The sequence below is a fragment of the Nocardioides alcanivorans genome, assembly GCF_021555175.1.
GTDB classification, from domain to species: domain Bacteria; phylum Actinomycetota; class Actinomycetes; order Propionibacteriales; family Nocardioidaceae; genus Nocardioides; species Nocardioides alcanivorans.
In genome coordinates, this window is the sequence record NZ_JAKGRW010000042.1 from 1 (window position 1) to 57671 (window position 57671).

General features: G+C 68.9%; 47 protein-coding genes and 9 pseudogenes (1 of these 56 running past the window's edge). 15 read left to right on the top strand and 41 right to left on the bottom strand.

Annotated elements, in window-relative coordinates; translation table 11 throughout:
• The 9 genes and pseudogenes from L1066_RS18225 to rimP all read right to left on the bottom strand — a co-directional run.
• On the bottom strand, nt 1–293 hold a 293-nt coding region (locus L1066_RS18225; protein WP_235737639.1), incomplete at its 3' end, for an adenylyltransferase/cytidyltransferase family protein.
• Nucleotides 294–371: 78 nt separating this feature from the next.
• Nucleotides 372–6647 (bottom strand): isopeptide-forming domain-containing fimbrial protein, encoded by a 6276-nt coding sequence (locus L1066_RS18230; RefSeq protein ID WP_235737640.1) that lies wholly within the window; start codon nt 6645–6647, stop codon nt 372–374.
• Entirely contained in the window at nt 6644–8833 is a 2190-nt protein-coding gene (locus tag L1066_RS18235; protein ID WP_235737641.1) for a DUF11 domain-containing protein, read from the bottom strand. Before L1066_RS18235 ends, L1066_RS18230 begins: the two co-directional genes overlap by 4 nt.
• Nucleotides 8834–9105: 272 nt before the next feature.
• Nucleotides 9106–9978, bottom strand: coding sequence for a tRNA pseudouridine(55) synthase TruB (truB, locus tag L1066_RS18240; protein WP_235737642.1), 873 nt, complete (start codon nt 9976–9978; stop codon nt 9106–9108).
• Nucleotides 9975–10424 carry a 30S ribosome-binding factor RbfA gene (rbfA, locus tag L1066_RS18245; protein WP_235737643.1) on the bottom strand — a complete coding sequence of 150 codons (450 nt, stop codon included), beginning with the start codon at nt 10422–10424 and terminating at the stop codon, nt 9975–9977. Before rbfA ends, truB begins: the two co-directional genes overlap by 4 nt.
• A gap of 118 nt (nt 10425–10542) precedes the next feature.
• A pseudogene (gene infB / locus L1066_RS18250) lies at nt 10543–13465 on the bottom strand (translation initiation factor IF-2).
• A gap of 139 nt (nt 13466–13604) precedes the next feature.
• On the bottom strand, nt 13605–13922 hold the full coding sequence (locus tag L1066_RS18265) for a YlxR family protein (protein WP_235737645.1): 318 nt from the start codon (nt 13920–13922) through the stop codon (nt 13605–13607).
• A 127-nt stretch (nt 13923–14049) separates the two neighbouring features.
• Nucleotides 14050–15026: pseudogene (gene nusA, locus L1066_RS18270) on the bottom strand (transcription termination factor NusA).
• Nucleotides 15027–15300: 274 nt separating this feature from the next.
• A pseudogene (gene rimP / locus L1066_RS27980) lies at nt 15301–15507 on the bottom strand (ribosome maturation factor RimP); the annotation flags it as partial.
• Nucleotides 15508–15644: 137 nt separating this feature from the next.
• On the opposite strand from rimP, the gene L1066_RS18280 reads away from it, so the two are divergent.
• The 3 genes from L1066_RS18280 (at nt 15645) to L1066_RS18290 (ending at nt 17271) form a co-directional block, all read left to right on the top strand.
• On the top strand, nt 15645–16133 hold the full coding sequence (locus L1066_RS18280) for a hypothetical protein (RefSeq protein WP_235737646.1): 489 nt from the start codon (nt 15645–15647) through the stop codon (nt 16131–16133).
• Nucleotides 16130–16546 carry a ferritin-like domain-containing protein gene (locus L1066_RS18285; protein WP_235737647.1) on the top strand — a complete coding sequence of 139 codons (417 nt, stop codon included), beginning with the start codon at nt 16130–16132 and terminating at the stop codon, nt 16544–16546. Before L1066_RS18280 ends, L1066_RS18285 begins: the two co-directional genes overlap by 4 nt.
• A gap of 206 nt (nt 16547–16752) precedes the next feature.
• On the top strand, nt 16753–17271 hold the full coding sequence (locus tag L1066_RS18290) for a GNAT family N-acetyltransferase (RefSeq protein ID WP_235737648.1): 519 nt from the start codon (nt 16753–16755) through the stop codon (nt 17269–17271).
• Between the two features lie 106 nt (nt 17272–17377).
• Here the strand turns inward: L1066_RS18290 and L1066_RS18295 are convergent, their stop codons facing one another.
• The 6 genes and pseudogenes from L1066_RS18295 to dxr all read right to left on the bottom strand — a co-directional run bounded on the left by L1066_RS18295 (nt 17378) and on the right by dxr (nt 24951).
• Nucleotides 17378–19153, bottom strand: coding sequence for a proline--tRNA ligase (locus tag L1066_RS18295; RefSeq protein WP_235737649.1), 1776 nt, complete (start codon nt 19151–19153; stop codon nt 17378–17380).
• A gap of 42 nt (nt 19154–19195) precedes the next feature.
• The gene (locus L1066_RS18300; RefSeq protein ID WP_235737650.1) at nt 19196–20035 is read right to left on the bottom strand and encodes a GNAT family N-acetyltransferase; all 840 of its coding nucleotides are present in this window, start codon (nt 20033–20035) and stop codon (nt 19196–19198) included.
• A 99-nt stretch (nt 20036–20134) separates the two neighbouring features.
• Nucleotides 20135–21286: a flavodoxin-dependent (E)-4-hydroxy-3-methylbut-2-enyl-diphosphate synthase gene (gene ispG, locus L1066_RS18305; protein ID WP_235737651.1), complete on the bottom strand. Its 1152-nt coding sequence runs from the start codon at nt 21284–21286 to the stop codon at nt 20135–20137.
• Nucleotides 21287–21312: 26 nt separating this feature from the next.
• The gene (locus L1066_RS18310; RefSeq protein WP_235737652.1) at nt 21313–22509 is read right to left on the bottom strand and encodes an MFS transporter; all 1197 of its coding nucleotides are present in this window, start codon (nt 22507–22509) and stop codon (nt 21313–21315) included.
• 26 nt (nt 22510–22535) lie between these two features.
• Nucleotides 22536–23840 (bottom strand): M50 family metallopeptidase, encoded by a 1305-nt coding sequence (locus L1066_RS18315; protein ID WP_235737653.1) that lies wholly within the window; start codon nt 23838–23840, stop codon nt 22536–22538.
• Nucleotides 23837–24951, bottom strand: a pseudogene (gene dxr, locus L1066_RS18320) (1-deoxy-D-xylulose-5-phosphate reductoisomerase). The gene L1066_RS18315 and the pseudogene dxr overlap by 4 nt, the downstream one beginning before the upstream one ends.
• A gap of 125 nt (nt 24952–25076) precedes the next feature.
• Here dxr and L1066_RS18325 point away from each other — a divergent pair.
• The 4 genes from L1066_RS18325 to L1066_RS18340 all read left to right on the top strand — a co-directional run bounded on the left by L1066_RS18325 (nt 25077) and on the right by L1066_RS18340 (nt 27035).
• Nucleotides 25077–26054, top strand: coding sequence for a sulfatase family protein (locus tag L1066_RS18325; protein ID WP_235737654.1), 978 nt, complete (start codon nt 25077–25079; stop codon nt 26052–26054).
• Nucleotides 25961–26476, top strand: a complete 516-nt coding sequence (locus L1066_RS18330; protein WP_235737655.1) for a sulfatase-like hydrolase/transferase — start codon at nt 25961–25963, stop codon at nt 26474–26476. Before L1066_RS18325 ends, L1066_RS18330 begins: the two co-directional genes overlap by 94 nt.
• Nucleotides 26464–26652, top strand: coding sequence for a hypothetical protein (locus L1066_RS18335; protein WP_235737656.1), 189 nt, complete (start codon nt 26464–26466; stop codon nt 26650–26652). The genes L1066_RS18330 and L1066_RS18335 overlap by 13 nt, the downstream gene beginning before the upstream one ends.
• A gap of 170 nt (nt 26653–26822) precedes the next feature.
• Entirely contained in the window at nt 26823–27035 is a 213-nt protein-coding gene (locus L1066_RS18340) for a PspC domain-containing protein (protein WP_235737657.1), read from the top strand.
• A 32-nt stretch (nt 27036–27067) separates the two neighbouring features.
• Here the strand turns inward: L1066_RS18340 and L1066_RS18345 are convergent, their stop codons facing one another.
• The 5 genes from L1066_RS18345 to L1066_RS18365 form a co-directional block, all read right to left on the bottom strand.
• Complete coding sequence (locus L1066_RS18345; protein ID WP_235737658.1) at nt 27068–27868, bottom strand: ABC transporter ATP-binding protein; 801 nt, start codon at nt 27866–27868, stop codon at nt 27068–27070.
• Nucleotides 27865–28929: an ABC transporter ATP-binding protein gene (locus tag L1066_RS18350; RefSeq protein ID WP_235737659.1), complete on the bottom strand. Its 1065-nt coding sequence runs from the start codon at nt 28927–28929 to the stop codon at nt 27865–27867. The genes L1066_RS18345 and L1066_RS18350 overlap by 4 nt, the downstream gene beginning before the upstream one ends.
• Nucleotides 28926–29789: an ABC transporter permease gene (locus tag L1066_RS18355; RefSeq protein ID WP_235737660.1), complete on the bottom strand. Its 864-nt coding sequence runs from the start codon at nt 29787–29789 to the stop codon at nt 28926–28928. The genes L1066_RS18350 and L1066_RS18355 overlap by 4 nt, the downstream gene beginning before the upstream one ends.
• The gene (locus tag L1066_RS18360) at nt 29786–30745 is read right to left on the bottom strand and encodes an ABC transporter permease (RefSeq protein WP_235737661.1); all 960 of its coding nucleotides are present in this window, start codon (nt 30743–30745) and stop codon (nt 29786–29788) included. The genes L1066_RS18355 and L1066_RS18360 overlap by 4 nt, the downstream gene beginning before the upstream one ends.
• A 95-nt stretch (nt 30746–30840) precedes the next feature.
• A complete protein-coding gene (locus L1066_RS18365; RefSeq protein WP_312008206.1) occupies nt 30841–32109 on the bottom strand; it encodes an ABC transporter substrate-binding protein in 1269 nt (422 codons plus the stop codon).
• Nucleotides 32110–32504: 395 nt separating this feature from the next.
• Here L1066_RS18365 and L1066_RS28855 point away from each other — a divergent pair.
• Nucleotides 32505–33269: pseudogene (locus L1066_RS28855) on the top strand (amidohydrolase family protein); the annotation flags it as partial.
• Nucleotides 33270–33451: 182 nt separating this feature from the next.
• On the opposite strand, the gene L1066_RS18375 reads toward L1066_RS28855, so the two are convergent.
• The 14 genes and pseudogenes from L1066_RS18375 to L1066_RS18450 form a co-directional block, all read right to left on the bottom strand.
• On the bottom strand, nt 33452–35491 hold the full coding sequence (locus tag L1066_RS18375; protein ID WP_235737664.1) for a 3-hydroxyacyl-CoA dehydrogenase NAD-binding domain-containing protein: 2040 nt from the start codon (nt 35489–35491) through the stop codon (nt 33452–33454).
• Nucleotides 35470–36486, bottom strand: coding sequence for a hydroxymethylglutaryl-CoA lyase-like TIM-barrel protein (locus L1066_RS18380; RefSeq protein WP_235737665.1), 1017 nt, complete (start codon nt 36484–36486; stop codon nt 35470–35472). The genes L1066_RS18375 and L1066_RS18380 overlap by 22 nt, the downstream gene beginning before the upstream one ends.
• Nucleotides 36483–38416: pseudogene (locus L1066_RS29200) on the bottom strand (enoyl-CoA hydratase-related protein). Before L1066_RS29200 ends, L1066_RS18380 begins: the two are co-directional and overlap by 4 nt.
• 13 nt (nt 38417–38429) lie before the next feature.
• Entirely contained in the window at nt 38430–39176 is a 747-nt protein-coding gene (locus L1066_RS18400) for an SDR family NAD(P)-dependent oxidoreductase (protein WP_235737667.1), read from the bottom strand.
• Nucleotides 39173–40381, bottom strand: a complete 1209-nt coding sequence (locus L1066_RS18405; RefSeq protein ID WP_235737668.1) for a thiolase family protein — start codon at nt 40379–40381, stop codon at nt 39173–39175. The genes L1066_RS18400 and L1066_RS18405 overlap by 4 nt, the downstream gene beginning before the upstream one ends.
• 24 nt (nt 40382–40405) lie before the next feature.
• Nucleotides 40406–41533, bottom strand: coding sequence for an acyl-CoA dehydrogenase family protein (locus tag L1066_RS18410; RefSeq protein WP_235737669.1), 1128 nt, complete (start codon nt 41531–41533; stop codon nt 40406–40408).
• A complete protein-coding gene (locus tag L1066_RS18415; protein ID WP_235737670.1) occupies nt 41530–41880 on the bottom strand; it encodes a class I adenylate-forming enzyme family protein in 351 nt (116 codons plus the stop codon). The genes L1066_RS18410 and L1066_RS18415 overlap by 4 nt, the downstream gene beginning before the upstream one ends.
• On the bottom strand, nt 41832–42827 hold the full coding sequence (locus tag L1066_RS18420) for an AMP-binding protein (RefSeq protein WP_235737671.1): 996 nt from the start codon (nt 42825–42827) through the stop codon (nt 41832–41834). The genes L1066_RS18415 and L1066_RS18420 overlap by 49 nt, the downstream gene beginning before the upstream one ends.
• Nucleotides 42828–42832: 5 nt before the next feature.
• Nucleotides 42833–43072, bottom strand: coding sequence for a hypothetical protein (locus L1066_RS18425; RefSeq protein WP_235737672.1), 240 nt, complete (start codon nt 43070–43072; stop codon nt 42833–42835).
• Nucleotides 43057–44232, bottom strand: a complete 1176-nt coding sequence (locus L1066_RS18430) for an alpha/beta hydrolase (protein WP_235737673.1) — start codon at nt 44230–44232, stop codon at nt 43057–43059. Before L1066_RS18430 ends, L1066_RS18425 begins: the two co-directional genes overlap by 16 nt.
• On the bottom strand, nt 44229–44582 hold the full coding sequence (locus L1066_RS18435) for a hypothetical protein (RefSeq protein ID WP_235737674.1): 354 nt from the start codon (nt 44580–44582) through the stop codon (nt 44229–44231). Before L1066_RS18435 ends, L1066_RS18430 begins: the two co-directional genes overlap by 4 nt.
• On the bottom strand, nt 44558–45337 hold the full coding sequence (locus L1066_RS18440; protein WP_235737675.1) for a hypothetical protein: 780 nt from the start codon (nt 45335–45337) through the stop codon (nt 44558–44560). Before L1066_RS18440 ends, L1066_RS18435 begins: the two co-directional genes overlap by 25 nt.
• 112 nt (nt 45338–45449) lie before the next feature.
• Nucleotides 45450–46565, bottom strand: a pseudogene (locus L1066_RS28865) (acyl-CoA dehydrogenase family protein); the annotation flags it as partial.
• Complete coding sequence (locus tag L1066_RS18450; protein ID WP_235737677.1) at nt 46562–47938, bottom strand: 4-hydroxyphenylacetate 3-hydroxylase N-terminal domain-containing protein; 1377 nt, start codon at nt 47936–47938, stop codon at nt 46562–46564. The gene L1066_RS18450 and the pseudogene L1066_RS28865, both read right to left, overlap by 4 nt.
• 198 nt (nt 47939–48136) lie before the next feature.
• Between L1066_RS18450 and L1066_RS18455 the strand changes: the two genes are divergently transcribed.
• From L1066_RS18455 to L1066_RS18465, 3 genes and pseudogenes are all read left to right on the top strand, one after another.
• Nucleotides 48137–48745, top strand: coding sequence for a TetR/AcrR family transcriptional regulator (locus tag L1066_RS18455; protein WP_235737678.1), 609 nt, complete (start codon nt 48137–48139; stop codon nt 48743–48745).
• Nucleotides 48746–48787: 42 nt separating this feature from the next.
• Nucleotides 48788–49938 (top strand): annotated as a pseudogene (locus tag L1066_RS18460) (CaiB/BaiF CoA transferase family protein).
• A gap of 110 nt (nt 49939–50048) precedes the next feature.
• Nucleotides 50049–50744, top strand: coding sequence for a lysoplasmalogenase (locus L1066_RS18465; protein WP_235737680.1), 696 nt, complete (start codon nt 50049–50051; stop codon nt 50742–50744).
• Here the strand turns inward: L1066_RS18465 and L1066_RS18470 are convergent.
• Nucleotides 50693–51151, bottom strand: coding sequence for a hypothetical protein (locus L1066_RS18470; protein ID WP_235737681.1), 459 nt, complete (start codon nt 51149–51151; stop codon nt 50693–50695). The genes L1066_RS18465 and L1066_RS18470 overlap by 52 nt on opposite strands.
• Nucleotides 51152–51476: 325 nt before the next feature.
• Between L1066_RS18470 and L1066_RS18475 the strand changes: the two genes are divergently transcribed.
• The 4 genes from L1066_RS18475 (at nt 51477) to L1066_RS18490 (ending at nt 54004) form a co-directional block, all read left to right on the top strand.
• On the top strand, nt 51477–52322 hold the full coding sequence (locus L1066_RS18475; protein ID WP_235737682.1) for a serine protein kinase RIO: 846 nt from the start codon (nt 51477–51479) through the stop codon (nt 52320–52322).
• 114 nt (nt 52323–52436) lie between these two features.
• Complete coding sequence (locus L1066_RS18480) at nt 52437–52880, top strand: nuclear transport factor 2 family protein (protein ID WP_235737683.1); 444 nt, start codon at nt 52437–52439, stop codon at nt 52878–52880.
• Between the two features lie 37 nt (nt 52881–52917).
• Nucleotides 52918–53505: an NAD(P)H-binding protein gene (locus L1066_RS18485; RefSeq protein WP_235737684.1), complete on the top strand. Its 588-nt coding sequence runs from the start codon at nt 52918–52920 to the stop codon at nt 53503–53505.
• Between the two features lie 133 nt (nt 53506–53638).
• Nucleotides 53639–54004: a VOC family protein gene (locus L1066_RS18490; protein ID WP_235737685.1), complete on the top strand. Its 366-nt coding sequence runs from the start codon at nt 53639–53641 to the stop codon at nt 54002–54004.
• A 32-nt stretch (nt 54005–54036) separates the two neighbouring features.
• On the opposite strand, the gene L1066_RS18495 is transcribed toward L1066_RS18490, so the two are convergent.
• From L1066_RS18495 to frr, 6 genes and pseudogenes are all read right to left on the bottom strand, one after another.
• A complete protein-coding gene (locus L1066_RS18495; RefSeq protein WP_235737686.1) occupies nt 54037–54600 on the bottom strand; it encodes a P-loop NTPase family protein in 564 nt (187 codons plus the stop codon).
• 10 nt (nt 54601–54610) lie between these two features.
• On the bottom strand, nt 54611–55732 hold the full coding sequence (gene rlmN / locus L1066_RS18500) for a dual-specificity RNA methyltransferase RlmN (protein WP_235737687.1): 1122 nt from the start codon (nt 55730–55732) through the stop codon (nt 54611–54613).
• A 111-nt stretch (nt 55733–55843) separates the two neighbouring features.
• Nucleotides 55844–56638 (bottom strand): META domain-containing protein, encoded by a 795-nt coding sequence (locus L1066_RS18505; RefSeq protein WP_235737688.1) that lies wholly within the window; start codon nt 56636–56638, stop codon nt 55844–55846.
• Between the two features lie 130 nt (nt 56639–56768).
• The gene (locus L1066_RS18510) at nt 56769–57314 is read right to left on the bottom strand and encodes a phosphatidate cytidylyltransferase (RefSeq protein ID WP_312008215.1); all 546 of its coding nucleotides are present in this window, start codon (nt 57312–57314) and stop codon (nt 56769–56771) included.
• Nucleotides 57278–57643: pseudogene (locus L1066_RS27990) on the bottom strand (phosphatidate cytidylyltransferase); the annotation flags it as partial. The gene L1066_RS18510 and the pseudogene L1066_RS27990, both read right to left, overlap by 37 nt.
• A gap of 25 nt (nt 57644–57668) precedes the next feature.
• Nucleotides 57669–57671, bottom strand: partial view of a ribosome recycling factor gene (gene frr, locus L1066_RS18515; protein ID WP_235737693.1) — the 3' portion only. The gene runs 552 nt beyond the window's last position; the window shows 3 of its 555 coding nt (coding positions 553–555); the start codon falls outside the window, past its right edge — the gene reads right to left on this strand; the stop codon is at nt 57669–57671.

Sequence of the window (57671 nt, forward strand, 5' to 3'; positions counted from 1 at the left end):
TCCCGATTGAACGGGATCGCCACGACGTGGTCGGCACCGTTCTCGGCCAGCAACGCCGCCCGCTCCTCCAACGTGGTGAGCATGCTCGGCGCGTGGTCCGGGCGCAGCACCGCCATCGGATGCGGGTCGAAGGTCACTGCGACGACGGGCAGGCCGCCGAGTTCGGTGGCAACCTCCCAGGCCCGCCGGAGCACATGCTGGTGGCCCAAGTGGCAGCCGTCGAAGTTCCCGATCGTGATGACGGTTCGGCCGAGGTCGGCCGGGAAGTCGTCAGGATTTCGCCAGATCTGCACGGCGAAACTTTCGCGCATCCCGGCCGGCAAAGCACTGCCGGGTCGGCCGTATCCCGCGCGCAGACCCGGCAGTCCCCCTCATCCTCGGCGGCGCCGCAGCAGCACCAGGCCGCCGCCCAGAGCGCCAGGCCCGCCACCAGCAGCCCACAACACCGGACCGCCGCGGCAGGCCGCCCGGCCCCTGGTCGTCGTCCTTCTCCTCGTCCACCGCGATGACCGCCTCGTCGCGGTCGTCGGTGCGCTGCCGCTGACCGAATTCCCATCAGGGTTGCCGTCGAGCTCACCGACGTTGCGGATCTGGCTGCCGGGCTCGGCGACGATGTCGGCCACGAGCTTGAAGCTCGCGGTCTTGCCGGCCGGCAACGCGTCCACGTAGGTGCAGGTCATCAGTTGGCCGGCGTCCACACACGACCACCCGGCACCTTCGACGGAGACCAGCGCCAATCCCTTGGGCAGGCGGTCGGTCACCACCAGCGGTGCGACGCTCGCGCTGGGACCGGCGTTGGTGACCGCGAGGCGGTAGGTGACCCTGGACCCCTTCTGCGACGCGACCGACTTCTCCAGCGAGAGACCGACGGTCGGCACGACCTCACTCTTCTCGTCGTCGGAGTCGTTGCCGGGGTCGCGGTCCTCGCTCGGCGTGCTGATCCGCGCGGTGTTGACGACCGTGGGCCAGGCGCTGGGCTCGACCCTCACCGTCAACTCCACGACGCTGCTCGCACCTGCGGCCAGACCGTCGACGCGCACGCACTCCACGGCGGCACCAGCGGCGGAGCAGGTCCAGCCGTCGCCCGAACCGCCGACGTAGGAGAGCCCCTCGGGCAGCGGGTCGCTGAGCGTGATCGGCCCCGGGTCGTCGGTCGGACCGTTGTTGGTGACGGTCAGCCGGTAACGGCCCGCCTCGCCGACGACGAGGTCGCCGACCAGGTCCTTCTCGATCGCGAGATCGACCAGCGGCGGCACCGGGAACCCGTCGGTGTCACGGTTGTCCTCGGTGTCGGTCTCCGGAGTGCTGGTCACCACCTGGGCCACGTTCTGCACCCATGGATAGGCGGCCGGACGAACCGTGGTGACCACGGTGATCGGCGGCGCGTCGACCCCGCTGGCGAGCGGACCCGTCAGGGCACAGGTGATCGTGCCGCCGTCCTCCGCGCAGTTCCAGTCATCGCCGGTGGCGTTCTCGTAGTCGAGGCCGACCGGGAGCAGGTCGGTGACCACCACGGCGCGCGCGGTCGAGGGTCCCTCGTTGCGTACGTCGATGGTGAAGGCCAGCTGGTCGCCGATGTGCACGACGTCGGTGTGCGTCTTCGCGATGACCAGGTTGGTGGCCCGGGTCACGGGCACCGTCTCGTCATCGATGTTGTTGGTCGGCTCGTCGTCGGTGGTCGGCGAGTCGACCTCAGCGGTGTTGGTGGCAGAGCCGGTGTCGGCGTCCGCGGCAACCATCACCTGCATCTCCAGGGCCGGGGCATCCTCACCAGCCAGCAGACCGTCGGTGAGAACGCACTCGACCACCCGCCCGGCCCGCGGCGTGCACGCCCACGGCTCTGCCGCGGAGAGGAAGCTGAAGTCCGTGGGCAACTGGTCGGTGATCGTCAGCGGGCCGACCGCGTCGGACGGACCGTTGTTGGTCACCGTCAGTCGGTAGCCGGTCGGCATGCCGGCGACGACGGTGCCACCGGTGTGCTCCTTGGCGAGCTCCAGGTCGGCCACGGCCACCACGCCCACAGGCGCGTCGTCCTCGTTGTCGACCGGGTCGTCGCCAGGGGTGACGGTGGTCACCGACGCCCGGTTGGTCAACGTGCTGCCGTCGGGTACGCCGGCCGCCACCGTGGCGACCACCGTGATCGACTCCGCAGTGGTCCCGGCCACGATCCGGTCCATCGTGCAGACCAGGGCCGTGCAGTTCCAGCCGGTGCCCGACATCGACACCAGGGTCAGCCCCGCCGGAAGCACATCGGTGACCTCCACCTGGCGAGCGTCGGAGGAGCCCGTGTTCTCGACAGTGATCTCGAAGGTTGCGTCCTCACCGGCGCGGACCGGGTCGGCGCCGACCGTCGACTTGCCCAGGACCAGCTCGGTCTCCTCGGTGACCGGTGTCGGCTCCGGGTCGGTGTTGTTCTCCGGGGTCGGATCGGTCGCCGGGCCGTCCACCGAGGCGATGTTGAGCAGGCCCGTGGTGCCGACGCCGCTGTCGACCGCGACCACGACGGTGATCACCGGCGCGCTCTGCCCGCTGGACAGCGCCGCGGCCCTGGTCAGGGTCAGCTCCTGGTCTTCCTGGTCGAGCACCCAACCGCTGCCGGTCGCGCTGACCAGGGTGAGGCCAGCGGGAAGGGTGTCGGTGACCACGATCGGTCCGGGCGAGGTGGCGGAGCCGTTGTTGCGCACCCGCAGCTCGTAGGTGGCCTGCTCGCCGGCGACGACCGGTGCGGTCATCAGGGTCTTGGAGATCGCAAGGTCCGCCTCGACGTCGATCCCGGTGTCGTCGTCATCCTCGTTGTTGGGCAGGTGCGGGTCCGGGGTGTCGCTCTCGACCCGAGCCGAGTTCCGGACACTGCTGGTCAGGCCCTCGTCGATGGCGACGGTGATCTCGAAGGAGACCTGGTTGTCCCCGGTCACCGCGGAGAGCCCGCCCGCCAGTTCGCAGGTCAGCTCCTGTCCTTCAGCGCCGCAGCTCCAGCCACCCGTGGCGCTGTCCGCGACGAACGTCAGGTCGTCGGGCAACGTGTCGGTCAGCCTGAGCGGGCCAGCAGCGTCCGACGGGCCGTGGTTGGTCACGGTGAACCGGTAGGTGCCCTGCTCGCCGGCCTTGAAGTCGCCGACATGGGTCTTCTCCAGCGCCAGGTCGGCGCTGGGCTTCGGCGTGCTGATGACCTCGTCGGTGTCCGGCTCCTCGGGCCCGCTGGTCGGGTCGGTGGGCTCCTCGACCTCGACCCCGTTGGTGACGGTGGAGGTCAGGCTGCTGTCGACCGAGACGGTCAGCGTGATCTGGGGCAGGGTCCCGGGCGCTACCGGGCCGCCGTCCCAGACGAAGGTGAGCACCTGGCCCGTCTGGTCGTCCAGCTCCCAGTCGTCGCCCGCGAAGGACTGATAGGTCAGCCCGGCCGGCAGCGTCTCGGTGACGGTGATGTCGCCCTGCGACCACGACGGGCCATGGTTGTCCACCACGATGGTGTACGTCGCGTCGGTGCCCGGCACCAGCGCTCCGTTCAGCGACTTCTCGATCCCGAAGTCGGAGATCGTGGTGACCGTGGAGGTCTCCTCGTCCTCGTTGTTGCCGTCCTCCGGGTCGTGGGTCTTCGCCTCGACGCCGGCAACGTTCTTCAGGTCCGTGCCGGCCGTGACGTCGGCTGCGACCAGACCGGTCACCGTGATGGTCCGGGAGTCGCTCGCGGCCAGCGGCCCGGCGTGGGTGCAGGTGATCAGCTGGCCGGACGGAGTCGGGCAGCTCCAGCCCGCGCCGATGGCCGAGACGAAGCCTACGCCGGTGGGCAACTCGTCCTCGACCACGAGGGGGCCAACTGCTGGATCACCGCCCTTGTTGGTGACGGTGAGGGTCCAGGAGAAGTTCTCACCAGCAACCGGTGCGGCACCGGTCGGGGTGACCGCCTTGTCGATCTGCAGGTCGGCGGAGTCGATCCTGGTCGACTCGTCGTCCTCGTCCTCGGTCACGACCGTGCCACCGTCGAGATCCTTGCCGGTGGCCCGGGCCTCGTTGGTGTGGGCGGTGGCGGAGCCGACGGCCGCGGAGTCACCCGGCGTCGCGGTCAGGTTGATCACGATCGTCTGGCCCCCGGCGAGGTCGGCCAGGTCGGCCCAGGTGAGGGTCTGGCCGCTGACCGTCGGGTCGAGCTGTGCGGCGGCCGCGCCGGGAAGGGCGACCATGGCCGACTCGACGTCGTACGTCCAGCCTGTCGGCAGGGTGTCGACCACGTCGACGTCGTGAGCGGTCGGGGCACCGGACCTGTTGGTGACGGTGAGCTGCCAGCGCACCGGCGTGCCGCGGTAGGCCGGTGCGGCGTCGAGCAGTTGCTTGTCGATGCTCAGCTCGGGCAGCAGCGGCGTGACGGTGGCTTCTGCTGTCGGCCCCTCATAGTCACGACCCTCCTTGCCGGGCAGCGACCAGTACTCATCGATCTCGACGGTGTTGGTCTGCGCGGCCTTCTCCCCGCTGACGAGCCGCGCCCGGTAGGTGAGCTCGACCGACGCGCCCGGGGCGATCGGTCCGAGATCGGTCCAGGTGATGGTCCGGCCGTCGGCGCTGAGCACGCCGCCGTTGTCGATCGTCGCCTCGGTGACCACGACGCCGGCGGGCACCGCATCGCTGACGTCGATGTCGTGCGCGGTGGACTTGGCGGCACCGGAGGGGTTGGTGACCGTCACCGTGTAGGTGAACTCCTCACCATGTGCCGGGTTCGCCTCCGCGACCGTCTTGTCGATGGTGAGCCGTGGCTCGAGGACGGTGACCGTGGAGGTTGCCGGGTTGGTCTGCCTGTCGGTGGTGTCGGTCGGTGCCGACTTCCACCGGAAGCGGGCACTGTTGGTCAGGGTCTCCCCAGCATCGTTGCGCTGCCCACCGAACTCATCGGTGCGTACGACGGCCGTGTAGGTGATCCGCAGGGTGCGGTTCTCAGCGGAGGTCGGGATGTGGCCGAAGCTCCAGGTGACCGTCTGTCCGCTGGTGGACTCGGCATGTGTCGGGAGTGCAGGGGTGCACGGTGCGCCGCTCTCGACGCAGCCGACGGTGACGTCGCCGATCGATGCGGGGTCGATGCCGTTCGGCAGCATGTCGACCACTCGGGCGTCGTAGAAGTGTGCGTCCTTCGGGAGGTTCGCCTCGACGGTGAACGTCACCTTGTCGCCCACAGGTGCACTGGCGGGCGTTACCGACTTGGTGATGGTGCTGCTCGGCACGGTGATCGTGGCGCTCGTGGTGGCCGCGTAGGTCTTGTCGCCGGGAGGAGTGCCGGGCATGGAGCTGCCGGTCAGCGTGACGGCATTGACGAAGCTCGCCGCCGAGCCGGCGTTGTCGTCGACCTTGACGGTGTAGGCCAAGGTTGCGGGAGCGCCGTTGACCAGCGGCGTACTCGCCGGCCAGTCCCAGCGAATCTCGGTCTTGCCAGCGGCGCAGGTCGAGCTCGGGTCGACCACGGCGGCCGTGCCCACGCTCGGCGTGCCGACCGATTGCACGGTCAGCCCAGCCGGGACGCAGTCGATGAGGAACGTGTCGTGCAGGACCGGCTTGCGGTTGTTGCTCGCCCTGATCGTGTAGGTGACGCTCTGGCCGGCGCCGGGCGCCTGGGGGTTGGCCGTCTTGGTGACCTGCGGCTGCGGTTCGACCAGGGTGACCGTCGAGGTGTCGGTGACATCGTTCAACTGGCCTCCCTGCTCGTCCTGGTAAGCAAAGCGCGCGGTGTTGGTGCGGGTCTGGCCGTGAACGGCGCTGGTGCCGGCGTCGACATGGGTCCGCACGGTGATGCGGATCCGCTGCACGTCAGCACCGATGACCGCTTCGTCCTGCAGGACGACGCTGATCCTCTTCTGGGCGAGGTCGTAGGTCGGGGCGGACGGCACGATGCCACCCACGGCGTCGTTCCATGAGCCGGCGCCGATCCGGTGCTCGACGGTGATCGGCCCGTCGTGGACCAGGTGGGAGGGCAGCACGTCGGTGAGTACGCCCTGGTAGACGGTGGTGTTGGCCGGAAGCGTGGCCTCGATCGTGTAGGTGACCTTCTCCCCCGGCACCGCATTGCTGACGGTGCCGGAGCCCTGGTCGACCTCCGGGATGACCTCGGTGACGTTGCTCTTGTCGAGCGCCACCGCGGGAACCCGCACGGTGTGGTCGTCGTGCGTCGCCGGCGCGTCCTCGTCGTCCTCGGGCACGCTGGGGTCGACGTTGTCGACGGGGAAGTGCGGGTGGTCGTTGTCCTGGTTGTCCCGGGAGACGTAGGTGCGCACTCCGGCATCGTTGGTGTAGCTCGCGCCCGCAGCCACGGTCGCCGGGTAGGTGACGGTGTAGGTCAGCTGCTCGCCGAGGTCCGAGAGCGATTCACCGGGTTGCAGGGTGACACCCGCGAGCAGCCACTTGAGCGCGTCACGCCCGTCGACGCCCTCGCCGGCTCCGTTGCCGGCGCCGTCGGGGTTGGCGGTGACGTCGGCCCAGTGGATCCCTTCGGGAAGTACGTCCCAGATCACCGGGTCGTACACCGGCTCCGCGCCGTTGTTGGTGACGTCGACGGTGAAGACGACCGACGTACCGGCGCGGACCGTGGTGCTGTCACCGGTCTTGGAGATCGCCAACGGCGGCACCGGCGGGACCCGGAAGTCCTCCTTGTCCCGCAGGAAGCTCACGGCTCCTTCGGTGTTGGTCCAGGTGAGCTTCGCCAGATTGCCCGGTACGTCGACCTCGCCGGGCGCAGCGGTGGTGTTGACGATGGCTGAGATCCGGTAGAGGAAGCGCCCACCCTTGGCGACGAACCTGTCGCCGCCCTGGGGGTGCCGATCGCGAAACGCACGCTTCCGCCGGCTTCGCCCGCAGGCGACGGCTCGGTGACCTGGGCAGTGACGTTGTTGTCGCCGAGCGGCTGGGCGGAACCAGGCTCGTAGGTCAGGTTCTCGGGCAGGAAGTCGGTGAGCACCGGGTTCTTGGTGTCGACGCCGTTGGGGAAGTCGACCTGGAGCAGGAAGCAGACCCGGGAGCCCTCGTTGAAGGTGACCTGGGGGTCCGTGAGATCAGCACTGTCCTCGTAGTCGGCCGCGTCGTTGGTGCAGGTGTGCACCGCCGCACCGTTCGGCAGGATCCGCTTGTCGAGCTCGACGACGCCGCCGGTCAGGGAGGCGCGCGACTCATCGGCCACCGCCTGGGTACCGCTCTCGGCGCCCAGACCGTCCACGGAGGTCGTGGTGCCGGTCAGCGAGACGGTGTTGACGTAGTCGTCGCCGGCGACGGTGGGGGCGTTGCTCTTGCGGTAGTTCACGCCCATCAGCGCATCGAAGGTGATCGTGTGGGTGTCGCTTGCCGTCATCGCCGGCGCCGAGAAGACGATCTCGTGGGTGCCATCGGTCGGGTGCGGGGTCACGCTCGTCACCGTCGCGCCCTGCGGCGCCTGTGCGGCGGGGCTGCCGCTGTGGGCAGCGTCGCAGGCCGCGACGCCCATCGCCAGTGGGCAGAGGCCGTCAGGAAGCACGTCGGTGAGGACGACGTCGGCAGCGGTGGCGTACTCGCCGGTCTGCAACTCGAAGGTGAAGGTGGCGATCCGGCCGTGCTCGAACTCGGCGGGGCTGACCGACTTCTGGATCGCCAGGTCCTCGGCGGTGACCGTCACCGTGTCGCTGTCGGCGACCTGTGTCGTGGCTCCCGCTGCGACCGGGCCGGCGTAGTCGGCCGTGACGTGGGCGCGGTTGGTGAGCTCCTGCTCGGCGAGCGTCTCCCGGGTGGAGGCACCGGTGTTGTTGTCGAGGTTGGCGCCCTGCTCACCGGACACAGGTGCCGGCGTGCCGTCGGGGAAGTCCATGGTGTTGGCCCGCATCGGGATGCCGGCGCGGTAGTTGATCTGGGCCTTCTCGCCGGGGGTGAGGGTGCCCAGCCGCCACTCCACCCGGGTCCAGACACCGGCCAGGGGCTGGCCCGTCGCCGGGTCCAGCGGGTTCTCCACCGTGGTCACCGAGTACGGCGACGGGCAGTTGGCACCGTCGACGTACTGTCCGCCGCCGGGCCCGCTGGGGGACGGGGTCTGGTCGAGAGAGTCCGCCCCCGGGTACTCGGGCGTCCGGGCGGTGGTGTGGTCCGCTCCGCCGCAGCCGAGGAACTCCAGCTGGGCAGGCAGCAGGTCGACCACCACGACGTCGTGGTCCTCGTGGTGGCCGTTGTTGGTGACCAGCAGGGTGTAGGTCGTGGTGTGGTCGTGCACGCCCCGCACCAGCTCGTGCTCGGGGCTGGGCTCGGACTTGTCGATCTTGATCGCGGAGATCCTGGTCTGCTGCTCGGTCGAAGTCGCCCAGTTGTTCGCACCGCTGGTGTAGGTGCCCTGGCCGTTGAACTTGGGAACCGTGCGCTCGACGGTGTTGGTGTAGGCCGACGCCGACGTGGCGAAGGTGCTGCCGACCGGGAGGGCGTCCTTGTCCCCCTGCAGCGCGAAGGTGAGCGACTGGGCCGCCCCGACGGGGAGGTCGGAGACGTTGTCCCAGATCAAGATGGTGCGTCCCTGGGGACCGGGTCCGGTCAGCTGTCGCGGCTCGCCCAGGGAGGAAGGCCGGGTCGGGCCGGCGTAGGAGACGCCGTCGGGCAGCTCGAAACGGAACGAGAGGTTGTACTGCGGGTCCGCGCCGGCGTTCGTGGCGGTGAGCCTCACCTGCGCGGGCTCACCCAACAGGACGTCGCCCGTCGTCTCCACCTCGACCGTCAGGTCGTCCGGCGGCGCCGCGATGCCCGGAGTCGCCGGCAGCGCGACCAGTGCGGTCAACAGCAGGGCCAGCGCTCCGAGCAGCCGGATGACTCCCCCACTCGTGCGCGGACGCACCTCAGCAACAGACAACATGAATCAAAGCCCTCTCCACGTGGCGGGCGCTGCCCGCCACCACTTCCGATCACCGGCCACGGAGACGTGGCACTGGGCAGATTCATTGCTCCCGAAGCGCCTCTGCGGGTTCACGGTAGGCAGGGAGTCGTCGTCCTGCCCGTGAAACGGCGGGATTGTGAGCCATGCGACGTGCCACCCGGGACCCAAGTCCCGGGCCATGTCACTGGACGGGCCATGCCCATCGCCGAGGCCAGCACGGAGAGTGCCACCCTCGGCGTCGGCCGAGACGCTCAGCCGACGAAGACGGCGACCGGGGCCGAGCCCTCGGAGCGAGGCTCGTAGAGGGCCAGGAAGTCCCCTTCGGGCCCGAAGACGGCGGTCAGCCCCTGCACCCGCAGATCGAGGCGCTTGCCGACCCTCACCGCGGCCGCCTGTGTCTCGTCCAGCTCGACGGTCGGGAAGCTCAGCCGCGCGGCATCGGCGATCGGGAGCAGTCGGAACTCCTGGTCCAGTTCCTCCAGGGTGTGGGCCGTCTCCAGGTCGAAGGGCCCCACCGCCGTACGGCGCAACGCGGTCAGGTGCCCGCCCACACCGAGGTCGGCACCCAGATCACGCGCGATGGCACGGATGTAGGTGCCGCTGGAGCAGCGCACGGAGATGTCGAGGTCGATGAAGTCGTCGACGGCGCGGACGTCACTCACCACCAGGTCGTGCACGGTGACCGGGCGGGCCTTGAGCTCGACCGCCTCCCCCTCACGGACGAGCTGGTGTGCTCGCTTGCCGTCGACCTTGATGGCCGAGACGGCCGTGGGCACCTGGAGGAGGTCACCCACGAAGCCGAGTGCCGCCGTACGCACCTGCTCCGGGGAGAGATGGCCGGCCGGCGCGGTCGCAGTGATCTCTCCCTCGGCGTCGTCCGTGTGACGCGCCTGGCCCAACCGCACAGTGGCGTCGTAACACTTCTCGGTGAGCATCAGGTGGCCGAGGAGCCGGGTGGCGCGGTTGATGCCGAGCACGAGCACGCCGGTGGCCATCGGGTCGAGCGTGCCGGCATGGCCGACCTTGCGGGTGCCGGCCAGACGGCGGACCCGGGAGACCACGCCGTGCGAGGTGATTCCTCCGGGCTTGTCGACGACGACGAGCCCGGACGCGGAGCCACTCACGCCTCGTCGTCCGCCTCGTCGTCCTCGATCTCGCGGGGCTTCTTGTAGGGGTCGTCCCCAGCCGCCCAATCGGCACCGGCGCGTGCGGCTGCGACCTTCTCGTCCTGTTCCTTGGCGCGGGCCAGGACCTCGTCGAGGTGGCGCGCGGTCTCGGGCAGCGCGTCGTGGATGAAGTCGAGCGTGGGCACCTGGCGGGTGCCCAGCTGCTTGCCGACCTCGGAACGGATGAGGCCCTTGGCGGACTCGAGCGCGGCGGCCGTGCCGACCAGCTCGTCCTCGTCACCGAAGACCGTGTAGAAGATCGTCGCCTGCTGGGCGTCGCCGGTCAGCCGCACATCGGTGACGGTCACGAAGCCGAGCCGCGGATCCTTGATCCGACGCTCCAACATCTCGGCCACGATGACCTTGATCCGATCCGCGATCTTGCGCACGCGTGGGCTTGCCATGGGTTTCTCCTACCGAGGTGACACCTGCGGGATCCCCGCCGGTGGTCTGAGTCTAGAAGGTGGGAAATGCGGAGGCGGGCCCGGGAATCCCCGGGCCCGCCTCAGTTGCTTCGGAGGATCAGCTCCGGGGGATCTCGCGCATCTCGAAGGCCTCCACGACATCGCCGATCTTGATGTCCTGGAAGTTCTTCAGCACCAGACCACACTCGAAGCCCTCGCGGACCTCGCTCGCGTCGTCCTTCTCCCTGCGCAGCGATGCCAGGTCGAGGTTGTCGGCGATGAGGGCACCGTCGCGCAGCACCCGAACCTTGGCGTTGCGGCGCAGGAGACCCGAGGTGACCATGCAACCAGCAATGTTGCCGGCCCTGGACGAGCGGAAGATCTCGCGGATCTCCGCCTGACCCAGCTGGGCCTCCTCGTACTCCGGCTTGAGCATGCCCTTGAGAGCCGCCTCGATCTCCTCGATCGCCTGGTAGATGACCGAGTAGTAGCGAATCTCGACACCTTCCTTCTCCGCCATCTGGCCCGCCTTGCCCTGGGGCCGGACGTTGAAGCCGATGATGATGGCGTCGGAGGCAGCAGCCAGGTCGACGTTGGTCTCGGTGATCGCACCGACACCGCGGTCGATGACGCGCAGCGAGACCTCGTCGCCGACGTCGATCTGGGCCAGCGAGTCCTCGAGGGCCTCGACCGAACCGGACACGTCACCCTTGAGGATGAGGTTGAGCTCCTGGCTCTCGCCCTTCTCCATGGAGGCCATGAAGTCCTCGAGCGTACGACGCACGCGCCGCTTGGCCTGGCTGGCCGCACGCTCTCGTGCTTCGCGCTTCTCCGCGATCTGCCGCGCCATCCGGTCGTCCTCGACCACGATGAAGTTCTGGCCGGCGCCGGGCACCGAGCTCAGACCCAGCACCATGGCGGGACGGGACGGATCCGCGACCTCGATCTCCTGGCCGTGCTCGTCGAGCATGGCACGGACGCGGCCGTAGGCCGGACCGGCAACGATCGAGTCGCCGACGCGCAGGGTGCCGCGCTGGACCAGGATCGTGGCCACCGGGCCACGACCGCGGTCGAGGTGAGCCTCGACGACGAGACCCTGGGCGTCCTGGTTGGGGTTGGCACGCAGGTCGAGCGATGCGTCCGCGGTGAGGATGACCGCCTCGAGGAGGTTCTCGAGGTTGAGCCCTGCCTTGGCGGAGACGTCGACGAACATGGTGTCGCCGCCGTACTCCTCCGGCACGAGGCCGTATTCGCTCAGCTGGCCACGGACCTTGGTCGCGTCGGCCTCCGGCTTGTCGATCTTGTTGACCGCGACGACGATCGGCACGCCGGCCGCCTTCGCGTGGTTGAGCGCCTCGACCGTCTGCGGCATGACACCGTCGTCGGCCGCCACCACGAGGATCGCGATGTCGGTCGCCTGGGCACCACGAGCACGCATGGCGGTGAACGCCTCGTGACCCGGGGTGTCGATGAAGGTGATGCGTCGCTCGTTGCCGTCGACGTCGGTTGCGACCTGGTAGGCACCGATGTGCTGGGTGATGCCACCGGCCTCGCCGCGGCCCACGTCGGCGTTGCGGAGTGCGTCGAGAAGACGCGTCTTTCCGTGGTCGACGTGACCCATGACGGTGACGACGGGCGGGCGGGCCTCGAGAGACTCCTCGCCACCCTCGTCGGAACCGAACTCGATGTCGAACGACTCGAGCAGCTCGCGATCCTCGTCCTCGGGCGAGACGACCTGGACGATGTAGTTGAGCTCGTCACCCAACAGTTCCAGCGTCTCGTCGTTGACGGACTCGGTGGCCGTGACCATCTCGCCGAGCGAGAAGAGCATCTGCACCAGGGCTGCCGGATCGACGTTGATCTTCTCGGCGAAGTCGGTCAGCGACGCACCGCGGGCCAAGCGCACGGTCTCGCCGTCACCCTTGCGGACCCGCACGCCGCCGATGGTCGGGGCCTGCATGGCCTCGAACTCCTGACGACGCGCCCGCTTCGACTTGCGACCACGACGCGACGGTCCACCCGGACGCCCGAAGGCACCCTGGGTCTGACCACGCTGGCCGGGACGACCGCCACCGGGACGACCGCCACCGCTCGGGCCGAAGCCACCACCGGGACGCCCACCGGCGTTGTTGCCGCCGCCGGGGCCACCACGACCCGGAGCACCGGGACGACCGGGACCACCGGCACGGCCACCGGGGCCACCACCAGCGCGGCCACCGGGACCGGGACGACTGCCCGGGCCGGATCCGAACGCTGCCGGCGACTTCGGCATCATCGCCGGGTTGGGACGCGGCATACCCGGACGGCCCTGCCCGCCACCCTCACGGGAGGCCGGGGACGCGGCGGACGCTGGTCGTTGCTGCTGCCAGCACCCGCACCTGCACCTGCACCTGCACCTGCACCTGCGCCATCTGCGGCACCGGGCTTGGGTGCCGGACGGCGACCCATGCCCTGGCTGGAGGCGAAGGGGTTGTTGCCCGGGCGCGGAGCACCGGGACGGCCCACCGGACGCGGTGCCGGAGCACGCGGTGCCGGCTTCGGAGCACCACCGGACGGCTTGGGCGCCGACGGCTTGCTTGCCGGGGCGGCCTTCGCTGCCGGGGCTTCGGGAGCGGCCGGTTCGGCGGGCGCCTGCGCAGCGGCAGGAGCATCCGGGACCTCTGCTTCAGGAGCCGCAGGGGCTTCCGGCGCCTTGGGGGCACGCGGACCAGGCCGCGGGCCGGGACGCATCGGTGCCTTGGCCGCGGGGGTTGCGGCTTCAGTGGATTCGGTCGACTCGGCTGCCTGGGGGCGGCCGCAGCCTTCTTGGCCGGCGCCTTCTTCACCGGGGCCTTGGGGGCCTCAGCGGGGGCGTCGGAGGAGGAGCCACCAGCAGCCTTGAGCTGCTCGCCGTACTCCTTCTTGAAGCGCATCGCGACCGGCGGTTCCACGGTCGAGGATGCAGACTTGACGAATTCGCCCATCTCCTTCAGCTTTTCGAGAACGAACTTGCTCTCGACGCCGAATTCCTTGGCGAGTTCATGGACTCGGGGCTTGGCCACGCTTCTCCTTCTGGCCCCGGCCCAGGCCCTGCCGATTGCAGGGTGGTGCGACGAAGCCGTTAGTGGTTGTGCATGCTCATCGGGAGTTACTCATCGAGTGCTCATGAGCTGCTGCTCCAGTTTCTGTCGGTCATCACGGTCATTTGTTGACAAGCAAGGTGATGTGGCTCCGTACGGCGTCGACGTCCGGCCCCGCAGCGAGCCGGAGGGCTCGTGCAAAAGCTCGGCGACGGACCGCCAGTTCCAAGCACTCGACCGTGGGGTGCAGGTGTGCACCGCGGCCGGGGGCCGAGCCCCGCAGATCCGGTACGACGGTCAGTCCCGTCGCGTCCGGGTCGTTGACGACTCGCAACAACTCGCTCTTCGCAGCTCGTTCCCGGCATCCGATGCAGGTCCGGACAGGTCCCGTGAAGGACCCTGCGTCTGGGCATGCGGAAGGACGGCGTTCTCGAACCACTGTGCTGCAACTCTACTCCCCCAGGTGCCGGAATCACGAACCGGCCTCACCCCGGTGGTCGAGCCCACCCAGACCCCACCCTCGGTCGTCACCGACCGGGGCTCAACCCGCTCGCACGAATCCGTTCCTAGTCGTCGGAGCCGGGCTCATCCGAGCGGATGTCGATGCGCCACCCGGTGAGGCGAGCAGCGAGGCGGGCGTTCTGGCCCTCCTTGCCGATGGCCAGGGAGAGCTGGAAGTCGGGAACCGTGACCCGGGCCGAGCGCTCACTGGTGGAGATGATCTCGACCTTGCTCACCTGCGCCGGCGACAACGCACTGCCCACGAGCTTGGCCGGGTCGTCGGACCAGTCGACGATGTCGATCTTCTCACCGCTGAGCTCGGCCATCACGTTGCGGACCCGCTGGCCCATGGGGCCGATGCAGGCACCCTTGGGGTTGACTCCCTGCACCTTCGAGGTCACTGCGATCTTGGTGCGGTGGCCGGCCTCACGGGCGATGGCAGCGATCTCGACCGTGCCGTCAGCGATCTCGGGGACCTCGAGCGCGAAGAGCTTGCGAACGAGGTTGGGGTGGGTGCGCGAGAGGGTGATCTGCGGACCGCGTGGCCCCTTGCGCACCGACACGACCAGGCACTTGATGCGCTCGCCGTGCGTGTAGGTCTCGGTGGGGACCCGCTCCCCAGCGGCAGGATCGCCTCGAGCTTGCCGAGGTCGACCATCACGTCGTCGGGATTGCGACCCTGCTGGATCACGCCCGAAATGATGTCGCCCTCTCGCCCGGAGAACTCACCGAAGCGAATTTCGTCCTCGGCGTCGCGCAGTCGCTGGAGCATGATCTGCTTCGCCGTCGTGGCGGCGATGCGGCCGAAGCCGGCCGGCGTGTCGTCGTACTCACCGACGACGTTGCCCTCGCTGTCGAGCTCGGCGGCGAGCACGCTGACGTGGCCGTTCTTCTGGTCGAGTACGACGCGCGCACGCTCCTGAGCGCCCGGCGACTTCTGGTAGGCGGTCAGCAGAGCCTGCTCGATCGCCTCCACCAGCACGGAGAACTTGATCTCCTTCTCGTGCTCGAGCGCACGCAGGAGGTTGAGGTCGATGTCCATCAGGCTGGTCCTTCGGGTCGGTTGAACTCGATCTGGACGAGTGCCTTCGCGATCTCGTCGAAGGCCACCTCGCGGGTGTCGTCGCCCACCCGGAGGGTGACGGTGGTGTCGGTGTTGTCGAGGATGCGGCCGACGACCTCCCCTCTTCTGCGAGGGCGACCTTGACCAGGCGGGTCTGGTTGCGGCGCCAGTGGCGCGGCAGCGTCAGCGGTCGGTCGACGCCGCGTGAGGTCACCTCGAGGGTGTAGGGCAGCTCGCCCATCACGTCGTCGGTATCGAGCGCGTCGGAGACGACCGACGTGGCCTCAGCGACGTCATCGAGGGTGACCCCGCCGTCCTTGTCGACGGCGATGCGGAGCACCCGACGCTTTCCAGCGGGCGTGAGCTCGACGGCCTCGACGTCCATCTCCAAGGCGGCCAGGGGGCCGGTCAGTACGGTCCGAATTCGATCCGTCACGGCGTCAGATTTGGCGCTGTTCATGGACGAGACCTCCTTGTGCTGTTGTCGGCGACAACCATAGCCGCAACCGGACCGACTTCTGACCTCCGCAGGTCGGCCGAGCGTGCCGAGGAGGCGCACCTCACGGGCGGCTGGTGGTGCCCACTAGAGTGCCCCGCGTGTCTGCAGCCTCCATGATCAGCCGCCGTCGCGCAGTGCTGGTGCCGCTCACCGTGTCGGCGGCAGCCCTGGCGGGCTGCCGATGGGGGCCTGAGTCGGCGTCGGAACAGGTCGCCTCGGGTGCCACTCCCCCACCACGCGACGCCGACCAGCAGCTGGTGGACCGCGCGGTGACCGCCATCAGCGACACAGCAGCAGTCGTCTCGAGCGCGATCGGCCAGCGCCCCCGCCTGCGCCAAGGCCTCGCCGGCTTCAGCACACTCCACGAGGCGCACCTGCGGCACCTGGGCGCCCCAGCCGGGGAACCCGCCCCGGAGTCCCGACCGGCACCCACGATGGCCGCCGTGCTCACCGCCGAGCGCAAGCTTCAGGACACCCTCGTCGACCTCGCCGGGCAGTCCGGCAGCGGCCAACTGGCCCGCAGCCTCGCCTCCATGGCGGCCGGCGTGGCCCAACACCTCGCCCTCGTCCTCAAGGTGGATCAGTGAGTCCTGCAGACGACCTCAACGAGGTGTTGACTGGCGAGCACGCAGCGGTCTGGCTGCTCGCAACGCTGGGTGGACGGCTCTCCGCTGCCGCGAACCCCGACCTGAACACCGCCGTACGAGGGGCGCACGGGATGCATCGCGCACGCCGCGACCAACTGGTGCAGCGCCTGCTCGACCTCGAGGCGACCCCGGCCGCGGCAGCCCTGGCCTACGAGCTTCCCAACGCTGCGAGCAACGCGGAGCAGATCAGGCGAGCCGCGCTGCAGGTGGAGACCCGCTGCACCGCGCTCTACTCCGATCTCGTCTCCCGCACCGACGGAGGCGATCGCAGTTGGGCAGTGCGTGCCCTGCTCGACTCCGCTGTCCGTCAACTCGGGTTGGGCGGCAGCCCGAGCGACCTTCCCGGCACCTGACGACCGGAAACACAGGCGGCGCGTGGGTGGTCCCGAGATCCACCCACGCGCCGTCTGTTCCACGAACCGCCAATCCATCGTGCACTGAATTGCATGCTTGTTCCTACTCACACGGCGTGCAGGTTCTTGCAGTGCACAAACTCGCAACTTGTAAGACCCAGAAAAACACCTCGCACCGACAGCGCATCGCTTGCTTGGATGGGCGCATGCCGCTGCGCGCCCCTGACTTCGCCCACTTTCCCGAGTTCTGCGATCTGCTCGCCGACTACGAGCCCGGCGAGCTCCACGGTTCCGGCTTCTGGGGTGACCGCCAGCCCGTGCTGACCACCGAGGGCTACCGGGCCTGGGTGGAGGAGCTGCTGGCCGAGGGAGACGAGTCCCTGCCCGCCCGTGAGGGCAGGGTGAGGTGCTCCTATTTCTGGATCACCGACGATGACGGCACCTGGGTCGGCTTCCTCGCGCTGCGTCGTACGCTCAACGACTTCCTGCTGGAGGAGGGCGGCCACATCGGCTACTCCGTGCGCAGCTCACGTCGCCGCGAGGGACATGCCACTCGGGCCCTCCGCGATGCCCTCGGAGAAGCCGCAGCCCTCGGCCTGGACCGGGTGCTGGTCACCTGCGACGACGACAACGCCCCCTCCGCCCGCACCATCGAGAGCAACGGAGGCACCTACGAGGACTCCCGCAACGGCAAGCGCCGCTACTGGATCCGCACCCATTCCTGATCAGGAAATGCTGGATCGTCCCTAACAGATTTGTAGGTTCCCAGCGAAAAACTACAAATCTGTTAGGGACGATCCGGCTCGAACGGGGTTGCCGGGCGGTGGGAGGTCAGGCCGAGAGGTGAGCGACGACGTCGGCGAGGGGTACGTCGGCCCGGTCGCCCGTGCGGCGGTCCTTCACCTCGACGACACCATCGACCAGGCCCTTGCCGACCACGACGATGGTGGGCACGCCCATGAGCTCGGCGTCCTTGAACTTCACCCCGGGGCTGACCTTGCCGCGACGGTCGTCGTAGATGACGTCCAGGCCGGCCGCCTGCAGCTGGTCGGCGAGCGCGTCGGCCGCATCGAAGAGCTCCTCGCCCTTGCCCGCAGCCACCAGGTGCACATGGGCCGGGGCGATCTCGCGGGGCCAGCACAGACCCAGCTCGTCGTGGTTGTCCTCGGCGATCGCAGCCACGGCACGGGAGACGCCGATGCCGTAGGAGCCCATCGTGACGGTGACGAGCTTGCCGTTCTCGTCGAGCACCTTGAGGTCGAGAGCCTCGGCGTACTTGCGACCCAGCTGGAAGATGTGGCCCATCTCGATGCCACGTGCCGAGGAGAGGGTTCCGCCGTCGTCGCTGCCACAGTTGGGGCAGAGGTCCCCGTCGCGCACCTCAGCGGCCTCGATCGTGCCGTCGGCGGTGAAGTCACGGCCGGCGACGAGATCGACGACATGTCGACCGTCCACGTCAGCGCCGGTCACCCAGCGGGTGCCCTCGACGATGCGGGGGTCAAGCAGGTAGCGAATGCCGGAGCTGGACTCCTCCCCCAGCACGCCGGGGCCGATGTAGCCCTTGACGAGCTCGGGGTGCTTGGCGAACTCGGCCTCGTCCATGGGCTCGACCTCGATCGGCTCGAGCTGACCCTCGAGCCGCTTCTGGTCGACCTCGCGGTCGCCGGGCAGGCCGATCGCCAGCGGCTCCCGGGTGCCGTCGGGGTGCTTGAGCACCAGCAGCACGTTCTTGAGCGTGTCGCCGGCATCCCACGCACGGTCATCCCTGGGGAACTGTGCATTGAGCAGGTCGACCAGCGACTCGATGGTCGGAGTGTCGGGCGTCGCCTCGGCGTGCGCGGCCGGGACATGGGTGTGGTCGAGAGCCGGGGGCACCGGAACGGTCACCGCCTCGACGTTGGCGGCGTAGCCACAGCTGCTGCACTGCACGAAGGTGTCCTCGCCGACGACCGAACGGGCCAGGAACTCCTCGGACTTCGAGCCACCCATCGCACCGGCGGTCGCCTTGACGATGACATAGTCGAAGCCGAGGCGGTCGAAGGTCTTGATGTAGGCGGCCCGGTGTGCGGCGTAGGACTTGTCGAGGCCCTCATCGGTGGTGTCGAAGGAATAGGAGTCCTTCATCACGAACTCGCGACCACGGAGCACGCCGGCACGGGGGCGCGCCTCGTCGCGGTACTTGTTCTGGATCTGGTAGAGCCAGACCGGCAGGTCCTTGTAGGAGGAGTAGAGGTCCTTCACCGCAAGGGTGAACATCTCCTCGTGGGTGGGGCCGAGCAGCAGGTCCGCACCCTTGCGGTCCTGCACCCGAAAGAGGTTGTCGCCGTACTCGGTCCAGCGGTTGGAGGCCTCGTAGGGCTCGCGAGGCAGCAGTGCCGGGAACTGCAGCTCCTGGGCACCCATGGCGTCCATCTCCTCGCGCACGATGCCCTCGACATTGCGCAGCACCCGCAGGCCCAGCGGCAACCACGTGTAGATGCCGGGCGCGGCACGGCGCACGTAGCCGGCACGCACCAGCAGCTTGTGGCTCGGCACCTCGGCGTCCGCCGGGTCGTCGCGCAGGGTACGGGCGAACAACTGGGACATGCGGAGGATACGGGCGCTCATGGCGGCAAGGTTATCCGCGCTCGACGCGCCGCCCCGCATCGGTCAGAACATCACCGTCATGAAGCGCTCGGTCTCGCGGAACCCGACCCGTTCGTACGCCGTCCGCGCGGCCTCGTTGTAGTCGTTGACGTAGAGCGAGGCGACAGGCGCGATGTTGCGGCGGACCAGTTCCACGACGGCTGCCATGCCGCGGGTGGCGAGACCCTCACCTCGGCGGTCGGGGACGACATAGACCCCTTGGATCTGGGCGGCCTGGGTGCTGGCGCAGGCAACCTCCGCCTTGAAGACGACGCGACCCTCGTCGATCCGCGAGAACTGCCACCCCTTGTTGATGAGCTGGTTGACGCGTGCGCGGTAGAGGTCGGCACCGCCGCCGGACTCCGGGGAGATGCCCACCTCCTCGGTGTACATCGCCACGCATGCCGGATAGACGAGATCGATCTGGTCGCGGGTGGTGGTGACGACCAACGGGTCGGGCTCCACCAACGGGGTGCTGGCGATCTCCAGGTGCGGTTGGTGGGCGCGGATCTCCCGCGCTGGGCCCCAGTCGGGCTCGAGTCGCTCCCACAGCGGACCGACCTGCCCCACTGGGCCGACGATCGTCGCGACGCTGCGGCGTGACCAGAGCGCGTGCTTGACGAAGGCGTCGATGTCAGCCGCACCGCAGCCGATCGGCACCAGATTGGCGCCGATGTGCATCGCGGCGACCAGCTCCTCGCCGAGGAAACGACCCCAGACCTCGCCGCCGAGCCATCGCGGCTCGAGGCTGGTCAGGCGCGCCCGATGCTCGACGAAGACGTTGACCACCGGGTCACGATCGGTGAGCTGCACGAACTGCGTGAAGTCGGCGGGGCCGAGCACCCGGACGGTCTCGTTGGTCACGGCGGGGAGCCTAGTGTCTTTCCAGCACGCGTGGGCACGCCGATACCGGGAACCGGCCCGTCGGCACGGAGATCGTCACCAGCGAGACAGGAACCGGCGTCAGGAGACCGTGACCTCGGCGCCGGCGCCCGGCTCTGCCTCCATGCCCTCCGCGATGCGCATGGCCTCCTCGATCAGGGTCTCCACGATCTTGGACTCGGGGACGGTCTTGATGACCTCGCCCTTGACGAAGATCTGACCCTTGCCGTTGCCGGAGGCGACCCCCAGGTCGGCCTCGCGCGCCTCGCCCGGGCCGTTGACGACACAGCCCATGACGGCGACGCGCAGCGGCACCTCGAGGCCGTCGAGGCCGGCCGTGACCTCTTCTGCGAGCTTGTAGACGTCGACCTGAGCGCGTCCGCAGGACGGGCAGGAGACGATCTCGAGGCGGCGGGGCTTGAGGTTGAGCGACTCCAGGATCTGGATGCCGACCTTGACCTCCTCGACCGGCGGCGCGGAGAGCGAGACGCGGATGGTGTCTCCGATGCCGCGGCTGAGCAGCGCACCGAATGCGGTGGCCGACTTGATGGTGCCCTGGAAGGCGGGCCCGGCTTCGGTGACACCGAGGTGCAACGGCCAGTCACCGGCTTCGGCAAGGAGCTCGTAGGCACGCACCATGACCACGGGATCGTTGTGCTTCACCGAGATCTTGAAGTCGTGGAAGTCGTGCTCCTCGAAGAGGCTCGCCTCCCACACGGCCGACTCGACGAGGGCCTCCGGGGTCGCCTTGCCGTACTTGGCCAGCAGCCTCTTGTCGAGGGAGCCGGCGTTGACACCGATGCGGATGCTCGTGCCGTGGTCCTTGGCTGCGGCCGAGATCTCCTTGATCTGGTCATCGAACTGCCGGATGTTGCCCGGGTTGACCCGGACCGCCGCACATCCCGCCTCGATGGCCGCGAAGACATACTTGGGCTGGAAGTGGATGTCGGCGATGACCGGGATCTGCGCCTTCCGTGCGATTGCCGGGAGCGCGTCGGCGTCGTCCTGGCTCGGGCACGCCACGCGCACGATGTCGCAGCCCGCTGCCGTGAGCTCGGCGATCTGCTGCAGCGTCGAGTTGACGTCGGAGGTGAGCGTGGTGGTCATCGACTGCACCGAGATCGGGGAGTCACTGCCCACGCCGACCTTGCCGACCTTGATCTGACGCGTCGTACGGCGGGGTGCCAGCACCGGTGGCGGGGCTGCGGGCATGCCGAGGGAGATCGAGGTCATGCTCCCAGTCTAGAGGGAGCGCCACGTCACATCGGAGCGGTCTCCCGAGCGACCAGCCAGGGCGTCACTGCCAGGAGCGCTACCAGACCGGTCGTGAGGAATGCCCAGTCGTAGCCGACCTGGTCGGCGATGACACCGATCAGGATCGGTCCTCCGATGGCCCCCGCATCCTGCGCCATCTGGAAGGTCGCGAGCACCTTCCCGCCCGAGCGGTCCTGACCGACGACGTCGGCGACCGCAGCCTGCTGTGCCGGGTTGAGCAGCCCGGCACCCACGCCCGAGAACGCGGACAGCACCAGGAGCTCCGCGAGTCCGGTCACGAATCCAATGGCCCCGAGCCCGAGTGCCGTCACCACCAGCCCGACCAGCACCATCGGGCGCCGTCCGACCGTGTCGGCGAGGCGCCCACTGAACTGCAACGTGACCGCTGTGCCCACCGCGGCGCACGCCAGCGCCACACCTGCCACCCAGGTGTCGTCATGGATCGCGACCGCCAGCTGCGGGAGTACGGCGACGCGCACCCCGAAGTTGCACCACCCGTTGGCGAAGGCGGAGACGAGGGCGGCTCGATAGGTGCTGGACGCGAGCGCCTCACCCAATGCCATCGGTGTGGTCGCCGGTGCGTCGGCGGGCGGACGCAGGCGCGTGCCGGACAACCGGACGCCCACGACCACCGCGGCGACCACCAGCGCTCCGGCGTAGACGACGAAGGGGACTCGGAGACCGAAGACCGCCAGGGCGCCGCCGGCCAGCGGGCCCACCATCCCGCCGATCAGGAAGGAGGATGCGTAGGCGGAGCTGACGCGACCGCGAATCGTCGGGGGCGCCAGGCGCACCAACAGCGCCATCGCCGAGACCGTGAACATGGTGGAACCGATGCCGCCCATGCCCCGCAGCACCAGGAGTTGTGCGTAGGACTGGGCGAAGGCCGTGGCCAGTGAGGAGGCCGCGACGATCAGCAGGCCACTGAGGTAGACCGGCCGCTCCCCCAGCCGGGCGACCAACGCGCCACCGGCCGGGGCGAAGAGGAGCCGGAAGAAGGCGAAGGCCGACACGACGACCGAGGCTGCAGCCACCCCGACGTCGAAGCTGCGGGCGTACGCCGGCAGCACGGGCGAGACCAGCCCGTAGCCGATCGCGATCACGAAGGCAGCAGCGACCAGCACCCAGATCTCGGACGGGATCGCGGGGCGTGCCTCCGGCGCCACTCCCCTCCGCTTCACGCGGGCACTCTACGGTTCGTGTCGGGCTAGCCGGCGAGGTGGATCGGCACGATGAGGTCGCCCAGGATCAGCACGACACTCATCACCAGGAAGCAGCCGGCCACGACGTAGGCGATCGGCAGCAGCTTGGCGACATCGACGTGTCCAGGGTCGGGCCTGCGGCGGAGCCGGGCCCAACCGCGGCGGATCGCCTCCCACAGGGCGCCGGCGATGTGCCCACCGTCGAGCGGCAGCAGCGGGATGAAGTTGAACATGCCGATGAAGAAGTTGAAGCCGGCGATCAGCATGAGCAGGAAGACGGCCTTGTCCTTGACCGGGAAGGCCTCGTGCGACGTGGTCTCACCGGCCAGTCTTCCGCCTCCGACGACACTCATCGGACCTTCGGGATCGCGCTCCTCCACCCCGATGATGGCTTGACCGACGTCATAGACCTTGGCGGGCAGGGTCGCCATCGCCTCGACGGTGCGCGTCGTCATCTCGCCCATCTGGCCCAGCGTGTAGAAGAGGCCACCACTGCCGAGTTCGGTGCGCGGGCTGACCCCGAGGAAGCCGACCTCGGTCAGCTGCGCGGCGTCGCCGCCCGTGGGCCGCGGGGTGACCAAGGTGTTGGTGTGCAGGGCGAGGGTCTCACCCCCGCGACGTACGACGATCTCGGCCTCGCCGTCGTTGTTGGCGCGGATCAGCCCGGAGACCTGCTGCCACGACGTGACCTCGACACCGTTGAAGGCGACGATCTCGTCGCCGATCTCGAGACCTGCCTGCACGGCCGGGCTGACCGGGTCGTCAGCGGTGCATTCGCGGCCGGACTCCTCGTAGGGCACCACACAGGCACTCATCGAGTCGACGACGGGCAGGGTGCGTACGTCGCCCGGGTTGCCGTAGGTCGCGAAGACGCCGAGGAAGATGAAGAGCGCGATGATGATGTTCACCATCGGGCCGGCGGCCATCACGATGACCTTCTTCCACCACGACATCTTGTAGAAGAGCCGTGGCTCGTCCTCGGGCTGGACGAGCTCCCACTCGGCTGCCCGGGCATCGGAGATCAGCTGGGTGAACATGCCGGTGTTGCTCTGCCTCAGGTGCCCCTCACGGTCGGGCGGCAGCATGCCGACGATCTTGACGAAACCGCCCAGCGGGATCGACTTGAACCCGTACTCGGTCTCCCCGATCCTGCGGGACCAGATCGTGTTGCCGAAGCCGACGAAGAACTGGGTGACCTTGCCTCCGAAACGCTTGGCCCACACCATGTGGCCCATCTCGTGCAGGGCGATGGAGATGACCATCGCGAGCACGAAGATGAGCACGCCGAGGGCGTAGTAGACGGCAGTCATCGCAGCACCCTCCCGGTGCGGCGCTCGACGATGCGGGCGGCCTCTTCCCTCGCCCACGCATCGGCGCCCAGGACGTCATCGAGCGTCAGCGCACCGTCGGCTGCGACCACGTGCGCGGCCAGCACGTCCCCGATGACGTCGACGATGCCGGGGAACGGCAGTCTCCCGTCGTGGAAGGCATCGACGCAGACCTCGTTGGCGGCGTTGTAGACAGCGGGTGCGGTCGCACCCGCCACGCCGGCCTCGCGAGCGAGGCGCACGGCAGGGAACGCGATGTCGTCGAGCGGTTCGAAGCGCCAGTCGGCCGCCTTGGTCCAGTCGACCGGGGTCTCCGCGTCAGGCACCCGGTCGGGCCAGGCCAGACCCATCGCGATCGGCACGAGCATGGTGGGCAGCCCGATCTGCGCGACGACCGCACCATCGATGAACTCCACCATCGAGTGGATGAACTGCTGCGGGTGCACCACCACCTCGATCTGGTCGAAGGGCACGTCGAAGAGCAGATGTGCCTCGATGACCTCCAGCCCCTTGTTGACCAGGGTGGCGGAGTTGGTGGTGATCACCCGACCCATGGCGAAGTTGGGGTGGGCCAGGGCTTCGGCGGGCGTCACCTCGGCGAGGGAGTCACGTGAGCGACCACGGAACGGACCACCACTCGCGGTCAGGACGAGGCGACGTACCTCTGCCGCGGAACCGCTGCGCAGGCTCTGCGCAATCGCGCTGTGCTCGCTGTCGACCGGGACGATCTGGCCGGGTGCTGCAGCAGCCTTGACCAACGGGCCGCCGATGATCAGCGACTCCTTGTTGGCGAGCGCGAGCGTGCGGCCGGACTCGAGGGCAGCGAGCGTCGGACGCAGGCCGACGGCACCGGTGATGCCGTTGAGTACGACGTCACTCGCCCGGGCGGCCGCCTCGACGCTGGCCTCCTCCCCAAGCCGGAGAACGCGGGGGCGAACTCCTCGACCTGCTTGGCGAAGAGGTCGGGGTTGCTGCCACCGGCAGTCAGCGCGACGACCCGAAACCTGTCAGGGTGGGCCCGCACGAGGTCGAGGGCCTGCCGGCCGATGGAGCCGGTGGAGCCGAGGATGACGACGTCGCGCGAGTTGACCACCGGACCATTCTGTCAGGGCTGCCCCAGTGACACACCTTGCCATGAATTGAATCTGAATCTAGAGTCGGAAAAACTGCGTCCAGGCCTCACAGCCGAGCCCGGGCCATCATGACGAGGAGCCGATCGTGGGCCGCAAGATCCTTTTCATCACCACGGACCAGCAGCGCTACGACGCCTATGGGTGCAACGGTGGCACGGTTGCCGCCACGCCGGTGACCGACGCGTTGGCCGCCGAGGGCATCCGCTTCGAACGTGCCCACTGCGCCAACGTGATCTGCACCCCGGCCAGGTCGAGCATGCTCACCGGACAGCACCCTCGCACGCACGGTGCGATCGCCAACGGCGTGCCCCTGCCCCAGGACGCGCCGAGCGTGGCGCAGGTGCTCGCCGATGCCGGCTACCGCACTGCGCTGATCGGCAAGGTGCACTTCGAGCCCATCGCCGATCCCGACAACGTCTACCCGCAGAACCAGCTCATCGCACGTGACGAGCACGGTCCGTACCGTGGCTTCGAGTACGTGACCTTCGCGGGCCACGGACCGGTGGGCCCCTCCCACTACGCCAACTGGCTGCGGGAGAACCACCCGGACGAGGTCGACGGCTTCCTCCGCATCTTCTCCACCATCCCGGGCGGCGACACCGGCGCGCCGGGCCTGCGGGCCCACGGGGTGAAGCGGGAGAACTACCACACCGACTGGATTGCCGACCGGGTCATCGAGTGGCTCGACTCCCTCGATGACGAGTCCGACTGGTTCTGCTGGATGAGCTTCCCCGACCCGCACCATCCTTGGGACCTGCCGGAGGGCGAGCAGCACAGGATCGACTGGCGCACCCTGGGCCTGCCGGAGGGCCACCCCGGCTCCCCGAACGCATCCGCGAGATCCTCGCCGCGCGCCCGGCACACTGGCTGGCCTGGTACGACGGCACCGTGCCCAACGTCGATGCCGCACCTGCCGACTTCGTGCCGGCCGACCTCACCCACGACCAGATCCGCGAGATCAACGCCTACGTGCACCGCAAGAACGAATTGCTCGACGAAGCGTTCGGTCGCGTTCTCGACCACATCGAGGCTCGCGGTTGGGGCGACGAGACCGACGTGCTGATCACCACCGACCACGGAGAGTTCCAGGGCGACCTCGGCCTGCTCTTCAAGGGCCCCTACCACGTCGACGCGCTCATGCGGATCCCGATGATCTGGCGGCCGGCGCGCGCCACGGGCATCGCACCTGCGGAGGTCACCGAACCGGTCAGCCAGGTCGATCTGGCCCGGACCTTCTGCGAGATCGCCGATACTCCGGTGCCCGACTGGATGCAGGGCCAGACGCTGCCGACGACGGCGGACGAGGGACGACGTACCGCGATCGTCGAGTGGGACAGCCAGCTGGACACCGGCTATGCGATGCGCACGCTCGTGGCCGACGGTTGGATCTGCACCGCCTACGAGCCGACCGCGACCGACTACGGCTTCCCCGGGAGCGCCGCTATGCCGACTTCGGCATCGCGGCCGAGGACGTGCCCGACGTGATCGTCTATGACGGCACCGAGGGCGAGCTCTACGACACGGTCTCCGATCCGCACCAGTGGAACAACCGTTGGGACGACCCCGCATGCCGAGGACGCCGCGACGCCATGGTCGCCGAGCTGCGGCAGCGACTGCCGCAGGCTCGCGTGCCGAAGCTGCACCCCGCCGCGATGGGGTGACCCCCGGCCGGTCGAGCCTGTCGAGACCCCGCCCCCGTCGGTCGAGCCCGTCGAGACCCCGCCCCCGTCGGTCGAGCCTGTCGAGACCCCGCCCCGTCAGGGGCGGGGCCGAGGGTGAACCGGGGGCGTTCCCCGATGTCCGGCGAGCCTTGGCGATGCATCATGGAGGCATGAACGACGAAACCCGCAGCCCCTACCGCAAGCGCCTGACCCGCAGCCGCCACGACAAGATGCTCGGCGGTGTCTGTGGCGGCATCGCCTCCTACACCGGGTTCGACGTCACCCTCATCCGGATCCTGATGGTCGCGGCGGCCGTCTTCGGCCTCGGCACCGCGGTCGTCTTCTATCTCATCGCCTGGGTGGTCATGCCCCAGGAGGGATGAAGCCCGGCGCAGGCACGTGACGCGTCAGCGGGTCAGTGCAGTACGGCGGGAGTGATGGTGGGGACAGCCTCGAGCAGTTGTCGCGTGTAGTCCTCGGTGACTCCCTCGACGGTCAGTTCTGCCGACGGGCGCTCCTCGACGACGCGGCCACGCTGCATCACGACGACGCGGTCACACACGAGACGGAGCACGCTGATGTCGTGGCTGACCAACACATAGGTGAGGTTGCGCTCCTCGCGCAGCCGCAGCAGGAGTTCGAGGATCTGGGCCTGGATCGAGACGTCGAGCGCAGAGACGGATTCGTCGAGGAACACCAACTCCGGCTCGGTCGCCAGGGCACGCGCGATGGAGACCCGCTGCCGTTGGCCACCGGAGAGCTGGCCGGGCCGACGAGCGATCATGCCGCTGCCGAGGCCGACGAGGTCGAGCATCTCCCGGGCCGTGGCGATCGCCTCCTTGCGCGAGGCACCCTTCCACCACCGCACCGGTTCGGCGACGTTCTCCTCGATCGTCATCGACGGGTTGAGCGACGTGTAGGGGTCCTGGAAGACGAGTTGCAACTGCTGCCAGGCGCGCCGGTCGAAACGGCCCTTGTGATGGAGTTCCTTGCCGTGCAGCAGCACCCGACCAGCATCCGGGGAGACCAGCCCACACATCGCACTGATCAGCGTCGACTTCCCCGATCCGGACTCACCGGCGATGCCCACCGCCTCACCTGCGTGCACCTCCAGCGAGACGTCGTCAATGGCCACCGTCCTCAGTGGAGGCGCCGGCCAGCGAGACGTCTTGAACGTCTTGCGCAGACCTTCCACGCGCATGAGCGGCTCGGTCATCGCACACCACCTTCGTCGAGTTGGGCTACGTCTGCGACGCGCGCAGCGGAGAGCTCCTGCCAACGCAGGCAACGGACTTCGCGTCCCGGACCGGCGTCCGCCATCGGCACCGGTGCCTGTCGGCACTCATCGGTGACGAAGGCACAGCGGTCTGCGAAACGGCATCCGGGGATGTGCGCCTCGGGGCCGGGCACCTGTCCCGGCAACGGCTGCAGCGAGCCGAGCTCCAGCGCACGCTCGGGGATGCACCGCATCAGCCCGTCGACGTACGGGTGCAAGGGCGAGTCGAGCACCTGGCGGGTGGTACCGATCTCGACGAGCTCTCCGGAATACATCACCAGCACCCGGTCGCAGCGTTCGCTGATCACCCCGAGGTCGTGGGAGATCAGGAGCACTGCCAGTCCCATCTCCGCACGGAGCCTGTCGAGCAGGTCCATCACTCCCTTCTGAACGGTGACGTCCAGGGCAGTCGTGGGTTCATCGGCGATGAGCACCGAAGGCTCGCGAGCGACCGCGATACCGATCATCGCGCGCTGACGCATGCCACCGGAGAACTCGAAGGGATACTGCCGGGCACGTTCGGCCGGGCGGTTGACCTCGACCCGGTCGAGGATCTCGACCGCGCGCCGGCGCGACTCCTTGCGTGACATCCCCTTGTGGCGCAAGCGCACGGCTTCGGCGATCTGGTCGCCGATGCGCATCGACGGGTTGAGGCTGGTCATCGGGTTCTGGAAGATCATCGCCACGTCGCTGTCGCGGCGTCGTCCCGCCCCCGGGGCCCGACCCATCACCTGGATGTCGCCACCGGCCTGTCGGACCCCTTCTGGCAGCAGGCCCGCGACGGCCGACGCGGTCAGGCTCTTGCCCGATCCTGATTCACCGGCCAAGCCGACCATCTCGCCGGGCGCGACTTCGAAGGAGACGTGACGAACCAACGGCAACGCTCGTCCGACGAAGGTGTCGCGGGCGTCGACCTCGATCGAGAGGTCGGCCACCGAGATGGCGGGCCGTACGGCGACAGTCACGTCACGCGTGGTGGGATCGGACATCGTCGCGTTCACTTCTTCCGCTCCTCGGTGAGTTGGTCGCCCAGCACGTTGAGGCTGAGGATCAGCAGGGTGAGCACGGCAGCAGGGATGAGCACCACCCGCGGCTCGATCGACAGCATCGACGAGGCTCCGATGAGCAGGGTTCCCAACGACGACCCGGGTGGCCGCACGCCGATGCCGAGGAAGCTGATGCCGGCCTCGACGACGAGGGCCAGGCCGAGGAGATAGCTGGCCTGGACGGCGAGCTGCGCACGTACGCCGGGGAGCAGGTAGCGCCAGACCATGCGGGAGTGCGAGCACCCCGACATTCGGCCGGCCTGCACGAAGGGCGTGGCGGCAATGACCAACGTCTCCGCCCGCACCACCCGCAGGATGCGGGGCGCGAAGATGAATCCGAGCACCACCATCTGTCCCTGGATGCCGGTGTCCAGCGCGGTCTGCGCGGCCAGCAACAGGATCAGCGCGGGAACGGTGAGCACGACGTCGGCCAGACGTGAGAGAACCGTGTCGGCCCAGCCGCCGAGGTAGCCGGCGAGCAATCCGAGCGGGAGGCCCACGACGACCGCGACGGCAACGGCCGTCAGCGCGGCCAGGAAGGACGTGTGCACCGCCCACATGAGGCGCGCGAAGAGGTCCCGGCCCAGGTCGTCGGTGCCGAGCCAGTGTCCGCCGGACAGTGGCCCGAGGGTGTTGCCGAGCTCCTGGACGTCCGGGTCCTGGAGTGGCAGGACGGGAACGAGCACGGTGATCGCCACGGCGACGACGACGTACGCCAGTGCCAGCCACGCACCGATGCGCCGCGGGCGCCAGCGGATCGTGCGCCCCGGCGTCCGGGGCTCGGGGGCGGTGGTCTTGTCCACGAGGTCAGTCATGCCTTGCTCCTCGAGAGGGGGTTGAGCCAGAGCGCGACCAGGTCGGCCAGGAGGTTGGCCAGCAGGACCACGGCACCGAAGAGGGCAACGAGTGCCTGCACGACCGGGAAGTCCTGGCCACGGACGGACTCGATGGTCAAGGTGCCGATCCCCGGCACCGCGAAGACCACCTCGACGAGCAGGGCGCCGGTGATGAGCACCCCGACCTCGAGGCCGATCACGGTGACCAGCGGGGCGGACGCGTTGCGGGCGGCGTGGCGGAGGAAGATCTGCCCCTCGGACGCGCCCTTCATCCGGGCGGTGCGGATGTAGTCGGTCTTGTACTCGTTGCGCAGCGAAGCCCGCAGGGTGCGGGTCTGCAGGCACATCAACGAGAGCGCCAGGGCAACGGCCGGAAGGACCAGATACTCCAGGGTGCCGAAGAGCCCCACCTCCTCCGGCGTGCGGTAGCCGCCCGCTGGGAAGAGGGGCCACCAGATCGCGAACACCAGGATGAGGATGAGTCCCACCAAGAAGTTGGGGACGGCGATGCCGAGCAACGAAACGCCCTGGAGCGCCTTGTCGAGCCAGCCGTCGGGCCGCATCCCGGCAAGCGAGCCGGCGACCAGGGCGGCGACGACGGCGATGCCCATCGCGAGCGCCGAGAGCAGGAGCGTCGGCGGGAGGTACTGGCTGACCAACGCCTGCACGTCGCCGCGATGCTGCATGGACTGGCCGAGGTCGCCCTGGAGGACGTGGCCCAACCAGGACAGGTACTGGGTGATGATCGGCCGGTCGAGGCCGTTGTCCTTGCGGATCTCCTCGATCTGCTCGCGCGAGGCCCCTTCGCCGGCCATCGCGGCAGCCGGGTCGCCGATCTCGTAGAGCAACATGAAGGCGCCGAAGGTGACTGCGAGCAGCATCGGGACGGCCACGGCCAGGCGGCCGAGCAGCTGTCGCAGGATCAGCAGCGCCATCGGTCTCTCCTCAGAGGGTTCGGGTGGTGGTCAGTGAAGAGCGGGCCGGCGGGGCGGGTGTGATCGCCCCGCCGGCCCGAGATCGGATGCAGGCGTCAGCCCTTGACGCCGCGGAAACTGGGGAACGACGGGGCCCAAGGGTTCTCCCAGCCTTCCACGTGACCGGCGATCACGTAGGCGGTCTCAGGCGTCATCAGCGGGATGAAGAACCCGTCCGCGGGGGCCATCCCCGAGATCTCCCGGTAGAGCGCCATGCGTGCGTCCTGATCGGTCTCGAGGAGCGCTTCGGCAGCCTTCTCGTTGATCGCGTCGATGCTGAACCCACCGGGGTTGTAGAGACCCGTCGGCAAGATGTAGCGCTCGATGGACTCCGAGGGGTCGAACGCGTTGCCGATGGCGCCGAAGGCGACCGGAGCGTTCTTCTCGACAGCGAACCTGCTGACCACCTGCGGCGGCGCGATCGGCTTGACGTCGACCTCCAGGCCGATCTCCTTCATCTGCGCCTGGAAGACGGTGGCGAGCTGCTCGAACGCCTGGTTGCCGGCGACGGTGACGAGGTCGAACTTCGATCCCTCGGCACCCGCCTCCTTGACGAGCTCCTTGGCCCGTTCGACGTCGTAGGCGAAGTCGCCCAGCTCCTTGTCGGCGTCGTAGGCCTGGGTGCCGGTGCCGAAGAGCTGGCCGTTGGCCTGGCAGGCACCGTCGAGCACCGCGTCGCACATGGCCTGGCGGTCGATGCCGATGTTCATCGCCTCGCGAACCCGCGGGTCGTCGAAGGGCTTGAGGTCGGTGTTGACCGAGAACGAGTAGTTCTCGGCGCCGTACGACCGCTCGATCGAGTAGCCGGCGTCCTCAGCAGGCTTGACCATCTTCTCGGGGAGGATCGTGATGTCCACCTCTCCGGAACGGACCGCATTGAGTTTCGCGTCATCGGCGAGATAGGTGATCTCGAGGGTGTCGACGGCCGCGGCCGAGTCGTCCCAGTAGTCCTCGTTGGCGCTGTAGACGACGCGGTTGGGCTGGACCGACTCGAGGTTGAAGGCGCCGATGCCGGCCTCCTGCTCGGTGAGGTCAACCTTGTCGGCGATCGCCTTGTCGGAGATCATCGCTCCGACCGCACCCGAGAGCAGGCGGGGCAGGTGGCCCACGCCGCGCTCGTTGCGCAGCCGAACGTGGGTCTCATCGATCTCCTCGGCCGTGGTGCCCGCCAGGATCCCCGCGTTGGAGCTGCCCTCGAGCTCCTGCGACCGCACGATGTTGGCCACCACCGTTGCGGAGGTGAAGGGGTGCCGTCGTCGAAGGTCAGGCCCTCGCGCAGCGTCAGGTCCAGGAACGGTCCGTCGTCGTCGCTGCCCGACTCCCACTCGGTCGCGAGCATCGGCTGGAGCGACTCGTCTCCCGCCAAGAAGGTGAGCGTGTCGTACATCGGGGCGGTGTACATCGCCATCTGCCGCAGTGGCAGCAGGTCGGGGTCGAGCGTGCCCTGCGCGAAGGTCGAGGCGAAGACGAGCTTGCCGTCGCCGTCCGACGACGAGGACGAGGAGCCACCTCCCCGCAGGCGGTCAGTGTGGCAAGTACGACTGCGCCAGCCGCCAGTCCTGCGAACTTGTGCATTCCGGTTCCCTTCGGTGCTTCTGTGGGGCCGACTCCCGAGCCATCGGCGTGCGATGTGTCTACCCTCACAACCTGAATCTGATGTTAGACTCAGTTCCCGCGAGATGGCAAGACCTGAATCCATATCCACTTCAGGAGATGTGGCATGACCGGACGAATCGATGTGCATCACCACGCCGTGGTGCCGGCTTGGGCAACCGAGGTGCGGCACTTCGCTCCGGACCGGCCGGTCCGTTCATGGACGACCACCGACGCATTGCGCGCCATGGACCGTCACGGAGTCTCACGGTCCGTGGTGTCGCTGACTGCACCCGGGGTCTACTTCGGCGACGTCGCACGGGCCGCCGCTGCCGCGCGCGACGCCAATCAGCAGTTGGCGGAGACGCTGGGAAGCCTCGGCCACGACAGCGGGCGGTTCTCGTTCTTCGCCGCCCTGCCGATGCCTGACGTGGAGGCGACCCTCCAGGAGATCGAGCGCGCTTCCAGCCTGGGTTGCGCCGGCTTCACGCTGATGACGAACGTCGACGGCCGCTACCCCGGCGAGGCCGAGTTCGAACCCGTGTGGGCAGAGCTCGACCGCCTCGGCGCGGTGGTGTTCGTGCACCCCAGCTGGACGACGCTCCCGCTCGTCCCCGGGGTCTCGGGCGCGGTCGCGGACTTCCTCCTCGACACCGTGCGCGCCGCCATCAGCCTGTTGTACGGCGGCATCCTCCACCGGCACCGCAACGTGCAGATCATCCTGAGCCACGCGGGCGGTTTCCTGCCCTACTCGGTGCACCGGCTGGCAGCGATGGCCTCGACGATGCTGGAGCCGGTGCGCGACGCGACCGCCCTGCTCGATGACGCGCGCCGCTTCTGGTTCGACACCGCGCTGTCGACGTCACCGACCTCGTTGCCCAGCCTGCTGGCGTTCGCCGATCCGTCGCGGATCCTCTACGGCACGGACTGGCCCTACGCCCTCTCCCCCACGATCGAGTACTTCGAGCGCGAGTTCGAGGCCTTCCCCTCGAGCAGGCCACGCGCGCCGCCATCGAGCACGGCAACGCGCGTCGCCTCTTCGGATTCGCCTGACCGAGCGCGGCGCACGGCGTGCTACTTCGCCGGGCGGTCCCGGCGCGGTTCCGTCTCGAATCGACCGTTGCCCTCGGCCAGCCGGACCAAGGTGTCGCCGGCCGGGAAGGCGTTGGCGTCCTGGCGACGTACCCGCGCCAGCACGGCAGCAGCACCCTGGCGATCGACCCAGCGGAAGGGGCCGCCGAGCGCACGCGGGAAGCCGATGCCCAGCACCGAGGCCACGTCACCGTCGTCGGGGTGGCACAGCGTGCCGTCGTCCCAGCACTGCAACGCCTCCGTGACGAACGCCAGCAGCAACCGCTCGCCCGCCTCACCCGGTGCCACACCGCCACCTGCTCCGACGACGTCGATCACCGCGGCGTCGAGGCCGTCGCGACGCCCGTCGACGTAGCGGTGGAAGCCCTTGGCGAAGCGCTTGCCGCGGTGGCCCGCAGCGATCAGCCGTTCCAGCAGCGACTTGACCGCAGGTACGTCGACCCGTTCGGTCAGGACCTGCTCGGCCACCTGGACGACGCTGGCGGCCAGCACGAGGTCGAGCGTGACCTCGTCACTGGCCTGCAGCGGTCCGACGGGGAACCCGACCTGCTTGGCCTCCGCCTCCACGAGCGCCGGGTCCGCGCCGTCGGCGAGCAGTCGCAGGCCCTCGATCAGCCAGCGGGCATAGACGCGGGAGGTGAAGAAACCGGGCCGGTCGGCGACCACGACCGGCACCTTCCCCAGGGTCCGCGCCATCACACCGGCACGTCGCAGCGCCTCGGGAGCGGTCCCGGCATGAGGCACCAACTCGACGAGCGGCATCCGCTCGACCGGAGAGAAGAAGTGGGTGCCGAGGAAGTTCTCCGGGTGCGTGACCGCACGGCTGAGGCCTCCTACGGGGATCGCCGAGGTGTTGGTGGTGATCAGCGTCTGCTGCCCCACCACCTCGGCGACCTGCGCGAGCGTGTCGGCCTTGAGCCGCGGGTCCTCGAAGACCGCCTCGACGACCACGTCGGCCGTGGCGAACCCCTCCCAACCGGTCGTGCCGGTCCATGCGCCACCAGCACCGTGCGCAGCCTTCTCGGCGCGCTCCCCGGCCTCGGTCAGGCGGGCCTCGTCGATGTCACGCACCGCGGCGCTCACGCCGTGGCCGACGGCGGCCGCAGCGATGCCGGCGCCCATCTGACCACCTCCGACAACGGCCACGGCGGTCGGCCGGTCACCGCCGCGGAACTGCCGCTTGGCCGCGGTCTCGGCATGGAAGAGGTGGATCAGGGCATCGCTCTCGTCGGAGCGGAGCAGCTCGAGGAAGTGCTTGCGCTCGGCCGCCAGACCCGCAGACCGCCCCTGGACCAGTCCCGTCTCGACCACGTCGAGCAACGCGGCGGTGGCCGCGGCACTCGGGGGACGGCGTACGCCGCGTCCCAGGGCGAGTGCCGCCGCGACGTCCGCATCCGTGTTGGGCGAGGTGCGTTCCGGGCGTGGTTCGGTGGCCACCCGCAACGCGGTGGACAGCAGCTCGTCAGCCGAGACGACCCAGTCGGCGAGCCCGAGCTCGACCGCGGCCGCTGCCGGTACCGAGCGGCCGCTGACCATCAGCTCCAAGGCCGTGTCGGCCGCCACCCGCTCCAGGATGAGCTGGGTGCCGCCACCACCGGGGATCAGTCCGAGGGTGGACTCCGGCAGGCCGAGCGTGGCACGGTCGGAGACCAGCAGCGTGCTGGCGCCGAGTGCCACCTCGAGGGCCCCACCCAGCGCGTAGCCGTCGATGGCGACCACGATCGGCTTCGGCGACGCGAGCATCAGCTCCATCAGCTCGTGCGTCGCGGTGAGGAACTCCTCCGTGCCGGGATCGCTGGCCAGCTGGGGCAGCGTGGTCAGGTCGGCGCCGCCGCCGAACGAGCCGGCCTTGCCCGAGATCAGCACCAGCGCGTGGATGCCGTCGTCGGCGAGCACCTCGTCGACCACCGAGCGCAGCTCGGTGAGGACGACCGCGTCGATGACGTTCATGGTCCGGCCGGGCACGTCCAATGTCGCGACAGCGGTGTGACCTTCGCGGGTCACGGTGAGGTTCTGGGACACGTCTTCTCCTTCAGGGGTCGCCCCAGCGCCCGCGGAGCGGGTCGGGGCCGGTCGGTTCGGTCGGTCGGCGGGTCGTCAGGCCGACAAGGTGCCGGTGGGGAAACCACCGGCCTGCAGCACCATCGCCGGCAGCTGCCGGCCCAGCTGCTCCTGCAGCCACTCGCCCGCGATCTGCAGACCGTCGGTGTCGAGGTCATGACTGATGCCGCTGCGCTCCAGCGCATAGGCGAGGTCCTCGGTGGCCACGTTGCCGGTCGCCTTCGGAGCAAACGGGCATCCCCCGATGCCGCCGAGGCTGGAGTCGAGGATGGCCACCCCTCCTCGACCGCGGCAAGCGAGTTGGCCACGCCGGCATTGCGGGTGTTGTGGAAGTGCGCGCGCAGCTCGGTGCCTGCGGGAGCGAGCTCCGCCGCGATACCGAAGCGGCGTCGTACGTCGCGGGGCACGGCCACGCCGATGGTGTCGGCCAGCGACAGCTCGGCCGGGGCCTCCTCCAACGCGCGCTCGAGGATCCGGCGGACCCGCTCCTCAGCCACCTCCCCCTCGAAGGGGCAGCCGAAGGTGACCGCAAGGGTGAGGTTGGCCCTGATGCCGGCGGCCCGCGCCGACTGCGCGATGCGGTGCCAGATGCCGATGCCGCCGTCGATGTCGGTGCCCTGGTTGCGTTGGCTGAAGGTGTCCGTGCAGTGGAGCACCGCATTCACCTCGGTGATGCCGGCGGCAAGGGCACGGTCGAGCCCGCGCTCGTTGAGCACCAGCGCGCTGAAGGTGACATCGGGCTCGGACTCGAGCAGCGCGACCAACTCCTCGGCGTCCGCCATCGCCGGCACTGCCTTCGGGTGCACGAAGCTGGTGACCTCGATGTTGCGGGCGCCGTAGGCAACGGCGTGCTCGACGAGCTGGTGCTTCTGGTCGACGGTCAGCCGAACGGCCTCGTTCTGCAGGCCGTCGCGAGGGGCGACCTCGACGATCCTGACGTGTGCCACCTCGGTCACTGCTTCTCCTTCCGCGCGCCGGTGAAGGTCTCGATCATCTCGCGTGCCCTGTCGGTCTGGATGACCTCGACCTGGTTGTCGGTCTCGGCACGGAGCGCGCCGGCGAGATCGCGCGTCCACGTGTCGTTGAGGAGCCGCTTGGTGCCGGCCAACCCGGCAGGTGCTGAGGCGGCGAGCCGGGCGGCGACGGAGTCGACGAACCCGTCGAGCTCGTCGACGGGCCGGACGCTGTTGATCATGCCCATGGCGAGGGCGTCGGGTGCACTCAACTGGTCGCCCATCAGGGACAGCTCGCGGGCCCGTCGCTCCCCACCAGCCTCGGGAGCAGCCAACTCGCGCCACTGTCGAGCGAGAGGCCGATGTGGATGAAGAGCTGCGCGAAACGGGCGCGCTCGCTGACGTGCACGAGGTCGCAGGCCAGCGCCAGGTTCAGCCCCGACCCTGCGGCGATCCCGTCGATCTTGGCGATCGTGGGGATCGGGAGCTCGTGCACGGCGAGCACGCATCGGTTGGAGACGTCGATCCGCCCCGGCAGGGACGGCAAGTCATCGAGGAGGCCTGCAACGTCCGAGCCGCCGCAGAAGGCACCACCGGTGCCAGTGAGCACCAGCACCCGGTCCTCACCGCCGGGGTCGAGGGAGGTCAGGTGCCCCTCCATCTGCGCCCACATCTCATCGGTCATGGCGTTGCGCTTCTCGGGTCGGTCGATCGTGATCGTGGTGACCCCGGCAGCGCGGTCGATCCGAACCGTCATCGTCCGCCCCCGCGCGGGTTGCGGCCGTGCTCGGACTCGAGGGTGCGCCCAATGATCTCGCGCATGATCTCGTTGGTGCCACCGAAGATGGTCTGGATCGGAGCATCCATGTAGGCACGGCCGATCGGGTACTCCCGCATGAAGCCGTAGCCGCCGTGCAGCTGCAAACACTGCTGAACGACGTCCTGCTGCAGCTCCGTGGTGAGCAGCTTGCCCTTGGCCGCGTCGACGGCGGAGAGCTCCCCGGTTGTGCAACGTGATCAGGTGATCGACGAAGACCTGGGTGCCGTCGATCCGTGCCGCGAGCTCGGCCAGCTTGAAACGGGTGTTCTGCAGGTCGAGCACCCGGGTGCCGAAGGCCTCACGATCGGCGCAGTAGTCGACAGTCCAGCCGAGTGCCGTGCGGGAGGCCGAGATCGCCGAGACTGTGAGGCCCAGCCGTTCCTGGGCGAGATTGTCCATCAGGATCGCGAAACCAGCGCCCTCGGAGCCGATGAGGTTGTCGACCGGGACACGCGCGTCGTCGAAGAAGAGCTCCGCGGTGTCCTGGCTGCGCAGGCCGATCTTGTCGAGGTGACGGCCCCGGCTGAAGCCGGCAGTCGGGTCCTCGACCGCGATCAGGCTCATGCCCTTGTGCTTGGCGGCCGGGTCGGTCTTGACCGCCACGATGTAGAGGTCGGCGTTCAGCCCGTTCGTGACGAAGGTCTTGGCGCCGTTGAGCACATAGTGGTCGTCCTCGCGACGCGCGGTGGTGCGGATGGCCGCCAAGTCCGAGCCCGCACCGGGCTCGGTCATCGAGATGGCACCCATGATCTCGCCGGTCACCATGCCCGGGAGCCAACGCTTCTTCTGCTCCTCGGTGGCGCTGTCCAGCAGATACGGAAGGAACACGTCGTTGTGGAGGGTGATGCACATGCCGGAGCCGATCACCCCGGCCCGCTGCAGCTCCTCGCCGATGATGGCGTTGTAGCGGAAGTCCGACTCGCCCAGCCCGCCGTACTCCTCCGGCACCGCCATGGCGAGGAAGCCCTGCTCCCCCGCCTTGAGGAACATCTCGCGGTCGATCCTGCCCGCCTGCTCCCACCGGTCGTGGTGGGGGACGATCTCGGTCTCGACGAAGGTCCGGAAGCTGCCCCGGAAGTCATCGTGGGTCTGGTCATACAGGTTGCGTCGCATGCCTGTCGTCCTCTCAGCGTGCGGTCCAGCCGCCGTCGACGGCGATGATCTGTCCAGTGATGAAGGTGCTCGCCGAGGAAGCGAGCAGGAGCAGCGCGCCGTCGAGCTCGTCGAGCCGGCCGGGGCGGCCCACCGGGGTGTTGCGGCCGAGGAACGCCAGCGACTTCTCGTCGGCCAGCAGCTCATCGGTCTGCTCGCTCGGGAAGAAGCCCGGCGCGATCGCGTTGACCCGGATCCCCAGCCGGGCCCACTCGGCACCCAGCTGACGGGTCAGGTTGACGACGCCGCCCTTGGCTGCGCAGTAGGAGGCCTGCGTGATCGGCCACGAGCCAACCAGGCCGAGGATCGAGGCGATGTTGATGATCGAGCCGCCCTCGGGCATCGCCTTCGCCGCCGCCTTCGCCACTTGGAAGGTGCCGGTGAGGTCGACCTCGAGCGTGGCCCGGAACTCCTCGACCGTCGTCTCCAGCGCGGGCTTCGCGTCGCCGAAGCCGGCGGCGTTGACCACGACCTGCGGCCCACCCAGCTCCTGCGCCCGCGCCATGAGCGCGTCGACCGCCACCGAGTCCGTGACGTCGCAGGTGAAGGGCACGATCGCCGGGGTGGTCGCTGCCAACTCCTCCAGCCGGTCCGTACGTCGAGCCGCCGCCACCACGGTCGCGTGGTTGTCGGCGAGCACCCGGCAGAAGTGGCGCCCGATCCCGCTGGAGGCGCCAGTCACGACGACCACCTGCCCGGCCAGGTCGGCGCGCAAGGTCACGAGAGCCGCTCGATGATCGTCGCGTTGGCCATGCCGCCGCCTTCGCACATCGTCTGCAGGCCGTAGCGCCCGCCGGTGCGCTCGAGCTCGTGGAGCAGGGTGACCATCAGCTTGGCGCCCGAGGCACCCAACGGATGGCCCAGTGAGATGCCACCACCGTTGACGTTGACCTTCGACGAGTCCGCCTGCAGCTCCTTCTGCCACGCCACCACGACCGGCGCGAACGCCTCGTTGACCTCGAAGAGATCGATGTCGTCGACGCCGAGCCCGCTGCGCTCCAGGGCCCGCTGCGTCGCCGGGATCGGAGCGGTCAGCATCTCGACCGGGTCGGCGCCGACCACGCTCATCTGGCGGATGGCCGCCCGCGGGCGCAGACCGAGCGCAGCTGCCGTCTCCTCGCGCATGATCAGCACTGCGGCGGCGCCGTCCACGATCTGCGAGGCGTTGCCGGCGGTGACCCGTCCCTCGGGGAGGAAGGAGGGCTTCAGCCCGGCCAACGCCTCGGGCGAGCTCGCGCGGATGCACTCGTCGACGCGGAGCAGGTCATCGTGCACGGTGACCTCGCCGGTCTCCTTGTCACGGGTCCTGCGCTGCACCGGGAGGATCTCGCGCTCGAACCGGCCCTCGTCACGGGCCTGCGCGGCTCGCTGTTGGCTGGAGAGCGCATAGGCGTCGATCTCCTCACGGGTGATCCCCCACTTGTCGACGATCAGTTCGGCCGACAGCCCCTGCGGCACCAGGCTCGGCACCCCGAACGTCTCCCGGTCTGCATAGCGGGCCATCAGCTTCTCGCCGTAGACGGCCCGGATGTCGCCACCCGGCGCGTTGGAGAACATCGGCACGGTGCTCATGCACTCGACGCCGGCCGCGATGACGATGTCCATCGCCCCCGACATCACGGCTTGGGCTGCGAAGTGGATCGCCTGCTGGGAGGACCCGCACTGCCGGTCGATAGTGGTGCCCGGAACGGTCTCGGGGAGTCCCGCCGCCAGCGCGGCGTTGCGGGCGATGTTGGTGCTCTGCGGGCCGACCTGGCTGACGCAGCCCATGATCACGTCGTCGATCCTGGCCGGGTCGATCCCGCTGCGCTCAACGAGCGCCTCCAGGATCTCGCTGGCGAGCTCGACGGGGTGCCACCCGGACAGGGATCCTCCCCGCTTGCCTGCGGGAGTGCGGACGGCTTCGACGATGACGGGTGTGGACACGTGAGTTCCTCTCGGAAGATGTGGTCAGACGGCGGTGACGAGCAGGTCGAGGCAACCCGCCTCGACTGCTCGGTGCCGGTGCTGGTCAGGGGTGCCGGCGGTCGAGGCAGTGGCCCGGGCCCGGCGGAAGAACAGGTGGGCGTCGTGTTCCCACGTGAAGCCGATGCCGCCGGAGACCTGGATCAGGGTCCGGGACGCGGCGTGGAACGCGGTGGCTGCCTCGCCGCGCGCGAGCAACGACACGGCGAGGGCGGTGTCGGCCCGCTGACCGTCGGCAGCGGCCGCACCAGCCGCAACGAGAGCTCGGGCGGCAACCACCTCGAGTGCGGTGTTGGAGCAGTGGTGCTGGATCGCCTGGTAGGTGCCGATCAGTTGACCGAACTGGCTACGGACGCCTGCGTAGTCGACCATCTCGGCCAGACAACCCTCTGCGCCGCCGACCTGCTCGGCCGCGAGCAGCAGCCGGGCCACCACGAAGTGCCGGAGCAGCGCCTCCAGATCACCCGGTGCAGTCAGCAACAGGGCGGGGGCGTCCTCGACGACCACGTGGGCCAACCGAGCGGTGAGGTCGGCGACGGGAAGCTCATCGCGGCCGGTGCTGGAGTTCTCCAGCCGGACCAGCGCGATGGCCGGACCCTCGGCCGCCCGCACCCGAGCCACGACGAGGTCGGCGACCGCGCCGTGGGTGACGGAGGCGAGACGACCGCTCACCTTCGCGTCGACGTACTCCGCGCAGTCACCGTCCTCGACGTGACTGAATCCGGCAACGGCCTCGCCGGTGAGGAAGCGTTCGACGTCGACCGTCCACTCCGGTCCGGCCGCCTCGGGCTCGGCCCCGGCGAGGGCCCAACCGAGCAGTGCGGTGGCGCGGATCGGGCCGGGAGTCAGAGCGACGCCACACTCCTCGACGGCCGCCACCAGGTGCTGCACACCCAGGCCGAGGCCTCCCCACTCCTCCGGAGTGGCCATCGCGGCCAGACCGAGCTGCTCGGCGAGCCTGCGCCACTCGGCTCTGTCGAAACCGTCGTGCTCGAGCTCGCCACCGGCATCGGCGTCACGCAACCGGCGAGCGCCCTCCGCCGCAGGGCCCGCCGCGAAGTAGTCGCGCAGCGCGCCGCGGACCTCGTCAGGGGTCAGTTCGTCGTCGGTCATGTCGTCACCTTCAGGACTTCGGGCAGCGTGGATCGGGTGATCTTGCCGGTGGCGGTCTTCGGCAGCTCCGTCAGGAAGACCACCGTGCGCGGCACCTTGTATCCGGCCAGCCGGGCCCGGCAGTGAGCCATGACCGTGGCCGCGTCGAGCTCCGGGGTACGGGCCACGACGGCGGCGCACACGCGTTGACCCCACCGTTCGTCCGGAGCAGCGAAGACCACCGACTCGAGGATCTCGGGGAGCTCTGCGAGCACCTGCTCGACCTCACCGGGGTGCACGTTCTCCCCACCGGTGATGATCATGTCGTCGGAGCGGCCTTCGATGTAGATGTAGCCGTCGGCGTCCATCCGCCCGACGTCACGGGTGTTGACCCACCCGTCGACGAAGACGCGGCGGGACTGTTCCGGCCGGTTGATGTACTCGTGTGCCATGAAGGGGGTGCGGAACCAGAGCTCCCCGACTCGCCGGGGCCGACCAGCGCGCCGGTGAGCATGTCGCGCACCTGCGCCTCCACACCCACGGTGCACCTGCCCGCCGAGCCGAGACGTTCACTGTGCTCGCCCTCGAGGATGTGGTCCTCGGGCGCGAGGTAGGTGACGACACCGCCGGCCTCCGTCATGCCGAAGACCTGGCAGAACTCGCTGTCGAAGACCTCCATCGCCTCACGGAGCATCGCCACCGTGATCGGAGAGGCGCCGTAGGCAAGGTGCCGGAACGACGAGATGTCTGCGGGCTCCGCCTTCAACTGGTCGATGAGGATGCGGATCAGCGTCGGCACGAAGACCGCGTGGGTGATCTTCTGCTCCGACAGGGCCCGCACGATGCCCGCCGGCGACGCGTCCGCGACGTAGACCTGCCGCGAGCCGTAGAGCAGGCCGTACTGCACCCAGTAGGCGCCGGCCAGGTGGAAGACCGGCGGCACGATGAGCAGTCGGGACTCGGGATCGAACCCGTGGACCACCGGCGTGGTGGCGCCGATCTCCACGCCCAGGCGGTCGTAGGGAACCGCCTTGGGCGCACCGGTGGAGCCGGACGTGAAGAACACCATGGCCACGTCCTCGGCGTGCGGCTCCCGTGGCGCCACCGGGTCACGGTCGGACCACGGGGTCGCCGTCGTCTGGTCGATGACCTCGACGCGGATGCTGTCGCCCGCGACCACTTGCGCTCGCTCGGCGAAGTCGGCACTCGTGAAGATGTGGGTGACTCCCACCTCCCGGCAGCACGCCACCAGGTCGGCGTCGGGAAGCCGCCAGTTGAGGCCCACCAGCGCGGATCGCTGGCGGAGTGCGCCCATGAGGGTCACGGCATAGCCGACGTCGTTCGCACCGAAGAACGCGACCTTCGAACCCGCTCCCCGGTCTCCGCAATGATGCTGGCGCAGCGTCCGGCTGCGAGGTCGAGCTGCGACCAGGTCATCTCGACGGCGAGTCCCGAGATGGCGACGGCGTCGGGACGCTCCGCAGCGTGCTTGCGCAGGGCCTCGTCGATCGTCGTCTCCGGCCATTCCCGCTCCGGAGCTCCGCTCACACTGATGTCCACGACCGCTCCCTCAGCCACTCGGTGATCACGTCGACCGCCTCCTTGAGGTACGGCGTCTGGTCCGGACCTGAGTAGTAGTGCGTCGCTCCCTCAATGATCTTGAGGGTCTTGTCGGGATGCCCCACCGCGTCGAACAGGCGCTGGGTGTGACTCGGCGTGCAGGCGTCGTCGGCGGTGTTGCCCACCACCAGTGTCGGCACGGCGAGATCCTCGGCGCAACGCGGACCGTCACCGTGGGCGTCGTCGTAGCTCCACTGGGACAGCCAACTGCGCAGCGTGCTGAACCGGGCGAGTCCGACCGGGCCCATGTTCACGATCTTCGGGTCGCCGAGGTAGCAACGCCCGGGGGTGCGGTCGTTGGGGTCGAGCGTCGCGTCGAGCCACCGCGGGTCGGCCATGGTGCCGTGCACGGTGAAGGCCCGCTCCATGAGGGGTTCCCCCGCCTCACGCAGCGCGGCCAACTCCTCCTTGACCCAGGCCGTGATCCGACGGTTGCGGTCGATCTGGGCAGCACGGTAGCGCTCGAGGAACTCCGGCGAGTACGGCGGCTGGTTGGGGTTGTCCGGGTTGTAGAGGTCGAGCTCGGGATCACGCCGGGACGGGTCGGACTCGTCGAGGATCGAGGGGTCCATCCACTCCGTCAGGGTGCCGTGACGGCTGACATGGGCGGCCAGCAGCATCATGCCGTCGGCAGCCGGGAGGTCCAGCTGGGTGAGGTCGGGCGCCTCGCCCGCAGGAGTCTGGGTGACGGTCGCCTTCTGGGCCTGCTGCTGGTAGTAGAGCGACAACGCGCCGCCGCCGCTCCAACCGGCCAGGATGACCTTCTTGTAGCCGAGCCGCTCCTTGGCGTCCTTGATGCAGGCGCCGAGATCCTGGACGACCTTCTCCATGATCAGGGCGTAGTCGGCACCGCGGTAGCGGCTGTTGCAGTAGATGACGTGGTGGCCGGCCCGCGGCAGGGCGTTGCTCATCGGGAGGTAGGCGCCGCCGCCGATCGGGTGCATGAACACGATGACCGTGTCGGAGTCGACGTCCTTGGGTCGGAGTAGGTAGCTCTCCAGCACGACGGACTCCGTGACGCCACCGTAGGTGTCGCGGTAGGCGGAATCGTCCTCGAAGACGACGAGGTAGGGGATCCGCTCGTAGTCGTGCTTGCTCATACCCGGACCTCCTCGGCGACATCGGCCTGCACGGCGTTGCTCATCACGGGGGTGGCGGTGAGCCGACGACGGGTGTCGATGGCGATGACCTTCCACTCCACGCGCTTGTCCTCGTCGTGGCGACGGCGAGCACGCTCGCGGGCCCGCTCCGGGATGCCGTGGTGCAGGCCCTGCGGCGCGTGACCGATCAGGCCGGCCGGCATGTCCACGCCGAAGACGCTGCCGCCGTGGTAGAAGGCGATCTCGTCGTAGTCGACGTTGCGGTGGTACCACGGGATGCGCTCCACACCCGGCTTGCCCTCGGCCGGGCGGGGCAGGAAGTTCATCACGTAGACCCCGGTGGCCTGCATGAACAGATGCACCGTCGGCGGCAGGTGCACGTCGTCGGACCCGAGCACGTCGTAGTCCTCGATGTTGTAGGTGAAGGGGAAGTTGTCGCCCTTCCATCCTTCGACGTCGAGGGGTGGAACTTGTAGAAGAGCTTGGTCAGCCCCTCCCGCTGCCGGAACCGCACCTCGTACTCGTCGCGACCGTCCTCCGCGAACGCTTCCGCCTCGGGGACGGTGATCAGCGACGAGTCGAACGGGAAGAAGCGGCCCAGGTAGGCGTCCTGCGGGATCCGGAAGTCTTCGGCCGCCTCGATGATCAACAGGTGCGAACGATCGCTGGGCACCTGGCGGTGGGTGCAGGCCTTGGGGATGTAGACGTAGTCGCCGGCGCGGTAGGGCAGCCGACCGAACTCGGTCTCGAAGTAACCGGTGCCCTGGTGCACGAAGATCAGCTCGTCGCCGTCGACGTTGCGGGTCCAGAAGGGAGCGGCCTCGGCCCGCTTGCTCAACGAGATCCTGCAGTCCTCGTTGTAGAACATGAGGAGCGGCTCGCCGGCCGGGTCGTGCTCGTCGGTCGGCGAGAGCGCGAACGTGTCGGTGTCCACCCCGCCGAGGTCCCCCTCGAGGCGGAACTTGGTGGGGTCGTTCTTGCGGTAGAGATGAGCGGCGCGTCCGGAGAATCCGAAGCGGCCGAGTTCGTCGTCCTTGAGTGCACCGACATCTCGGTGGATCCGGCGCGGGGTGTTGCCGCTGCGGAGCTGCACGAAGGATTCCATGGTGGTTCTCCTCACTGACTGGGCGTCTACTTGGGGGACGGGGCAGGCCGAGACCCCGTTGGGCGATGACGTTGAGCTGGATCTCGTCGGTGCCGCCTGCGATGTGGAGAGCAGGCACGCCGAGGATGAATTCGGACCAGGCGAAGGAGTCCTTCTCACCGTGGTCGGTGAAGGCACTCTCCCCCAGAACGGCCTCGGCGAGATCGGCGATCTCATCGGCGGCACGGGCCATCAGCATCTTGAGCACGGAGCCGGAGATCGGCTCGAGCTGGTGGGTCCAGGCCCCGGGCGTGAGACCGGCGGCTGCCCGCAGTGCGGTGACGGCAGCCACGCACCGGGCCACCTGCGGCGCCAGGACCGGGTCGGCCTCCGCACCGAGTCGACGTACCAAGGTGTGGAGCCGCTCCAGCACGTACGGCGTGACCGGACCGGCCGCGCCGCTCATCTTGCTGCGCTCGGATCCGAGGCTGGTGCCGGCGACTCGCCACCCCTCCCCGACCGCACCGATGCGGTGGGAGTCGGGGACCCGGACCTCGTCGAGGAAGACCTCGTTGAAGGCGGCGCCACCCGTCATCTGACGGATCGGCCGGACGGTGACTCCGGGCGCGTGCATGTCCACGAGGAACATGGTGAGTCCAGCGTGCTTCTGGGCAGACGGATCGGTGCGGACGAGCGCCTCACCGACGTCGGCGAGGTGGGCCATCGACGTCCAGACCTTCTGGCCGGTGATCACCCAGTCGTCCCCGTCGCGCACCGCCTTGGCAGTGACCCCGGCGAGGTCGGAGCCCGCGCCGGGTTCGGAGAACAGTTGGCAGCCCACGGTCTCGGCCCGGTAGAGCCGGGTGAGCTCTCGGCGTCGCAGCTCCGGGCTGGCGTGGTGGAGCAGTGCCGGACCGACGATGTTGAGCCCGACGAAGAGCAGTTCCCGGGAGGGGAAGCCCATGTCGTCGAGGACGTCGTCGAGGACGTCGTCGTGTGCCGGCGTCAGCTCCATCCCACCGAACTCGCCGGTGCCGCTCGGGAAGGCGAGACCGGCGTCGTACAACGCGGCCTGGAACCTCCGGGCCCGGGCGACCTCTTCCTCGTGGCCGTCACGGAGCTCCTCCACCGAGGCGATCCGGTCGTCGACCTCGGTGACGTCGTCCGACTCGGCGAACTCCGCGACAAGGGGTTGCAGGCGTTGCCGCAACTCCTCCGCGAACGCCACGAGCGGCTGGTCGTCGGTCATGCCAGACCAGCGAGATCCAGGGCCAGCTTCTTGGCCTTGTCCATGTCGTAGTGCTTGCGGGCGACCAGCCGCTGGGCGAAGAGACCGCCGCCGGACTGGATCATGGTCACCTGCTGCCAGCCGCCGTAGGCGTCGGCGGTGAAGTCACGGATCGCGTGGAAGAGCCGGGTGCGGTACTCACCGCTGATGCCCTCCTTGGTCGCCATGTACTTCTCGATGTAGGGACCGACCTCGTCGTTCTCGAGGTCGGCGATCGAGGGCGCGGTGACGATGGACCCACCACCGATGTCGTGGACGTGGCGCACCATCAGGCTGTATTCGGAAGCCGCGTAGTGCTTGGCGGCATTGGTGAAGAGCTCACTCGGGAAGTACCAGCCCTCCGCAGTCGGCTCGGCATTGGCGATGGCCGCTTCGAGCCCGGCGCGGGTGAGGGTCGCATAGATGACCATCTCGGCGATCTTCTCGCGGATGTGATGGATCTTCTCGGTGCCGTTCGCCTCGGCGATGAGCTCGGCGAGGCCAACGAGGGTGTCACCGAACTCGGCCATGTGGGCAGTGCCCCCGAGGCGCTCCCACAGGCCGAGCGAGTGGGCGAACGTCGCGGAGTGCTTGACCTCGCCGGCGAGGAAGATCCGCTCGTTGGGCACGAAGACGTCGTCGAGGATGATGAAGCCCTCGGGCATGTTGTGCTGGCTGCTCGCCGGGAAGTCCTCGATCCGCTCGCGCGGGGCGTAGCTGGTGTTGACGATCTTCACCCCGGGAGCGTTGACCGGGATGGCGCAGGCGACCGCGTAGTCCTCCTCGCCCTCCTTCATGTTCTTGGTCGGCATCACCACGAGCTCGTGGCTGATCGATGCCGAGGAGATGTGGAGCTTCGCACCGCGCACGACGATGCCGTCGGGGCGGCGCTCGACGATCCGGGTGTAGACGTCGGGGTCCTCCTGCTTGCCCGGCGAGAGTCGCCGGTCGCCCTTCGCGTCGGTGATCGCCTGCACACAGCGCAGGTCGTTGACGCGGCAGTACTCGAAGTACTTCTCGATCCGCTCGGCGTGCTCCGGCAGGTCCTTGCGCATCCGCGCAGCGGCGGTGAGGAGCGCGAGGAGACCCTGGCTGGTGGTCACGGTGACCATGTCCCAGTGGAGGAGCTCGTCGATGATCTCGCGCAGCTCGTCCTTGCTGTGCGGGATGCGGAAGTAGTCACCGCTGGCGTCGTCGCCGGACTTGTAGTGCTGCTCGTAGCCGTCGCCGACAAGCTTCACGGCCTGGGCGAACTGGGGGTGCTCGGCGAGGTCCTTGATCTCCTCGCCCTCGGCGAAGATGCGCCGCCCGTCATCCAGCGAAGCCAGGTATTCAGCCCTGCTCATCATTGCCATGTGCTCTCTCCTCAAGTTCTGGGTCTTCCTCGAACGATGTTTCTGATGTTAGATTCAGATTCAGATTCTGGCAAGGCCCGAATTGCGGGCAGCACGGAGGACGGACGAAGATGCAGCAGGCAAGCAACTGCTGGGCGGACCGCCACGCGTGGCGTCACACCGGCACTCGACTGGGCACGACGGAAGGGGGCGGACCGCATGGCAGCAACGCGCAAGGGTCAGCGCACCGAAGCCGCATTTCTCAACGCTGCACGCCAGACGTTTGCGGAGAACGGGTACTTCAACACGAAGATCTCGGACATCGCTGCAGCGGCTGGACGCTCGACGGGCTCGTTCTACAACTACTACGACAACAAGGAGCAGCTCCTGGTCGCGCTGCTCGAGGAGTTCACGACGGAGATCGTCGAGGCCTCCGCGCTGCCCAGGGCGCACGATCCGGCCGAGGGGGTGCGCTCCGCCGTCACGGCCTACTGGAACAGCTACAAGAAGTACCTTCCGGAGATGATCGGCCTCTTCCAGATGTCGATGATGGACGACGAGTTCCAGCAACGGTGGCGCGAGAACCGCGCCCAGGGCATCCGGCAGATCCTCGTCGGGCTCCAGGCAGCCGACCGTTCCGGTCAGCAGATCAGGCTCCCGCTCGACCTGCTCGCCTCAGCGCTGGTCTGCACGTTGGAGTCGTTCTGCTGGACCTGGCTGGCCGCGGGCGGCGATCTCGGAGTCGAGGCGCCCGATGACGAAGCAGCGATCGACACCCTCAGCGCCATCTGGTACCGCACCGTGTACGGCGCTTCCCCAACCGGCTGAGGCACCCTCGTGCCTCGCCCCCGATCACCGTGGAGGTGTGGCATGAGCAAGGGTCCACTGGAGGACATCACAGTCGTCGAGTTCGGCGGCTTCATCGCAGGCCCGTTCGCCGGGCAGCTGTTGGGTGACTACGGCGCCCGCGTGATCAAGATCGAGCCGCCGGCAGGTGACCCGATGCGCACGTGGGGCGTGCTCCACGAAGGCAGGAGCCTGTGGTGGCCCGGGATCGCGCGCAACAAGGAGTCCGTGGTCCTGGACCTGAAGTCCGAGGATGACCGGGTGATGGCCCGGCAGATCATCGCCGGCGCCGACGTGGTGCTCGAGAACTTCGCCCCCGGCCGGATGGCTGGGTGGGGTCTCGACTACGAGACGCTCGCAGCTGAGCACCCCGGCCTGATCATGGCCCACGTGTCCGGCTTCGGACAGGACGGCCCGCGCGCCAAGGACCGCGGCTTCGGCAGCGTCGCCGAGGCAATGGGCGGGCTGCGCGCCCTCATGGGCTTCCCCGACCGACCGCCGGTGCGGGCCGGGATCAGCCTTGGCGACGAGGTCGCCGGCATGTTCGCCGTCATCGGCATCATGGCTGCGGTCAACGAGCGCCACCGCACTGGCCGCGGGCAGGAGGTGGACGTCGCCCTCTACGAGAGCATCTTCGCGCTCACCGAGTCGTTGCTCCCCGACCACGAGCTGGGTGGCGTGACCCGTACCCGTACGGGGAGCACCCTGCCCGGTGTGGCGCCGTCCAACGTCTATCCCACGAAGGACGGTGTCGAAGTGCTGATCGCCGCCAACTCCGACCCGCTCTTCGGCCGGCTCTGCACGGCGATGGGCAGGCCCGACCTCGCCACCGACGAACGCTTCGCGACCCACTCCGCTCGGGGCGTCCACGCACAGGAGCTCGACGGGATCATCGCTGCCTGGACCCGAGGCCTCGACGCAGCCACGGTCGAGCAACTGATCGACGACCACGCCATCCCGCGTGGTCGGATCTACACCCCGACGACATCTTGGGAGACGAGCAGTACGCCGCCCGGGGCATGGTCACCCGGGTCGAAGCCGAGGGATACCCGGCGCCGGTGCCGATGCCGAGCGTGGTGCCGCGCCTCACCAGGACCCCCGGCACGATCCGGTCGGCAGGTCCGACCCTGGGGGAACACACCGAGGCGATCCGCAAGGAGTTCGGCTCGGTCTGACGCCATGCCTTCGTGACAACCGCCCTTGTGGCAACCGTGCGGCCCGCTCCACCTCGGTGAGGCGGGCCGCATCGTTCCCACTGTCGGTGGGCCGTGACACGATGCGCGCCATGAGCGATCGTCCGAGTTTCAGCGCACCGCTGTTCACCTTCGTCGCGGTGTCGCTGGTGCACCTCGGGGCGCAGCTCTTCGGCGGCGACGGCCTGGCCGCCGGCACCCAGCTGGTGCTCATGCCAGCGCTCGCCTGGCTGTTGCTGATGCGCGGCACCGCCGCCCCGGCGCGGTTGGTGCAGTGGGCGCTGATCGCCCTCTTCTGCTCCTGGCTGGGCGACTCGCTCCCCCGCTTCGCCACGGGTGACACGGCCTTCCTGCTGATGGTGGGTGGGTTCTTGCTGGCCCAACTCTGTTATGCCGTGGCGTTCTGGCCCCATCGCGACCGCTCCGTGTTGAGCCGCCCTCTCCTCGTGGCGCCTTACGTCGTCGGCTTCGTGGCACTGTTGGCGCTGCTGGCCCCGGAGGCGGGCTCGCTGCTGCCGGCCGTGCTCATCTATGCCGTCGCGCTGGTCACGATGGGGGTGCTCTCGACCGGGTTGGGGCGCCTGGCCGGAGTGGGTGGCCTGCTCTTCATGCTGTCCGACACCCTCATCGCCTTCAGCGCGCTCCGAGACTGGTCGCTGCCCGGGCACGGCTTCTGGGTGATGTCGACCTACCTGCTGGCGCAACTCTTCCTGGTCGTGGGTGTGATCAACGCTCGTCAGAGCACGACGGGACGGCCCTCGGTCAGCTCGCGCACCCAGCGGCCATAGCGACTGTCGTCCGTGGCTGCCTCAGCGACGGTGACGGGCTCGTCCGCCACCCAGGCCACGACGTCGGCAGGCACGGTGACACTGCCCGCCGGGTCGGATCGTCCGGCCTGGATCGCCATCTCCCACGGCACGTCGCGCAGCGGATCCACCGGCTCGACCCCGAGCAGCACGACCGTGCCCGGCTCGTGCCCCGACAGGTCGAGCGAACGGTCGGTGATCACGACCTGAGGAAGGTGCTCCGTCACCCGACCTTCTCGCCACTCGACGAAGGTGCCACCGAGACGCGCCACGGCGAGGAGGGTCAGGAGCTCGGTCCACGGATCTTCCACGGCAGTCATCACTGCTGTGCCGACCTCGACGCCCACGCCGCGCAACAACCCGGCGAGCGCGCCGACCTGCTCGAGCACCTGCGCTCGGTCGAGTTCCTTCTCCCCTGCACCGCAGGGTCCGAGGCCAGACCACGGATCACGGAGAGGTCAAGGGCGTCGAAGCAGAGGTTCATGGCGGTTCCTCGGTGGGCGGGGAGGGTCGTGACAAAGGCTACGTTGGCGAAGGCACTGCACGACGAGGCGACGCGAGCACAGACGAAAATCGGTTGCCGAGCGGCCGCCGCACGCCCGAGACTGAGGAGAGCAAGCGCACGACGCCGTCGTGCACCGGATGAGAGGAGACGTGCCGTGACTGTGGCCACCTTCAGCCTGCCCATTCCCTCCTCTCCCCTCCGGAGCACTCTTGACCGACGTACCGTTCACCGAACCTGACGACCTCGCCTTCGACTGGGTGGTCACCGACGACCTCGACGAGACCACCCAACGCTGGTCCACCTGGCTCGACGTGGAGCCACTGTGCCGCGGCCCCGAGCCACGTCCCGACTGGGTGGTGACCGAGCAGGCTGCCGTCGACACCGAGCTCGGGATCCTCAAGACCGGCAAGGAGGCCGAGGTGCACCTGCTGGAGCGGGCGGTCCCCGAGGGGCGGTCCGTGGTGATGGCCGCCAAGCGCTACAAGGGGCGCGAGCACTCCTCGTTCCACCGCAACTCGGCCTACACCGAGGGCTGGTCGACACGCCGCTCCCGCGACCGCCGAGCGATCAAGGCCCGGAGCAGCTTCGGACGTGAGCTCGCCTCCACCCAATGGGCGAACGCCGAATGGCAGGCACTGTGCCGCTTCTGGTCGGCCGGGGTGCCGGTGCCCTACCCGGTGCAGATCGACGGCACGGAGATCCTCATGGAGTTCGTCCACGTCGATGGCGAACCCGCTCCGCGGCTGGCCCAGACCCGACCGGGTCCGGATCTCCTGCATTCATGGTTCGCGCAGGTGCGTGATGCGATGACTGCCCTGGCCCGCGAGGGCGTCGCGCACGGAGACCTGTCGCCCTACAACATCCTCGCGGCGGGCGAGAGGATCGTGGTGATCGACCTGCCCCAGGCCATCGATCTCGCCGGCAACACGCAGGGCTTCGACTTCCTGCACCGCGACTGCCGCAACGTGTGCGCGTGGTTCCGGCGGCGGGGGCTGGATCCTGGCCTCGCCGACGAGGAAGCACTCTTCGCGGAGCTGACCGCCCAGGCGTTCTGAGCGGGACCGGGCCCGATCAGCGGGAGGGCTGTCCAGCGAGTGCCGAGCGGGAAGCAGACTGCGTGTCACCCTGCCCGCACCACGCGGGTCGTCACACACCCGAGGAGACTCGTGATGGACTCGGTCACCCAGATCACCAACCTGCTCTACCGCTACGCCGAGCTGATCGACAGCGGCGACCTGGAGGGCACCGCGCAACTCTTCGCCAAGGCGCGCTTCGAGTTGCGCGCCGGCCACGTGCTCGAGGGAGCGGCGCCGGTGCTGGCGCTGTGGCAGGCCAACGTGCGCCTCCACGAGGACGGAACTCCCCGCACCAAGCACCTGATCACCAACCCGATCGTGGAGGTAGACGAGGAGGCCGGGCGAGCAACCTGCCGCTCCTACTACACGGTGATCCAGTCGACCGAAACGCTCCCGCTGCAGCCGATCGCCGCGGGCCGCTACCACGATGAGTTCGTGCGTGAGGACGGTGCCTGGCGCTTCGACTACCGCAACTACTCCTTCTTCGACCACGCCGGCGACCTGAGCCAGCACCTGCTCAAGATCCCGAAGGTCTGAGCGCGCGCCGGCGGCCCACCGCAGTAGCGTGGAGGTCATGACCTCGCTGATGCTCGTGGGCGCGACCGGCGCAGTAGGTGCGCGTGCCCTCACCTTCGCCCTGGCCGATCCGCGTGTCGACCGCGTGGTGGCACTCACCCGTCGTCCCTTGGCCGACCCCGATCCGGAGATCCGGGTGAGCCTCGACAACCGGGTCGTCGACTTCGATGCGCTGGCCGCGGACAGTGACTTCTGGTCGGTCGACGCGGTTGCCTGTGCGCTGGGTACGACGCGCAGGATCGCCGGGAGTGCCGAGGAGTTCCGACGCATCGACCACGACATCCCGGTCCGGGTGGGCCAGCTGGCACGAGCTGCCGGAGCCGATTCGTTCGCGTTGGTCTCCTCGGTGGGTGCCGATGCGGGTTCTCGCAACCTCTACCTGCGCGTCAAGGGAGAGACCGAACGCGACCTGCAGGAGCTGGGATTCGCGGCGTTCACCGCAGTGCGGCCCTCCGGCCTGTACGGCGGCGCCCGGACCCGGGATGAGAACATCGGCGACCGCCTCGTCGGGGTCAGCCGCGTCCTCTCCCCGTGCTTCCGCGCCGGGTGCGACCCGTGCACGTGGACCGCGTGGCGGCGGCGCTGATCGATGCCGCGCTCGAGGCGAGCGCCGGCGTCCACGTCCGGGAGTCGGAGACGCTCTGAGCAATTGCGGACGCACCCTGTCCTGAACGACTGGTTGTGTGGTCCTTGCCAGCAACGACCAACGAGGAGGCCCCATGCCCAGGCCCAACCTGTTCCTGACCTACGTCACCGACACCGAGCGCTCGACCGCCTTCTACGGCGAACTCTTCGAGATGGAGCCGGTCTTCACCAGCCCCCGCTACGTCGCCTTCGAGGTCGCTCCCGGAGTGCTCTTCGCTGTGTGGAGTGGACGACCGGACGCCGCCACCCCGGCGACCCCGCGCACCTCGGAGGTCGGGCTGATGGTGCCGGGCGAGGCGAGTGTCGTCGACGACCTCTTCCGCGCCTGGAAGGCGAAAGGGGTGACGGTCGTCGACGAGCCCTACGACGAGCCCTTCGGCCGTACCTTCGTGGTGGCTGACCCGGACGGCAACCTGATCAGGGTCTCGCCGACCGACTGAGCACGCTGATCCCCCGGCTCACCACCACCGGCTCACCACCACCGGGTCTCCGACACCGTCGCCGTCCACCGGCGAATCTCGTCAGGAGACCTCAACACCACGACGGGCAGGTCCGGTCGGGCGGCGGCGACGTGCGCGAGCCGCCCCGGCCCCAAGCGATGCGTCCGCCACGCCCACCGGATGATGTGGTCACGGTCGCCGAAGATCGTCCAGAACGGAGGTTCGACGTTTCCGTTCCAGAGGACCTCGCGGCGTAGCGACCGGCGCACGGTCCGCGCGACCACACGGCGCATGACCACGCGCCGGTTGAGCAGCAGATGGACCACGAGGTCACAGCGCTCCAGAAGGATCGGCCGTGCAGCACCGTACTGGTACTCGGTGATCCACGACTCCCCGCCTGCCAGCGCCTCGACCTCGGCGAGGAACTCCGCACGAGGCGTCCAGTCCGCACCATGGAACAGCGCGTCGATCTCGGTGTAGGGCACGTCCAGGAGACGTGACAGCTTCCGAGCGAGGGTCGACTTCCCCGAGCCCGAGGTCCCAGCGACCAGGATCCGGCCCGGTTTGCAAGGCAACGTGTCATCGGGCCCGAGCACCCGGAGCACCCTACTCGACCGCAGCGAGCTGCCCGCAGGCCCCGTCGATGTCGCTGCCACGGGTGTCACGGACGGTGGTCGAGATCCCCTTCGCCTCCAGCCGGCGCACGAACTCGCGCTCGTCCTCGGGGTCGGACGCGGTCCACTTCGACCCTGGGGTCGGGTTCAGCGGGATGAGGTTGACATGCACCCAGCCGTGGCCGCGCTCGTTGAGCACGTCTCCCAGCAGGTCCGCGCGGTGCGCCTGGTCGTTGATGCCGCGCATCATCGCGTATTCGATCGACACCCTTCGGCCGGTCTTCGCGAAGTAGTTGTGGGCGGCGTCGACAGTCTCGGCGACGGAGAAGCGGGTGTTGATCGGCACCAACTCGTTGCGCAGCTCGTCGTCGGGCGCATGCAGGCTCAGCGCCAGCGTGACCGGGATGCCTTCCTCGGCCAGCTGGTTGATCCGCGGCACCAGACCCACCGTGGAGACGGTCACGTGGCGCGCCGACATGCCGAGGCCTGCGGGCGTCGGATCGGTGAGGCGTCGTACGGCGCCGATGACGGCCTTGTAGTTGGCGAGCGGTTCACCCATGCCCATGAAGACGACGTTGGAGACGCGACCGGGACCACCGGGGACCTCCCCCGCGGCCATCACCCGAGCTCCGGCGACGACCTGCTCCACGATCTCGGCGGTGGACATGTTGCGCTGCAGGCCGCCCTGGCCGGTGGCGCAGAACGGGCAGGCCATGCCACAACCGGCCTGGCTGGAGACGCACATGGTGGTGCGGTCCTTGTAGCGCATGAGGACCGACTCGACGAGTGCGCCGTCGAAGAGCTTCCACAAGGTCTTGCGGGTGGTGCCCTTGTCAGCCTCGAGCGTGCGCAGCGGCGTCATCAGCTCGGGCAACAGCGCGCTGACCAACTCCTCACGCTGGGCGGCCGGGAGATCGGTCATCTCCGCGGGATCGTTGACCAGGCGGGTGAAGTAGTGGTTCGACAGCTGCTTGGCCCGGAACCCGGGCAGTCCGGCGTCGACGAGAAGCTGCTTGCGCCCGTCTTCGTCGAGGTCGGCAAGGTGGCGCGGCGGCTTCTTGCGACCGCGGGGCTCGTCGAAGACCAGGGGCAGGGGGTTCGGGTTCACGCTCATGACCGCCCCAGTCTCCCACGTAACACCCTCAAACCGTCAGTCGTGAGGACGCAACCCACACGGACCGCATTCTGCTTCGCCGCCCCCGGCGCTCCCGGGACGACCTGCGGGTCAGCGTGCGGTGAAACCCAGCCCCGTGCCGTCGGCGCCGGTGAGAGTGAGGCGCCGCTCCTCGATCTCGACCTGGACATCGCCGTCGAGCACTGCGAGCACCGCCTGCTCGACCTCCATCCGGTCTTCGTCGCACGCCTTCTTGGTGGTGCCGACCGCGGAGACCGTGAGTACGTCGTCGTTCAGCTCGGCCTTGCCGCTCCCTCGGTTGCAACCGGCGTTGAGCGTGAGCCGACTGCCGTCGTACTCGATCCATGCCTTCGCCCCACCAGGCACGGAGCTGACCGCGTCGTCGCTGATCAGGCTGTCGAGCACCCAGCGCTGACCGGCGAGCTCGAGGTCGGGCGACACCGTCTCGCGGTCGGCGACGGTCATCTCGACGTCCCCGATGGTGAGGGTGGTCCTGCCGACGGTGATCGGCTCCTCGAGCGTGGTGCGGAGCCAGTTCTCCTGGTCCATCCGCGGCGGGTCGCAGGCCATCATCGTGCCCATCAGCGGCCCGACGGTGAGGGTGTCGCCGTCCAGGGCCCAGGTGCCGCCGAGACCGTTGCAGCCCGAGACGATGTGCACGTCGGTCTCGGTGAAGCGGAAGCGGATCTGGGTCCCCTTCGCCACCGGCCGCGGCTTCCCGGCCACCGTGATGTCGGTGACCACGAGGGTGCGGCCGGCCAGTTCGGTCAGTGGTTCCACGGTCTCCTCCGGTTCGTCGTTCCCGGCCGCGTCCTGCTCCGAGCCGCACGCGGCCAGAACGGACATCAGCAGGATCGGCAACAACAACATGCGCACCACGGACATCTCCACTCCTCGCTGGGCTGACGTCATTGGGACGTGGGGACCGTCGTGACGGTTCCCCTCCAACAGTGCCACAGTTGTTCCACGCGGATCAGTGCCAACGGCAGGTTTCTACGCGTGCTGAGAGGACGGGTCAGAAGACCAGGTAGTGGAGCAGCAACCAGATCGGGGCGATGGTTGCCAGCAGCGAGTCGAGCCGGTCCATCAGGCCGCCGTGCCCGGGGATGATCTGGGACATGTCCTTGATGCCGAGGTCGCGCTTCATCACCGACTCGACGAGGTCGCCAAGCGTGGCCATCACGACGGCGATGAGCCCGAGGACGACGCCGACCCACCAATCGCCGTCGAGCATGTAGACGACCAGCGCCCAGCCTGCCGCGACGCAGGCGATGAGTGACCCGGCGAATCCCTCCCACGACTTCTTGGGCGAGATGACCGGGGCCATCGGATGCTTGCCGAAGAGGACACCCGCGACGTAGCCGCCGGTGTCGGAGGCGACGGTGACGAGGATGAAGGTGATGATTCCCTTGACCCCGTCGTCCCAACGGTCGAAGCCGGTGGCTCCCCCTCGGAGAGCATCAGGGCCACGAAGGATCCCAGGAAGGGCAGGTAGAAGAGCGTGAAGATCGAGGCGGTGGCGTTCTTCACGAAGCCGTCGACGCCTCGGTTGAGCAGCCACAGCATGGTGACCAGGCCGGTGACCGCGGTCGCGGTGACGAGCGCGTCGGTGCCCCAGAAGTAGGCGACGACGACCATCACCACACCGCCGATCATCAGCGGCTGCTCGGGGAGGTCGATCTCCTTGGCCTTGAAGCCACGGCGAAGCTCCCAGACACCAACGATGACTGCCGCCGCGACAATGACCATGAAGGCCGTCTTCCAGAACCACAGCGACGCGGCGATTGCACCGAGCAGCACTGCGGCGGAGGCCAGGGAGGCAGGGAGGTTGCGCCCGGCGCGCCCGTAGTCCTTCTGGGGCGCGGCGGGCGTCGGGATGGGGTTGGTCATCGGCGCTCTCGTCGACTGAGGAGGGTCA

What these genes read in the sequence shown, in the direction of transcription:
- L1066_RS18235 (WP_235737641.1), bottom strand. Translation starts at nt 8,833, where the DNA reads ATGTTGTCTGTTGCTGAGGTGCGTCCGCGCACGAGTGGGGGAGTCATC.
- rbfA (WP_235737643.1), bottom strand. Translation starts at nt 10,424, where the DNA reads ATGGCAAGCCCACGCGTGCGCAAGATCGCGGATCGGATCAAGGTCATC.
- L1066_RS18290 (WP_235737648.1), top strand. Translation starts at nt 16,753, where the DNA reads ATGCCGCTGCGCGCCCCTGACTTCGCCCACTTTCCCGAGTTCTGCGAT.
- L1066_RS18295 (WP_235737649.1), bottom strand. Translation starts at nt 19,153, where the DNA reads ATGAGCGCCCGTATCCTCCGCATGTCCCAGTTGTTCGCCCGTACCCTG.
- ispG (WP_235737651.1), bottom strand. Translation starts at nt 21,286, where the DNA reads ATGACCTCGATCTCCCTCGGCATGCCCGCAGCCCCGCCACCGGTGCTG.
- L1066_RS18315 (WP_235737653.1), bottom strand. Translation starts at nt 23,840, where the DNA reads ATGACTGCCGTCTACTACGCCCTCGGCGTGCTCATCTTCGTGCTCGCG.
- L1066_RS18340 (WP_235737657.1), top strand. Translation starts at nt 26,823, where the DNA reads ATGAACGACGAAACCCGCAGCCCCTACCGCAAGCGCCTGACCCGCAGC.
- L1066_RS18345 (WP_235737658.1), bottom strand. Translation starts at nt 27,868, where the DNA reads ATGACCGAGCCGCTCATGCGCGTGGAAGGTCTGCGCAAGACGTTCAAG.
- L1066_RS18355 (WP_235737660.1), bottom strand. Translation starts at nt 29,789, where the DNA reads ATGACTGACCTCGTGGACAAGACCACCGCCCCCGAGCCCCGGACGCCG.
- L1066_RS18360 (WP_235737661.1), bottom strand. Translation starts at nt 30,745, where the DNA reads ATGGCGCTGCTGATCCTGCGACAGCTGCTCGGCCGCCTGGCCGTGGCC.
- L1066_RS18410 (WP_235737669.1), bottom strand. Translation starts at nt 41,533, where the DNA reads ATGACCGACGACGAACTGACCCCTGACGAGGTCCGCGGCGCGCTGCGC.
- L1066_RS18415 (WP_235737670.1), bottom strand. Translation starts at nt 41,880, where the DNA reads ATGGACGCCGACGGCTACATCTACATCGAAGGCCGCTCCGACGACATG.
- L1066_RS18420 (WP_235737671.1), bottom strand. Translation starts at nt 42,827, where the DNA reads ATGGGCGCACTCCGCCAGCGATCCGCGCTGGTGGGCCTCAACTGGCGG.
- L1066_RS18430 (WP_235737673.1), bottom strand. Translation starts at nt 44,232, where the DNA reads ATGAGCAAGCACGACTACGAGCGGATCCCCTACCTCGTCGTCTTCGAG.
- L1066_RS18435 (WP_235737674.1), bottom strand. Translation starts at nt 44,582, where the DNA reads ATGCAGGCCACCGGGGTCTACGTGATGAACTTCCTGCCCCGCCCGGCC.
- L1066_RS18440 (WP_235737675.1), bottom strand. Translation starts at nt 45,337, where the DNA reads ATGGAATCCTTCGTGCAGCTCCGCAGCGGCAACACCCCGCGCCGGATC.
- L1066_RS18450 (WP_235737677.1), bottom strand. Translation starts at nt 47,938, where the DNA reads ATGGCAATGATGAGCAGGGCTGAATACCTGGCTTCGCTGGATGACGGG.
- L1066_RS18455 (WP_235737678.1), top strand. Translation starts at nt 48,137, where the DNA reads ATGGCAGCAACGCGCAAGGGTCAGCGCACCGAAGCCGCATTTCTCAAC.
- L1066_RS18465 (WP_235737680.1), top strand. Translation starts at nt 50,049, where the DNA reads ATGAGCGATCGTCCGAGTTTCAGCGCACCGCTGTTCACCTTCGTCGCG.
- L1066_RS18480 (WP_235737683.1), top strand. Translation starts at nt 52,437, where the DNA reads ATGGACTCGGTCACCCAGATCACCAACCTGCTCTACCGCTACGCCGAG.
- L1066_RS18485 (WP_235737684.1), top strand. Translation starts at nt 52,918, where the DNA reads ATGACCTCGCTGATGCTCGTGGGCGCGACCGGCGCAGTAGGTGCGCGT.
- L1066_RS18490 (WP_235737685.1), top strand. Translation starts at nt 53,639, where the DNA reads ATGCCCAGGCCCAACCTGTTCCTGACCTACGTCACCGACACCGAGCGC.
- rlmN (WP_235737687.1), bottom strand. Translation starts at nt 55,732, where the DNA reads ATGAGCGTGAACCCGAACCCCCTGCCCCTGGTCTTCGACGAGCCCCGC.
- L1066_RS18505 (WP_235737688.1), bottom strand. Translation starts at nt 56,638, where the DNA reads ATGTCCGTGGTGCGCATGTTGTTGTTGCCGATCCTGCTGATGTCCGTT.